This window comes from Xanthobacter sp. DMC47 (assembly GCF_056313845.1).
In genome coordinates this window covers 1,273,729-1,328,775 of sequence record NZ_JBQUZM010000001.1, presented here as the reverse complement: position 1 = coordinate 1,328,775, position 55,047 = coordinate 1,273,729, and the positions used below count along the sequence as shown (strand labels likewise).

56 protein-coding genes (1 of these 56 only partly in view) are annotated in these 55,047 nt (G+C 69.3%); 44 read left to right on the top strand and 12 right to left on the bottom strand.

The window, feature by feature from the left end; genetic code table 11:
- Positions 1-270 precede the first annotated feature (270 nt).
- From ACT54R_RS06150 to ACT54R_RS06080, 15 genes are all read left to right on the top strand, one after another.
- Positions 271-672 carry a MarR family winged helix-turn-helix transcriptional regulator gene (locus tag ACT54R_RS06150; RefSeq protein WP_476324576.1) on the top strand — a complete coding sequence of 134 codons (402 nt, stop codon included), beginning with the start codon at positions 271-273 and terminating at the stop codon, positions 670-672.
- Positions 673-791: 119 nt separating this feature from the next.
- Positions 792-962: a hypothetical protein gene (locus ACT54R_RS06145; RefSeq protein WP_476324574.1), complete on the top strand. Its 171-nt coding sequence runs from the start codon at positions 792-794 to the stop codon at positions 960-962.
- Positions 963-986: 24 nt separating this feature from the next.
- The gene (locus ACT54R_RS06140; protein WP_476324572.1) at positions 987-2,387 is read left to right on the top strand and encodes an MATE family efflux transporter; all 1,401 of its coding nucleotides are present in this window, start codon (positions 987-989) and stop codon (positions 2,385-2,387) included.
- A gap of 260 nt (positions 2,388-2,647) precedes the next feature.
- A complete protein-coding gene (locus ACT54R_RS06135) occupies positions 2,648-3,568 on the top strand; it encodes a hypothetical protein (RefSeq protein WP_476324570.1) in 921 nt (306 codons plus the stop codon).
- Between the two features lie 134 nt (positions 3,569-3,702).
- A complete protein-coding gene (locus tag ACT54R_RS06130; RefSeq protein ID WP_476324568.1) occupies positions 3,703-4,671 on the top strand; it encodes a c-type cytochrome in 969 nt (322 codons plus the stop codon).
- A 22-nt stretch (positions 4,672-4,693) separates the two neighbouring features.
- A complete protein-coding gene (locus ACT54R_RS06125; protein ID WP_476324566.1) occupies positions 4,694-5,188 on the top strand; it encodes a lipocalin-like domain-containing protein in 495 nt (164 codons plus the stop codon).
- Positions 5,189-5,467: 279 nt separating this feature from the next.
- Positions 5,468-6,103: a response regulator gene (locus tag ACT54R_RS06120; RefSeq protein ID WP_476324564.1), complete on the top strand. Its 636-nt coding sequence runs from the start codon at positions 5,468-5,470 to the stop codon at positions 6,101-6,103.
- On the top strand, positions 6,103-7,428 hold the full coding sequence (locus ACT54R_RS06115) for a histidine kinase (protein WP_476324562.1): 1,326 nt from the start codon (positions 6,103-6,105) through the stop codon (positions 7,426-7,428). Before ACT54R_RS06120 ends, ACT54R_RS06115 begins: the two co-directional genes overlap by 1 nt.
- 93 nt (positions 7,429-7,521) lie before the next feature.
- A complete protein-coding gene (locus tag ACT54R_RS06110; protein WP_476324560.1) occupies positions 7,522-8,472 on the top strand; it encodes an AAA family ATPase in 951 nt (316 codons plus the stop codon).
- A complete protein-coding gene (locus tag ACT54R_RS06105; protein WP_476324558.1) occupies positions 8,466-9,314 on the top strand; it encodes a DUF58 domain-containing protein in 849 nt (282 codons plus the stop codon). Before ACT54R_RS06110 ends, ACT54R_RS06105 begins: the two co-directional genes overlap by 7 nt.
- The gene (locus ACT54R_RS06100) at positions 9,301-9,642 is read left to right on the top strand and encodes a hypothetical protein (protein WP_476324556.1); all 342 of its coding nucleotides are present in this window, start codon (positions 9,301-9,303) and stop codon (positions 9,640-9,642) included. The genes ACT54R_RS06105 and ACT54R_RS06100 overlap by 14 nt, the downstream gene beginning before the upstream one ends.
- Entirely contained in the window at positions 9,639-10,592 is a 954-nt protein-coding gene (locus ACT54R_RS06095) for a VWA domain-containing protein (RefSeq protein WP_476324555.1), read from the top strand. The genes ACT54R_RS06100 and ACT54R_RS06095 overlap by 4 nt, the downstream gene beginning before the upstream one ends.
- The gene (locus ACT54R_RS06090) at positions 10,589-11,461 is read left to right on the top strand and encodes a hypothetical protein (RefSeq protein WP_476324553.1); all 873 of its coding nucleotides are present in this window, start codon (positions 10,589-10,591) and stop codon (positions 11,459-11,461) included. Before ACT54R_RS06095 ends, ACT54R_RS06090 begins: the two co-directional genes overlap by 4 nt.
- Complete coding sequence (locus tag ACT54R_RS06085) at positions 11,458-12,081, top strand: hypothetical protein (protein ID WP_476324551.1); 624 nt, start codon at positions 11,458-11,460, stop codon at positions 12,079-12,081. Before ACT54R_RS06090 ends, ACT54R_RS06085 begins: the two co-directional genes overlap by 4 nt.
- Positions 12,078-13,268, top strand: coding sequence for a hypothetical protein (locus ACT54R_RS06080; RefSeq protein WP_476324549.1), 1,191 nt, complete (start codon positions 12,078-12,080; stop codon positions 13,266-13,268). The genes ACT54R_RS06085 and ACT54R_RS06080 overlap by 4 nt, the downstream gene beginning before the upstream one ends.
- A gap of 72 nt (positions 13,269-13,340) precedes the next feature.
- Here ACT54R_RS06080 and ACT54R_RS06075 read toward each other — a convergent pair whose 3' ends face one another.
- From ACT54R_RS06075 to ACT54R_RS06060, 4 genes are all read right to left on the bottom strand, one after another.
- A complete protein-coding gene (locus ACT54R_RS06075) occupies positions 13,341-14,012 on the bottom strand; it encodes a hypothetical protein (protein ID WP_476324547.1) in 672 nt (223 codons plus the stop codon).
- A gap of 25 nt (positions 14,013-14,037) precedes the next feature.
- Positions 14,038-14,448, bottom strand: a complete 411-nt coding sequence (locus ACT54R_RS06070) for a ribosomal maturation YjgA family protein (protein ID WP_476324545.1) — start codon at positions 14,446-14,448, stop codon at positions 14,038-14,040.
- A complete protein-coding gene (locus tag ACT54R_RS06065) occupies positions 14,445-15,356 on the bottom strand; it encodes a DUF817 domain-containing protein (protein ID WP_476324543.1) in 912 nt (303 codons plus the stop codon). Before ACT54R_RS06065 ends, ACT54R_RS06070 begins: the two co-directional genes overlap by 4 nt.
- Before the next feature lie 99 nt (positions 15,357-15,455).
- Positions 15,456-16,505 (bottom strand): LacI family DNA-binding transcriptional regulator, encoded by a 1,050-nt coding sequence (locus ACT54R_RS06060; protein WP_476324541.1) that lies wholly within the window; start codon positions 16,503-16,505, stop codon positions 15,456-15,458.
- A 230-nt stretch (positions 16,506-16,735) separates the two neighbouring features.
- On the opposite strand from ACT54R_RS06060, the gene ACT54R_RS06055 reads away from it, so the two are divergent.
- The 9 genes from ACT54R_RS06055 to ACT54R_RS06015 all read left to right on the top strand — a co-directional run bounded on the left by ACT54R_RS06055 (position 16,736) and on the right by ACT54R_RS06015 (position 25,244).
- The gene (locus ACT54R_RS06055) at positions 16,736-17,521 is read left to right on the top strand and encodes an ABC transporter permease (RefSeq protein WP_168459489.1); all 786 of its coding nucleotides are present in this window, start codon (positions 16,736-16,738) and stop codon (positions 17,519-17,521) included.
- The gene (locus tag ACT54R_RS06050) at positions 17,518-18,300 is read left to right on the top strand and encodes an ABC transporter permease (RefSeq protein WP_476324539.1); all 783 of its coding nucleotides are present in this window, start codon (positions 17,518-17,520) and stop codon (positions 18,298-18,300) included. The genes ACT54R_RS06055 and ACT54R_RS06050 overlap by 4 nt, the downstream gene beginning before the upstream one ends.
- A gap of 9 nt (positions 18,301-18,309) precedes the next feature.
- Complete coding sequence (locus tag ACT54R_RS06045) at positions 18,310-19,101, top strand: ABC transporter ATP-binding protein (RefSeq protein ID WP_029555401.1); 792 nt, start codon at positions 18,310-18,312, stop codon at positions 19,099-19,101.
- An 81-nt stretch (positions 19,102-19,182) separates the two neighbouring features.
- Complete coding sequence (locus ACT54R_RS06040) at positions 19,183-20,286, top strand: ABC transporter substrate-binding protein (protein WP_476324537.1); 1,104 nt, start codon at positions 19,183-19,185, stop codon at positions 20,284-20,286.
- 47 nt (positions 20,287-20,333) lie between these two features.
- The gene (gene hpsN / locus ACT54R_RS06035) at positions 20,334-21,647 is read left to right on the top strand and encodes a sulfopropanediol 3-dehydrogenase (protein ID WP_476324535.1); all 1,314 of its coding nucleotides are present in this window, start codon (positions 20,334-20,336) and stop codon (positions 21,645-21,647) included.
- A gap of 3 nt (positions 21,648-21,650) precedes the next feature.
- Positions 21,651-22,412, top strand: coding sequence for an SDR family NAD(P)-dependent oxidoreductase (locus ACT54R_RS06030; protein ID WP_476324533.1), 762 nt, complete (start codon positions 21,651-21,653; stop codon positions 22,410-22,412).
- A gap of 23 nt (positions 22,413-22,435) precedes the next feature.
- Positions 22,436-23,431: a zinc-dependent alcohol dehydrogenase gene (locus tag ACT54R_RS06025; protein ID WP_476324531.1), complete on the top strand. Its 996-nt coding sequence runs from the start codon at positions 22,436-22,438 to the stop codon at positions 23,429-23,431.
- A gap of 236 nt (positions 23,432-23,667) precedes the next feature.
- Positions 23,668-23,955: a UxaA family hydrolase gene (locus tag ACT54R_RS06020; RefSeq protein ID WP_168459495.1), complete on the top strand. Its 288-nt coding sequence runs from the start codon at positions 23,668-23,670 to the stop codon at positions 23,953-23,955.
- 8 nt (positions 23,956-23,963) lie between these two features.
- Positions 23,964-25,244, top strand: a complete 1,281-nt coding sequence (locus ACT54R_RS06015) for a UxaA family hydrolase (RefSeq protein WP_393974190.1) — start codon at positions 23,964-23,966, stop codon at positions 25,242-25,244.
- Between the two features lie 89 nt (positions 25,245-25,333).
- On the opposite strand, the gene ACT54R_RS06010 is transcribed toward ACT54R_RS06015, so the two are convergent.
- Both ACT54R_RS06010 and ACT54R_RS06005 read right to left on the bottom strand, forming a co-directional pair.
- Entirely contained in the window at positions 25,334-26,338 is a 1,005-nt protein-coding gene (locus tag ACT54R_RS06010; protein WP_476324528.1) for an Ldh family oxidoreductase, read from the bottom strand.
- Complete coding sequence (locus ACT54R_RS06005; protein ID WP_476324526.1) at positions 26,335-27,270, bottom strand: hydroxyacid dehydrogenase; 936 nt, start codon at positions 27,268-27,270, stop codon at positions 26,335-26,337. Before ACT54R_RS06005 ends, ACT54R_RS06010 begins: the two co-directional genes overlap by 4 nt.
- Positions 27,271-27,466: 196 nt before the next feature.
- Here ACT54R_RS06005 and ACT54R_RS06000 point away from each other — a divergent pair, with 196 nt between their 5' ends.
- The 3 genes from ACT54R_RS06000 to ACT54R_RS05990 all read left to right on the top strand — a co-directional run bounded on the left by ACT54R_RS06000 (position 27,467) and on the right by ACT54R_RS05990 (position 30,276).
- On the top strand, positions 27,467-28,264 hold the full coding sequence (locus ACT54R_RS06000) for a GntR family transcriptional regulator (RefSeq protein ID WP_476324524.1): 798 nt from the start codon (positions 27,467-27,469) through the stop codon (positions 28,262-28,264).
- Positions 28,265-28,619: 355 nt separating this feature from the next.
- The gene (locus ACT54R_RS05995; protein WP_237355759.1) at positions 28,620-29,390 is read left to right on the top strand and encodes an ABC transporter ATP-binding protein; all 771 of its coding nucleotides are present in this window, start codon (positions 28,620-28,622) and stop codon (positions 29,388-29,390) included.
- Positions 29,383-30,276 (top strand): ABC transporter permease, encoded by an 894-nt coding sequence (locus tag ACT54R_RS05990; RefSeq protein WP_476324522.1) that lies wholly within the window; start codon positions 29,383-29,385, stop codon positions 30,274-30,276. The genes ACT54R_RS05995 and ACT54R_RS05990 overlap by 8 nt, the downstream gene beginning before the upstream one ends.
- Before the next feature lie 33 nt (positions 30,277-30,309).
- Here ACT54R_RS05990 and ACT54R_RS05985 read toward each other — a convergent pair whose 3' ends face one another.
- Positions 30,310-31,062, bottom strand: a complete 753-nt coding sequence (locus tag ACT54R_RS05985) for a GntR family transcriptional regulator (protein WP_476324520.1) — start codon at positions 31,060-31,062, stop codon at positions 30,310-30,312.
- Positions 31,063-31,285: 223 nt separating this feature from the next.
- On the opposite strand from ACT54R_RS05985, the gene ACT54R_RS05980 reads away from it, so the two are divergent.
- The 10 genes from ACT54R_RS05980 to ACT54R_RS05935 all read left to right on the top strand — a co-directional run bounded on the left by ACT54R_RS05980 (position 31,286) and on the right by ACT54R_RS05935 (position 40,633).
- Complete coding sequence (locus tag ACT54R_RS05980; protein WP_476324518.1) at positions 31,286-32,308, top strand: ABC transporter substrate-binding protein; 1,023 nt, start codon at positions 31,286-31,288, stop codon at positions 32,306-32,308.
- A 90-nt stretch (positions 32,309-32,398) separates the two neighbouring features.
- On the top strand, positions 32,399-33,175 hold the full coding sequence (locus ACT54R_RS05975) for a succinate dehydrogenase/fumarate reductase iron-sulfur subunit (RefSeq protein WP_476324516.1): 777 nt from the start codon (positions 32,399-32,401) through the stop codon (positions 33,173-33,175).
- Positions 33,172-33,516, top strand: a complete 345-nt coding sequence (locus tag ACT54R_RS05970; RefSeq protein ID WP_476324514.1) for a succinate dehydrogenase — start codon at positions 33,172-33,174, stop codon at positions 33,514-33,516. The genes ACT54R_RS05975 and ACT54R_RS05970 overlap by 4 nt, the downstream gene beginning before the upstream one ends.
- Complete coding sequence (locus ACT54R_RS05965) at positions 33,513-33,893, top strand: succinate dehydrogenase, cytochrome b556 subunit (protein ID WP_476324512.1); 381 nt, start codon at positions 33,513-33,515, stop codon at positions 33,891-33,893. Before ACT54R_RS05970 ends, ACT54R_RS05965 begins: the two co-directional genes overlap by 4 nt.
- Positions 33,894-33,895: 2 nt before the next feature.
- Complete coding sequence (locus tag ACT54R_RS05960) at positions 33,896-34,627, top strand: sulfite exporter TauE/SafE family protein (RefSeq protein ID WP_476324510.1); 732 nt, start codon at positions 33,896-33,898, stop codon at positions 34,625-34,627.
- Between the two features lie 9 nt (positions 34,628-34,636).
- Entirely contained in the window at positions 34,637-35,509 is an 873-nt protein-coding gene (locus ACT54R_RS05955; RefSeq protein WP_476324508.1) for a fumarate hydratase, read from the top strand.
- A 14-nt stretch (positions 35,510-35,523) separates the two neighbouring features.
- Positions 35,524-36,135 (top strand): fumarate hydratase C-terminal domain-containing protein, encoded by a 612-nt coding sequence (locus ACT54R_RS05950; RefSeq protein ID WP_476324506.1) that lies wholly within the window; start codon positions 35,524-35,526, stop codon positions 36,133-36,135.
- Positions 36,132-37,862 (top strand): L-aspartate oxidase, encoded by a 1,731-nt coding sequence (locus ACT54R_RS05945; protein WP_476324504.1) that lies wholly within the window; start codon positions 36,132-36,134, stop codon positions 37,860-37,862. The genes ACT54R_RS05950 and ACT54R_RS05945 overlap by 4 nt, the downstream gene beginning before the upstream one ends.
- Positions 37,859-39,538 carry a thiamine pyrophosphate-binding protein gene (locus ACT54R_RS05940; RefSeq protein WP_476324502.1) on the top strand — a complete coding sequence of 560 codons (1,680 nt, stop codon included), beginning with the start codon at positions 37,859-37,861 and terminating at the stop codon, positions 39,536-39,538. Before ACT54R_RS05945 ends, ACT54R_RS05940 begins: the two co-directional genes overlap by 4 nt.
- Before the next feature lie 87 nt (positions 39,539-39,625).
- On the top strand, positions 39,626-40,633 hold the full coding sequence (locus ACT54R_RS05935) for an ABC transporter substrate-binding protein (RefSeq protein ID WP_476324500.1): 1,008 nt from the start codon (positions 39,626-39,628) through the stop codon (positions 40,631-40,633).
- 50 nt (positions 40,634-40,683) lie between these two features.
- Here ACT54R_RS05935 and ACT54R_RS05930 read toward each other — a convergent pair whose 3' ends face one another.
- Positions 40,684-41,658: a LysR substrate-binding domain-containing protein gene (locus tag ACT54R_RS05930; RefSeq protein WP_476324498.1), complete on the bottom strand. Its 975-nt coding sequence runs from the start codon at positions 41,656-41,658 to the stop codon at positions 40,684-40,686.
- Between the two features lie 208 nt (positions 41,659-41,866).
- Here ACT54R_RS05930 and ACT54R_RS05925 point away from each other — a divergent pair, with 208 nt between their 5' ends.
- The 5 genes from ACT54R_RS05925 to ACT54R_RS05905 all read left to right on the top strand — a co-directional run bounded on the left by ACT54R_RS05925 (position 41,867) and on the right by ACT54R_RS05905 (position 49,110).
- The gene (locus ACT54R_RS05925; RefSeq protein WP_168459511.1) at positions 41,867-43,207 is read left to right on the top strand and encodes an MFS transporter; all 1,341 of its coding nucleotides are present in this window, start codon (positions 41,867-41,869) and stop codon (positions 43,205-43,207) included.
- A 66-nt stretch (positions 43,208-43,273) separates the two neighbouring features.
- Positions 43,274-44,104 (top strand): phosphogluconate dehydrogenase C-terminal domain-containing protein, encoded by an 831-nt coding sequence (locus ACT54R_RS05920; RefSeq protein WP_476324496.1) that lies wholly within the window; start codon positions 43,274-43,276, stop codon positions 44,102-44,104.
- A gap of 90 nt (positions 44,105-44,194) precedes the next feature.
- Positions 44,195-45,439 carry a ribulose-bisphosphate carboxylase large subunit family protein gene (locus ACT54R_RS05915; protein ID WP_476324494.1) on the top strand — a complete coding sequence of 415 codons (1,245 nt, stop codon included), beginning with the start codon at positions 44,195-44,197 and terminating at the stop codon, positions 45,437-45,439.
- Positions 45,436-46,812: a 3-oxo-isoapionate kinase OiaK gene (gene oiaK, locus ACT54R_RS05910; RefSeq protein WP_476324492.1), complete on the top strand. Its 1,377-nt coding sequence runs from the start codon at positions 45,436-45,438 to the stop codon at positions 46,810-46,812. Before ACT54R_RS05915 ends, oiaK begins: the two co-directional genes overlap by 4 nt.
- A 207-nt stretch (positions 46,813-47,019) precedes the next feature.
- On the top strand, positions 47,020-49,110 hold the full coding sequence (locus ACT54R_RS05905) for a c-type cytochrome (RefSeq protein WP_476324490.1): 2,091 nt from the start codon (positions 47,020-47,022) through the stop codon (positions 49,108-49,110).
- 143 nt (positions 49,111-49,253) lie between these two features.
- Here the strand turns inward: ACT54R_RS05905 and ACT54R_RS05900 are convergent, their stop codons facing one another.
- The 3 genes from ACT54R_RS05900 to dsbD are packed head-to-tail and all read right to left on the bottom strand — an operon-like array spanning position 49,254 to position 52,417.
- The gene (locus ACT54R_RS05900) at positions 49,254-49,931 is read right to left on the bottom strand and encodes a L,D-transpeptidase (protein WP_476324488.1); all 678 of its coding nucleotides are present in this window, start codon (positions 49,929-49,931) and stop codon (positions 49,254-49,256) included.
- A gap of 7 nt (positions 49,932-49,938) precedes the next feature.
- A complete protein-coding gene (locus tag ACT54R_RS05895) occupies positions 49,939-50,568 on the bottom strand; it encodes a DsbA family protein (RefSeq protein WP_476324486.1) in 630 nt (209 codons plus the stop codon).
- A 22-nt stretch (positions 50,569-50,590) separates the two neighbouring features.
- Positions 50,591-52,417: a protein-disulfide reductase DsbD gene (gene dsbD / locus ACT54R_RS05890; protein WP_476324484.1), complete on the bottom strand. Its 1,827-nt coding sequence runs from the start codon at positions 52,415-52,417 to the stop codon at positions 50,591-50,593.
- 76 nt (positions 52,418-52,493) lie between these two features.
- Here dsbD and ACT54R_RS05885 point away from each other — a divergent pair, with 76 nt between their 5' ends.
- The gene (locus ACT54R_RS05885) at positions 52,494-53,156 is read left to right on the top strand and encodes a response regulator (protein WP_168459517.1); all 663 of its coding nucleotides are present in this window, start codon (positions 52,494-52,496) and stop codon (positions 53,154-53,156) included.
- Positions 53,153-54,493: an ATP-binding protein gene (locus tag ACT54R_RS05880; RefSeq protein WP_476324482.1), complete on the top strand. Its 1,341-nt coding sequence runs from the start codon at positions 53,153-53,155 to the stop codon at positions 54,491-54,493. Before ACT54R_RS05885 ends, ACT54R_RS05880 begins: the two co-directional genes overlap by 4 nt.
- 60 nt (positions 54,494-54,553) lie before the next feature.
- Here the strand turns inward: ACT54R_RS05880 and ACT54R_RS05875 are convergent, their stop codons facing one another.
- On the bottom strand, positions 54,554-55,047 hold the 3' portion of the coding sequence (locus ACT54R_RS05875) for an enoyl-CoA hydratase (protein ID WP_476324480.1). Its footprint extends 310 nt past the window's final position; 494 of the gene's 804 nt are visible here — the last part of the coding sequence; the start codon falls outside the window, past its right edge — the gene reads right to left on this strand; its stop codon occupies positions 54,554-54,556.

The following is a 55,047-nucleotide window of genomic DNA, read 5'->3' as shown; positions in this document are numbered from 1 at the left end:
AGCCGTGCAGATCGTGCTCAAAAGCGTTGCTGATGTGACGGCTAAGTATGAGCGCCCGTTCCACTCGGCCGTCAATGCGCGGCGCAGCGCAAGCCGGCCTCACGACGAGGCGCGCGCACGATGCGACGGTGCGGTGCCGGCCAGCTGGCTCGCCCGACTTGACCATCGGCGCATGCCCTGGGGCCATACCGTCTTCGGCGTGGCGTCCGCGGGTTTCTTCCCCTTCGGGTGGTCTGGACGAGGGCATGGTACGGGTATATACACGTTCGTATGGATACCCCCTGCCACTGTGCCCGGCTGCGGCGTGCGACGCGTCGGGTCAGCGCCATGTACGACGAGGCGCTCGCGCCGCTCGGGATCAACGTTGCGCAGTATTCTCTGCTGCGCTCCGTCCGGGACAAAGGCGAGGTCAGCATGACCGAGCTTGGCCGGCTCCTCGAACTCGACCGTTCCACCGTTGGCCGGAATGTGCGGGTGCTGTCGAAGCATGGACTGATGGAGATGCGGCGGGGCAAGGACGACCAGCGCGAGGCCTGCATCGCCCTCACCCCGCAGGGCGCCGAACTCCTCAAGACCGCCGCCGAGGCCTGGGCGCGGAGCCAGAAGGCGATGGAGGAACGGCTGGGCAAGGAGAGGCTCGAACAACTGCGCGATCTCCTCGCCGCTCTCTGAAGGCGAAGGGGGTGGTGAGGGTTCTGTGACGTTAGTGTGGGTATATACCCGAAATAGATTAGCTGATGGATCACATCGGGCGCAGGGGAAGTGCCGAAGCCCCAGAAGGAGTTAACCCGATGAAGGCTCGACCGTTCGGCGGCACCGGCCTCAGGGTTTCTGAGATGGCTCTCGGCACGGCCACCTTCGTCGGTCGCTGGCGACGCGGCACAGATACGGACGACAGCGCCGCCATCTCCAATGCCCATGCCGAGGCCGGCGCCAATTTCATCGACACCCCCGATATCTAGCCCTCGAAACAATGTGAGGCCGCCATGTACCGCGCCCCGACAGAAACAGCGGTCGCTGCGCCAGGCGCGACGCCCCCGCGTCCGGCCGCCGATGCCCGGACCCGCCGGCTGGTGGAAGCGCCCATCGTGCCGCTTCTGATCAAGCTCGCCTGGCCCAACGTTCTCATCATGCTCGCGCAGGCCTCCGCCGGGCTGATCGAGACCTTCTTCGTGGCGAAGCTCGGCACGGCGGCGCTGGCGGCCATGGCGCTGGTCTTTCCCGCCGTCATGCTGATGACGACGCTCTCGGCCGGCGCGCTGGGCGGCAGCATTTCCTCCGCCGTGGCACGGGCGCTCGGCGGCGGCCGGCAGGCGGCGGCAGATGCGCTGGTGCTGCATGCCATCGCCGTGAGCCTCGCCTTCGGGTTTGCCTTCGCGGCGCTGTTCCTGCTGTTCGGCAGGCAGATCTACGGCGCGATGGGCGGCTCAGGGCCGGAGCTGGAGGCGGCGCTCATCTATTCCAACATTGTCTTCCTCGGTACGCCGCTGACCTGGACCATGAACGGCCTCGCCAGCGTCGTGCGCGGCACCGGCAACATGCTGCTGCCGGCGATTGTCATCTGCGTCGGCGTGGTTCTGCTGATCCCGATCTCGCCGGTGCTGATCTTCGGCTTCGGCCCCATCCCCGGATTCGGCATCGCAGGGGGCGGGCTGGCGCTCATCGCCTATTATCTCGGCGGCACGCTGGTGCTCGGCGTCTACATCCTCTCCGGGCGCAACCCCGCCCGCTTCCGCTGGGTGCGGCTCGACTGGCGGGTGATCGGCTCGGTCATGCGGGTCGGGGCGCTGTCGTCGCTCCAGTCAATCCAGACCAACGTGATCGTCGGCGGCGCGACGGCTCTCGTCGCCATTCAAGGCGGCGTCGATGCGGTCGCCGGCTTCGGGACCGGCGTGCGGCTGGAATATCTGCTCATCCCGCTCATCTTCGGCATCGGCGCGCCCATGGTGGCGATGGTTGGCACCAATCTCGGCGCTGGCCGCGGCGATCGCGCGCTTCATATCGCTCTGGCCGGGGCGGGCCTTGCATTCGTCGTGACGGAAACCGTGGGGCTTGCCGCGGCGGTCTTTCCTGAGGCGTGGCTCTACTTGTTCAGTGCCGAGCCGGCCATGGTCGCAACCGGCAGTGCCTATCTGCGCATCGTCGGGCCGTTCTACGGCTTCTTCGGCATCGGGCTCGCGCTTTACTTCGCGGCGCAAGGCGCCGGGCGACTGTTCTGGCCGGTCGTGGCCGGTTTCCTGCGCGTCGCCATCGCGCTCGGTGGCGGGTTCCTGGCCCTCTGGCTCACCGGCTCCATCGCGGCACTGTTCGCCGCGCTCTCGGTCGCCCTCGTGGCCTATGCCGTAACCACGCTGGTCGCCGTCAAGACGGGGGCATGGCTCCGGTGACGCAGCAGCTCGGGGCGGCCCGTGGCGATCGTTCAAGTCGCAGGGCGCATGCGCGGAGGCGAGCGCAGGGAAGCGCATAAGCACCAACTCGGCGCCGTCGGGCTGCCGTTACGGAATGTAATCGTTGCGTTCTCCGCGCTGCGGGCGATGATTTGGATGGTATAGTTTCCGGTCTTCGCGATGCCGCGTTGCGCCTTTGCGTTTCCGCTTAGTCGAATCCCGGTTGTCGCTGCGTCTGGATGCGTTTGAAGGGGGCGGGCATGGACGTGGGGGCGCGGGTTCCGGTAACGGTAGAGGAGATCGCCGAACATCCCGACTATCTGCGCGCGCGGAAGCTCTATTGCGACAGCTTCCTGGGTCTGTTCGACCGGAACCCCTTCCTCATCCGCCTGCTGACGGATTCCAGCCGCTACCTCCTGTTCACCCTTTCCGTCATCCTCAACGCGAACCACGATGCGGAGCGGCGGGAGACCTGGTTCTCGGTGGGGCGGCTCAAGGAGCAGATGGCGGCCTTCGGCATGACGAGCCCCCGCCATGTGGACCACCTGATCGAGCGGATGCAGGCGGTAGGCTTCGTCGAGATTCACCGTGCTCCGCGCGACCGGCGGGTGAAACTGCTGCGTCTCACGGACAGGATGCTGGCCCACGACCGGGAGTGGATGGCCACGGACTACGTCATCCTCGACACGCTGTGCCCGCAAAACCGCTATGCCGGCGTGCGAAACCGGGATCCGGCGGTCCATGCCGCCATCCGGCGCCAATCCCTCGCCTTGCTGCCCGAGGGCGCGCGTCTGCTCTCGGCGCAGACCGATTTCCTCCTCTTCTTCAGCCGGCCCGGCGGGCTCATGGTTCTGGAAGCTCTGTTCGAGGGCGCCTTGTCGTCGCCCGAGGGGCGGGAATGCCCGTTCGCCTTTGGTGACGTTGCAGAGCGGTTCGGTCTGTCCCGGTCCCACGTGCGCGGGGTGATGCAGGACGCGGAGGCGGCGGGCTTTATTCGCCTGCATGGCCGGGGCGGGCGCGCGGTGGAAATCCTGCCCCGGCTCTGGCGCAGCGACGCCGTCGGCCATGGCGTCGGTGCCCGATTGCGCGACATCGCCTTCCTGCGCGCTTCCGCCGAGCTGGCGGCGCAGCCCCATGCCCCAACGGAGCCGGTCGAAACGGAGTGGGCGCGCCAGGCGTGAAGGGGCACAGGGCGCCGCATCCGCTCGTCAAAAGGCGCAAACTTTGCCGTCCATGACGCCCGCGGCCCCGATAATAATCTGCCCGGCGCCGCATCAGGGGGCGGCTGCCGCTCGCACAATCATCGGGGCTGCAGATGTTTTCTCCGGGCCGGCTGGCGCGGGACGTGATCGTCGCCGCATTCTGCCTCGTCACCTCTGCCGCTGGCGCAGAAGAGCCGCCGCCCGTCTGGGCCTATCCCGTCGCGCCGCCGGACTATGTGCCGCCCAAGGATGACGGCAGCGTCCGGCATGTCCCCGGCAGCAGCCGCGGCTACACGCTGACCGAGATCCGCGACCTCTTCGTTGCCCGGGACTGGTTCCCCGACGCCCATCCGCCCATGCCCGCCGTGGTGGCGCAGGGGCGTCAACCCGACGTGCGGCCCTGTGGCGTCTGCCACCGGCCTGAGGGCGTCGGCGGGCCGGAGAATGCGAGCCTCGCGGGCCTGCCGGCCGACTACATGCTGCGCCAGATCGATGATTTCCGCAGCGGGGCGCGCTCCACCGCGGTGAAGGCACGCGCCCACGTCTTCCGGATGATCTCCGCCCTCAAGGCGCTGAGCGATCAGGAGATCGCCGAGGCCGTCTCCTATTACGCGGCGCTGAAGCTGCCGCCGCGCGTCACGGTGGTGGAGACCGACACGGTTCCCGCGAGCTACGTGCCCTTCTGGTACTACACGAAGAAGGACGGCGCATCCGAGCCCCTCGCCGGACGCATCATCGAGATGCCGGACGACGAGGAAAATTTCGTCAACCGGGATTTCCACGTCACTTTCACCGCTTATGTGCCGCGCGGCAGCGTCGCGCTGGGCAAGAGCATCGCGAACGAGGGGCTGGGCGCGCGCATCCCCGCCTGCGTCGCCTGCCACGGCGAAGGACTGAAAGGCATCGGCGACATCCCGCCGCTCGCTGGCCGCTCGCCGTCCTATCTCGTGCGCCAGCTCTACGAGTTCAAGCACGGGCTCAGGGACGGCCCCATGGCGGCGCCCATGCGCGCGACCACCGAAGAGATGAGCGTGCCGGAGATGGTGGCGCTCGCCGCCTATGCCGCATCCCTGAAGCCCTGATGCCCCGAAGAGGAGAGACCGCATGTCCCTGAGGTCGTTCATCCCCGCTGCCGTCGCCGCGCTTGCCATAAGCGGTGCGGGCGCGGCCTTCGCCGCGGACACGCTCGGCGCCCGCCTGGTGGGCGCGTGGAAGATCGTGAGCGTTTACGACGAATTCGCCGACGGGTCGCGACGCGACACGTGGGGCGCCGGCGCGCAGGGGCTCGCCGTCTTCACGCCCGGCGGTCAGTTCAGCGCCATCATCGTTGGCCGGGACCGGACGGCGCGGGTCGGCGGTGTTCCCTCCGAGCCGGTCGGACCCGCCATGGCCTATGGTGGTGCCTACAGCGTCGACGAAGCGGCGCACACCTTCACCACCTCAGTCTGGCAATCGACTTTTCCCCAGTGGCAGGGCCAGTCCCTGGTGCGCACCATCGAGACGCTCGAGGGCGACCATCTGAAGGTCAAGGCGGCGCCGATCACCGATGCCTCCGGCCGGCAGTTCGTGCCGCATCTGGAGCTCGAACGTGTGAAGTGATGCGGGGCCTCGGCGGCTCCCCGCCGGGCGCCCGCCCGGCTTTCAACGAATCCCACCAGCTAGGCACAGGCGTGACCCTGCCGGGCAATCCTCCGATGGATGGTGGGCAACTGGCGCGGCTCGCCGGCGAACCCCTCCGGGGGTGAAGTCCTCGGCGTAACGACCTCCGCCGTCCGGCGGCCGCGCCTCCTTCTTTCCCGGCTGGAGGCAGACAAGCGGAACCTTGACCCGACGCCAGCGCCCCATTGTGCGGGCGCCGCGGAGGGATATCCTCCCCCCATGGACCTGATCCGCATTTTGCTGGTCGACGATCATCCGATCGTGCGCGAGGGCTACCGCCGGCTGCTCGACCGTCAGCCCGGCTTTTCCGTCGTGGCCGAGGCGGGCGACGGGGCCGCGGCGCTCGCCGCCTTCGCCGCCCATGCACCCGACATCGTGCTGATGGATCTGTCCATGCCCGGCGGCGGCGGCTTCGCAGCGGTGGAGGCGATGGTCGCCCGTGATCCGGGGGCGCGGATCATCGTCGTGTCCATGCACCAGGGCGCCATCTTCGCCCAGAAGGCCATGGCGGCGGGCGCGCGCGGCTTCGTGTCCAAGAGCAGCCCGCCGGAGGAACTGGTCAAGGCCATTACGGCGGTGGCGGCTGGGCGGCGGGCGCTGTCGTCCGACGTGGCGCAGGAACTGGCCCGCACCTCCCTCGGCACCGACGACATCGCCAGCCTGACCCCGCGGGAGCGCGAGATCCTGCTGCTCGTGGCGCGCGGCATGAACGGCCGCTCCATCGCCCGCAGCCTCGGGCTCTCCTCCAAGACCGTCCAGAACAACCTGTCGCTGATCCGGGCCAAGCTCGGAGCCGCCGGTGATGCCGACCTGGTGCTGAAGGCTCAGCGGTCCGGCCTCGTCCCGGCCATCTGATGCGCCGGCTCCTGCCCCAGCTGGTGCTGCGCGTGCTTGCGGCAGGGCTTGCCACGGTGGTGATCGCCGCCGGCTGGGTGCTGTGGGATACGGCGGAGGCGGCGCGGCAGGATGTGGCGACCACCGCCGTCCGCGTCGCCGACGCCATCGCCGCCCGCCCGAGCTTCGAGGGGCTCGCCTTCGGTGGCGTGGCGCCGGTGCCGGTGTTCCGGGACTGGCAGGCCTTTCCCGCCTGGACCCTCATCGCACCAGGCATCTGCGTCGAACTCGGCGCGCGGGAGAATCCGCTGCACCGACGCTGCGGCCCCTATGTCGCCGCCGATGTGGCGCCGCCGGGCTGGTTCGTCTGGCTGGCGGGGCACCTCGGCCTGATGCCTCAGCCCAAGTCCGTGCCGGTGCGCACGCGCTATCTGACCGATGCCTATGTCACCGCTTCGGCCGATACCGGAGTGGTCATGAGCCGGGCCTGGACGCGGACCGGCGACCTGATGCGGGTGGCGGTGGGCATGGCGGTGGGAGGCTCCATTCTCACCGGCCTGCTGATGGTCCGGCTCCTCGCCCCGTTCCGCATCATCCTGAGCGGCATCGAGCGCCTCCAGCGGCGCGACTTCTCGGCCGGGCTGCCACCGCTCCACGTCGCGGAGTTCGATCGCCTGAGCACCGCGCTGAACCATACGGCGGAGACGCTCAAGGAGGCGCAGGCCATGCGCACCGAGCTGACGCGCCGCTTGTTCACCATGCAGGAGAGCGAGCGGCGCGCGCTCGCCCGCGAGTTGCACGACGAGTTCGGCCAGTGCCTTACCGCCACCCGCGCGCTGGCCACGGCCATCGCGCAGTCGAAGGAATCCACCGCCGAGGACGGCGCGCGGATCGCCGAGATCAGCGGCCAGATGATGGACAGCCTGCGCGCCGAGCTGTCCCGCCTGCGCCCGCCCGACCTCGACGACCTGGGCCTGCGCCACGCGCTGGAGCGGCTCGTCGCCGACTGGCGCAGCCGCGTGCCTGCCATCCGCTTCGCGCTGGAGCTGAAGGGCGACATGGAGGCGGTGCCGGACACCCTCGCCCTCAGCCTCTACCGTATCGCCCAGGAATGCCTCACCAATGCCGTCCGCCATGGCGGCCCCGGCAGTGTCATCCTGAGTCTGGAGGTCGCCGGGACCATCACCCTGACCGTCGAGGACGACGGCGCCGCGCGGCCCGACAGCCGGGCGGGCGACGGCTACGGTTTGCTCGGCATCCGCGAGCGGGTCGATGCGCTCGGCGGAAGCTTCGCGCTGCTGCCGTCGGGCGGGGGCATGCGGGCGACGGCACTTCTTCCCCGCTGATCCGGGTGATCTTCCCGAGCCGGCCGGGAAGGCCTCTCTGGCGGCGCTGCGCCGGGCACCGGCATTCTCCCGTACCATCGGGAGACGCCGGGCATGAACGACATGAGCCATCCGATCACCCGCCTCGGCAGCGCGGTCGCCGCGGGGCTGATCGGCTACGAGGCGCTGGTTGAGCGGCTGCTGATCGCCCTGCTGGTCGGCGGGCACGTGCTGATCGAGGGGCCGCCGGGCATCGCCAAGACCCGTGCCGTCAAGCGGCTCGCCGCCAGCCTGCCGGGGAGCCACGCCCGCATCCAATGCACGCCGGACCTGCTGCCCTCGGACCTGACGGGCACCCAGGTGTTCCGGCCGGAGACCGGACGCTTCGATTTCGTCGCCGGTCCGCTGTTCCACGCGCTGGTGTTGGTGGACGAGATCAACCGGGCGCCGCCGAAGGTGCAGTCGGCACTGCTGGAAGCCATGGCCGAGGGGCAGGTGACATCCTCGGGCGTCACCCGCCCGCTGCCGCAGCCCTTCATGGTCGTGGCGACCCAGAACCCCATCGAGCACGAAGGCACGTTCCCCCTTCCCGAAGCGCAGATGGACCGCTTCCTGCTCCACCTGTCCCTCGGACTGCCCCACGCCGAGCAGGAACGCGCGATCCTCGATCTTGTCGCCGCGGAGCGGATCGCAGGTCCGTCGCAGGCGGAGGCCGCGCTGGTCCCGGACACGCTGGCGCAGGCCAAGGCCGAGGTGGCGATCGTCCATCTCGCCCCGGCGCTGAAGGATTTCATCGTCCGGCTGGTGATGGCCTCGCGGCCCGGTGGCGCGGTTGCCGAGTGGGTGGAACACCCGGTCTCGCCGCGCGGCACGCTGGCGCTGGCCGCGGCGGCGCAGGCCCTCGCCTGGCTGAAGGGGCGCGACTACGGCCTGCCCGAGGATGTCATCGCCCTCGCGCCCGACGCGCTGGCCCATCGGCTGGTGCCGACGTGGGCGGCCATCGGCGAGGGGCGCACCGGCCGCAGCCTCGTCGCCGACATCCTCAAGGCCGTGGAGCCATGGTGACGGCGGCGCTCGACGCGCCCGATATCCGGCTCGTCGCGGCGGAACTGCTGGCGCTGCGCGACACGCGCCTGCCGCGCGCCAGTCATCGCCCGGTGACGCGGCGCCCCGGCGCGGTGCAGGCGCGCCCGGCCGGCTCCGGCATGGACCTTCGGGAGATCCGGGCCTTCGCCGAGGGCGACGACCTCCGGCGGATCGATCCCGCCGCCACCGCCCGCACCGGCGCGCCGCATATCCGCAGCTTTCACGAGGAGCGCGATGACACGGTGCTGCTGATCGCCGATTTCCGACCGGCCATGCTCTGGGGCACCGGGGACAGCCTGCGCTCGGTGCGCGCCGCTCGCGTTCTGGCACGGCGTGGCTGGCAGGCGGCGGCGCGCCGCGCCGTCCTCGCCGCCATCAGCCTCGATGCGTCCGGCGTTGCCGCCGCCGCCGCAGGCGCCGGGGTGGCACAGATGGGCCGCATCAGCCGCATGCTGGCGGACAGCCACGACCGCGCGCTCGCGGCGGGCCAGAGGGGGGACGAGGCGGCGTCCCTGTGCGAGGTGCTGGCGCGGGCGGTGGCTATCGTCCCGTCGGGCGCGGAGGTGCTCATCGCCACCGGCCCGGACGGCATCCGCCCGGGCGACGACGCTGCTCTCGCCCGCCTCGCGCGTCGGCGGCGGGTGCGCGTGCTGCTTCCGCTCGATCCGGTCGAAATGGCTCCGCCGGCCGCTCCGCTGCCGATCCATGCCGGCCCGGACCAGCGGCTGGCGCGGCTCCGCCCGTTCGATCCCGCACCGCTGGCCGACCGCATGGCCGGCCTGAATGTCAGCCTCGAGGTGCTCCCGGATGACGCAGGCTGAGCTGATCGCCGCTTTGCCGGAGGGGCGCCTGCCGCCCTCCCTGATGGCGCTCCACGCGATTGACCTTGTCGCATTGTTCGGTCTCGGCCTTCTCCTCGGCGCGCTGTGCTGCGCCCTCGTGTTGCCGCTTCTCGTACGGCGCGTCCCGCTCCGCGCGCGGCTCCGGGCGCTGCGTTCCCTTGAGCCCGAGGCGCGGCTGCTCGCCATCGCTCGCGTCCTCGGCCGCCTGCCCGATGACCTGCGGGCCGCCGCCTACGGCGCCGCCCCGCCGCCTGGAGACGAGGCCATCGAACGGATCGCCCTGAAGGTGAGGCGGGCGCGCCGATGAGCCTCGCTTTTCCCCTCGTCCTGCTGCTCCTGCCCCTGCCGTGGCTGGTCCGGTACGTCCTCGCGGCGCGGGCGCCGGCGATGGCTTCGCTCGCCGTGGATGCCGCCGCCTTCGCAGCCGCCGCCCCGTCCAGCCTGCGCCACGACCCCGTTGCGGCCCTGCTGCGCGCGGGGGCCTGGATCGCGCTGGTCGTGGCGCTGGCCGGGCCGCGCGTCGCCACGCCCGTGAGCCTTGCCACCGCGTCCGGCCGGGAGATCATCCTCGCCCTCGACCTGTCGGGGAGCATGGCGAAGACCGACTTCGTGCTCGACGGCCGGCCGCTGTCGCGGCTCGACGCGGTCAAGGCGGTGGCGACGCGCTTCATCGCGGGCCGGCGGGGCGACAGGATCGGCCTCGTCGTCTTCGGCGACCGGGCCTATGTGGCCCAGCCGCCTACCTTTGACGTGGCCTCCACGGCCCGCGCCGTCGATACGTTGCAGATCGGCATCTCCGGTCTTTCCACGGCAATTTCCGACGGGCTCGGCCTCGCGGTGCGCCGCCTCTCCCACAGCGATACCAAGTCCAAAGCGGTGATCCTCCTCTCGGACGGCATCGACACCTCCGGCAAGGTGCTGGCGAGCGACGCGGCGCAGCTTGCGGCCCGCCACGGCATCCGCGTGCACACCATCGCCCTCGGCCCGGATGATCTGGAGAGCCAGCCGGACGCCAGCGATGCGGTGGATGTCGCCGGCCTCAGGGCTACCGCCGAAGCCGGCGGTGGGGCGAGTTTCCGGGTGCGCACCCTCGACGATCTCGTGGACGTGGCCGCGACCCTGGACCGGTTGGAGCCGAACCCCATGCGCCGCCCCCCGGTCCTGTACTGGCGCTCCCTCTGGATGTGGCCCGCGGCGGCGGCGCTCGTCTTCGCCGCGCTGCTGGCCCTCCTGCCGGCCATGGGGAGGCGTTCATGAGCGGCTTCGTCCTGCTCCGGCCGTGGTGGCTCGCCGCTTTGCCGCTGCTCGCCGCACTGGCCTTCTGGCTGTGGCGACGCGCCCCTGTGGCGGGGGGGTGGGGCCGGGTGATGCCACCGACCATGCTGGCGGCCATGCGCGCCCTCGGCCATCTGCGTCGGGACGATGCCGGTGCCAGCCTGATGCCGGTGGCGGTGGCGGCGCTGGTCGGCCTCGGCCTTGCGGGGCCCGCGATCCCGCGCGGGGACGCCCCGCAATTCGCCGGAGCCGGCGCGGTGCTGGTGGCTGTCGGCCTGTCGCCCGGCGTCGCCGGAGCGACGCTGGCCGACGCGCAGGCCGCCGCCGCCGGTATCATGGCCGCTGTGGCCGGCCGGCCGGTGGGCCTCATCCTCTATTCCGACGAGGCCTATGACGTGGCGGCGCCGACTGCCGATCCCGCTGTCTTGGAGAGCCTGATCGCCGTGCTTGGCCCCGATACCATGCCGAGCAGCGGCGCCCGACCGGCCGCTGCGCTGCGGCTCGCCCGCCGCATGCTGGAGGGGACGCCGGACGCTGATCTCGTGCTGATCTCTGACGGCAGCGGCCTCGATGCGGCCGCGCGCGCCGAAGCGGCGCGGCTCGCCGAGGGCGGCATCCGCCTTTTCACCCTCGCCTTGGGCGCGGGGAGCGACAAAGCCGCGTCGCTGGAGGCGCTGGGCGTCGCATCCGCCCCGGCCCGCGCGCCCCGGCCGGTCATCGACCGCCTGTTCGGTTCGGCGGAGTTGACGCGCGACGGGCGGGCTGCGGGGCTTGCGTTCGAGGATCTCGGCCCGCTGGTCGCGGCGCTCGCGCTCGTCCCATTTCTCGCCCTGTTCCGGAGGCGCGCATGAGCGGCCTCTCCCCGGCACGGCGCATCCTCCTCATGGCGGCGGCGGGCCTCGCCTGCCTCATGCTCGCCGGGCCATCCTCCCTTGCGCGGCTCGCCTTCTGGGCCGGGGCGCCGGGGACGGCGCGTTGGCAGGATGATGCCGCCGCACGGGGCATCGCCTTCTACCGGGCGGGCGATTATTCCGCCGCGGACGCGGCCTTCGCGGAGGCCGGCCGCAGCGAGACCTTCAACCGCGCCCTCACCCTCGCGGCGACCGGCCGCTACGCGCTGTCGGTCGCCTATCTGGACGCCGTGCTGTTCGTGGACCCGGCGGATGCCGAGGCGCACCAGCTGCGTGAATTGATCGACGCGCTGGCGCCCAAGACGGTGGGAACCAGCGTCGTCCGCGGCCATATCCCGGCTGCTGTGGGAACTGCATCCGCGAACAAGGGCGACGGCGTGGTGGCCACCCCCGACCCGGAGTTGAAGAAGCCCATCGAGGCGCGCGGCATCGTCGCCTCCGATGCCTGGCTCGACACCATTGCCGACGATCCCGGCGCATACCTGCGCCTGCGCCTGCGCAAGGAATTCGAGCGGCGGGCGGTGCTCGGCCTGATCGGGCGGGATGGAGACGCGCCATGATCCGTGCGCTTTGCCTTCTCGTCCTCCTGTCTCTGGCCGGCGGCGCCCGCGCCGAGAATTTGCGGCTGATCATCCCCGAGATGCGGCCGGTGGCGGGCGAGATGATCCCCGTCACCGTGCGCGGCGAATATGAGCGGCAGATCACGCTGGAAAAGCTGAGCTTTCCGGATTCTGCCGACTATGACTGGATGCAGCTCGCCCGCGACCAGTGGCGGACGGAGCAGGTGGAAGGGCGGGCCGTCCGCGTGTTCGAGCGCCGCATCGCGGTGTTTCCCCGCCATGCCGGTCCGCTCACCATCGGGCCGGTGACGCACCGGCTGACCGTGGTGGGCACCGATGTGCCGCGGGAGGAACTCCCGGTCACGGCGGAGCCCGTGACTGTGGCAGTGGTACCGTTTCCGGCCGAGGGGTCGATGCTCGCGGCGCGGGGCCTCACCGTCACCGATGCGCTGTCCACCGAGCCCGGTAAGCTGCGCGACGGGGAAACCCTGGTCCGCCGCGTCACGATTGAGGCGGTGGGGGCACCGTCGCATCTGGTGCCGCCGCGCCCCATTGTGCGCGCGCCCTGGCTCATCAGCTTTGCGGCGCCGGAGGCGCGCACGCAGCGCCTGACGCCGGACGGGCCGGTGACGACAGTGACATGGGAATGGCACCTGAGGCCGAGCACCGGCGACCCCGCCGTGCTTCCGGCCATCGCCATCCCCTGGTTCGACACAGGAACACGGCAGATGCGCACGGCGGAGATCCCCGCGATCCCCTTCGGCTATGCCAGCATCTATGCCGGGGTCGGCGGCACCGGGCATTTGCCCGCCGGGCAGATACGCGCCGCGGCGCTGGCCGTCGCCGGCGGGCTGATGGCGGGATGTGTGCTGGTCCTCGCAGGCCTCGGGCCGCGGCGGCGCGACGACATGCTGAGGGCGCTCGGGCGGGTCTCGCCCGTGGACCCGACCCGCATCGCCGTCCGCCGGGCGGCGCGGACCGGCGAGCCGTTCGCGTTCCGCCGCGCGGTGGAGCGCCACCTGCGCCGGTGGCGCTTACTCGGACTGCCGGTGAGCGGGCACGAGACGGCGCGCCTCGACGCGCGCCTCTACGGGCGGGGCGGCGATGCAGCGCCGTTCGACGCCAGGGCCGAGGCGAAGGTGATCTTTCGGGCCGTTGATGCGCTCAGGAGGCAGGGCGGCAGATAGGGCAGTGCATCGCCGACGATGGCGTTGCCCCCATGCCGGCGTCTTCACCGGCAAGGGGGCGCGTGCGGTTTGCTATCGAGCCCCGGCCGGCGGCCTGGAATCAGACGAGGAGGCGAGTTTGCGGCTGCGCCAGACGCAAATCATGCCCATGCCGCCGAGGACCCACGCAAGAAGCGGGTGCCAGAAGGGAAACAGCACCACTGTCAGCAAGTGCGGTGGTGGTCCTGCCACCTGGACGGGTTGGGCGAACACCACGCCTTTCAACGAGAGTGTCCCGGGCCACAGCAGGCCCTGCATTGGCTCTCCACCCCCGGTAAACGGACGCGGCGGCGCTGCGACGGAACCATCCGAGTTGAAGAATTCGACTTCCTTGGTGCGCCTCGATGCGAGGGCGATTGCTCCCTCCCGCGTCAGGCCGAGGGCAAACTGCCCGCCGCCGCTGTTGGCGAACCAGCCGTTCAGGAAGTGGCCGTCACGGTCGTATCTCTGGATGCGCGCCAATGGCATGGACGCCGTGATCGTGGTCGAGTCTGGTCCCGCGATCGCTTTCGTGTCGAAGAAGGCCGGAAGCTCCACATGGTTCAGCAGGTCGCCGGTGGCGGCCAGAAGAAAGGGGCCAAAGAAGCCGAGGCTGCCGAGGGCGAGCAGGATGGCACACCACACGTGACCGTCGCGGCCGATACGCAGTGCGTCTCTCCACCAGACCGCGAGGAAAACCAGCGGGAACACCACCATGAACCACATCTCGGACCCTCCAGCCCTGGGGAAATCACCTCTGCCGCATCCGTCCGATGGCCAGATGAAGCGGCAGGACGAGGGCTATGCCGAGCCAGTAGGCCACGATGTTCCACGGGTTGAAGACGCGGCCCAGCAGCAGTGCGCCGGCCAAAGTGGCGCGGAAGGCGTCGAGGGTGGGCGCGTGGTAGAGGCGGAACAGCTCCGCCGCCATCGCAATGGACGCGGCCGCTACTGGCGCGACCCACCAGCGCGTCTTGTCCGTTGCGGCCCCGACGATCAGCAGCACCATGGCGCCCCACAGCACGCCCCCGCCGTAGTTGAGGAAGAAGCCCGGCAGCCCCAATGGCACGAGGCGCCAGACGAGGCCACCCACCATCACCACCAGCGCTGCGGCGAGATGGAGGCCGGCGCGGCGAAGCCTGTCCTTTCGGACGTGGGTCACGCCGGGCTCCCTTCACGCGCCGGTTGGGCGGCGGTTTCGGTGGTGCGCCACAGGGCGGCGGCGACGAGCGTGTAGGAGATGAGCATCAGGAGGAACCACGAGGTGAGCTTGGCCGGCGACACCATGGCCCAGCCCTTCGTTTGGTGGGGATAGAGCCACGCGCCGGCGCCCGTGCCGATGTTCTCGCCGAACCAGATGAACAGCGCCACGAGGAAGAAGCCGAGCAGCAGCGGCATTCGCCGATGCACCCTCCAGACCTTGAAGTGGATCACCGTCCGGCGGAACAGCATCACCGCCGCCGCCAGCAGCAGCCATCGCCCATCAAGGCCCCAGTGGTCGGTGAAAAAATTGAGATAGATGGCGGCGGAGAGAAGGCCCAGCGTCCAGAGCGGCGGATGACCGGTGAAGCGGAAGTCGAAGAGCCGCCACGCGCGGGCGATATAGCTGCCCACCGCCGCATACATGAAGCCCGTGAACAGCGGCACGCCGGCGAGCCGCAGAAGGCTCGGCTCCGGATAATGCCAGGAGCCCACGGCCGTCTTGAACAGCTCCATCGCCGTGCCGACGATGTGGAAGATGAGGATCACCTTCGCTTCCTCCAGCGTCTCCAGGCGGAATGCGAGGAGGGCGATCTGCACGAGCGCTGCCGCGATCACCAGCGCGTCGTAGCGAGGCAGAGCGGCGTGCTGCGGATACCAGAGCCGCGTCGCGATGATGAGCGCGAGGAGGATGCCGCCGAACAGGCACGCCCAGCCCTGTTTGATGCCGAAGCGCAGGAACTCGTAGAGCCCCGCCATCGCCGGCCCGCGTGCAGAGAACCACGCGCCGAGGCGCGCCTCCCGCATTGCGAATGCTGCAACGATCGGCCAGTCGTCGCCGGCCCGCGGCGCACCGCTCTCAATTTTCATGACGCGGTCCATCCTGTCCCGCCGCCAGATGGCGCCCGCATACCGGCGAATTCAAGCCTGTTCTGTCGTGAGATGAGGCGCGCGGAACACTGCAGGCCTTCAGGACGGTTCCCGGGCCAGAACCGGGCTTGCCGCCGGGGCCGTCGCCGATCGGCGGACCACCAGCTCGATGGGCAGTTCCACGCGCTGCGGCTGCGCTTCGCCGCGGAGGCGGGCGAGCAGATGGCGCGCCACCGTGCGCCCGAGCTCGGTGGTGGGCAGATGCACCGTGGTCAGTGGCGGGGCGAGGTGGGCGGCGATTTCCAGATTGTCGATGCCCACCACCGACAGAGCGCCGGGCACGGCGATGCCGCTCGCCTGGGCCTCGAACAGCGCACCGGCCGCGAGAAGATCGTTGCCACAGACCACGGCCGTCGGCGGCGTCGCCCGCGCCATCAGCTCGGCAAGCCCGGCTCGGCCACCGGCAAGGGTGAAGGGGGCCTCCACCACGCAAGAAGAAGGCAGCTCGATCCCGCGCGCGGCGAGGGCGGCGCGGACTCCGGCGACGCGGGAGCGGGCGCGGTCGTTGGCGTGGGTGAAGCCGGAGATCATTCCGAAGCGACGGTGGCCGAGGTCGAGCAGGTGATCGGCGATGAGCCATCCCGCCTTCTCGTTGTCGAAGCCGATGGCCGGCAGACGCGCATCGAACGACCACGACAGCACGACCGGAACCGACGCGGTGGTGAGCAGCGCCCAGGTCTCCTCCAGATGGTCCGCGCCCACCACCATCAGCGCGTCGACGCCGCGCGCCAGCATCGCCCGCACCGCCGCGGCCTCCTGCGCCGGGGCGTAATCGTGGGCGGCGACCAGGAGCTGATAGCCGTTGCCCGCAAGCTCGGTCTGCATGGCCTGGATGGCGCGGGCGAAGATGGCGTGATCGAGGGTGGGCACCACCGCACCGATGGTCAACGTCTTGCCCGAAGCGAGGGCGCGCGCCGCGCCGCCCGGCACGTAGTTCAGCTGCGCGATGGCGTCGCTCACGCGCGCTAGGGTTTCCTCCTGGACCAGATCGGGATGCGAGAGGGCGCGCGAGACCGTGGCCGTGGAGACCCCGGCCAACTGAGCCACATCCTGAAGCGTCGCCCGCGCCTTGCGATTCATGGTTGTCATCATGCCAGTCCGGGACTGCGATGAACAGGGATGAATGCGCTTGCAGCCTTTTGCGCGCAAGGCATTTACCGCAGCGCAGCAGTGAAAATATGGATCTTCTCCGGATCGCCGCTTGACACTCGGGGGTCCGATGATAGCCTTCATGTAAGCGCTTGCATGAACCGCATAACGGCGGTCCGCAGCGTGCCGATGCTCCCGCAGATGGAGCACGCAATGACGGGAGGAGACGAATGCCGCTCGGGCGCAGGTCCGCCATCGGCGTGACGACGCTCGGCTTGCTGGTGCTCGCGTGGTTCATGGCCACCGGCGCCAACGGGCTGATCTCACCGGGACGTTTCCCGACGCCGGCCGATACCTGGACCGCAGGCCTCCAGGCCATGGTGCGGGGCTACGGCGACGCGACGCTCGTCGTGCATGTGCTGCAATCGCTGAAGCTGGTGGCGCTGGGCTTCGTGGTGTCGGTGGCGGTGGGCGTGCCCCTCGGCCTCCTGATGGGCACCAGCGCGACGGCCGAGGCGGTGCTGAACCCGGTGTTCATGCTGCTACGCCCCATTCCGCCTTTGGCCTGGATCCCGCTCGCCATCCTGTGGTTCGGGCTCGGGGACACGGCCAAGATCATGGTCATCTTCTTCGCGGCTTTCGTGCCTTCGGTCATCAACACCCAGGCCGGCGTGCGCACCATCGAGCGCCCGCTGATCGAAGCCGCGCGGATGCTGGGCACGCCGCACGGCCGCTTTATCCGCGAGGTGGTGGTGCCCGGCGCCGCGCCGATGATCTTCACCGGCCTGCGCCTGTCCCTGCAGGCGAGCTGGACCACGCTGGTGGCGGCTGAACTCGTGGGCGCCCTCGCGGGGCTCGGCCACCTGCTCAACCTTGCCCAGCAGGACCTTTATCCCGGCATGATCCTGGTGGGCATGATCTGCGTCGCCATCTTCGGCGCGCTCACTACCGCTCTCCTGGGCCTTGTCGAGCGCCGCACCCTGACCTGGGTCCGCATCAAGGGAGAGACGGCATGACCGGCGCGCTGGATCCTGCTCGGCGCATGGTGCTGGGCCTCGCCGGTCTCGTCGGCTTCTTCGGCCTTTGGGCTCTGGTCGCGGCCAGCGGGCTTGTGGGCAAGGCCTTCCTTCCCGGACCGATGGAGGTGGCCGAACGGCTCGTCACGTTGCTCCACACCTCGTTCGCGGGGGGCACGCTGCCGCAGCATCTGGCCTCCAGCCTGCAGCGCTTTTCCGCCGGCTACCTGCTGGCGGTGGCGGTGGGCGTGCCGCTGGGCCTGCTCATGGGACGCTTCCGGCTGCTCGACGACATCGTCTCGCCGCTGTTCGACGCCCTGCGCTTCATCGCCCCCATCGCCTGGGTGCCGTTTGCGGCGCTGTGGTTCGGCACTGGCTTCGGTGGCCCCGTCCTCATCATCTTCTCCGGCGCCTTTCCCCCCTGCCTGCTCAACGCCTATCGCGGCGCTCGTCAGGTGGACCCGCGCTACATCGAGGCCGCTGAGATGCTCGGCACGCCGACGCACAGACTGATCCTGGAAGTGCTGCTGCCGGCCGCCACCCCCTCAATCGTGGCCGGCCTCCGGATCGGTGCCGGTCTCGGCTGGCAGTCGTTGGTGGGGGCCGAGCTGATCGTGGCCTCCACCGGCGTCGGCTACATGATGGTGCAGGCCCAGAGCGGCGTCGCCACCGCGACCGTGATGGTCGGCATGGCCGCCATCGGCCTCGTCGGCGTCCTCATCGACATCGCCCTTCGTGCCCTCGAGGCGCGCATCCACAACCGCCTCGCGCGAGCCTGAGAGGACAAGATGAGCTCCATCCGCTTCGATGCCGTGAGCAAGAGTTTCGGCGCCGGCCAGGTGAAGGCGCTGGACGACGTGGACCTTGCCATCGCCGACAAGGAATTCCTTGCCATTGTCGGCCCCTCCGGCTGCGGCAAGACTACCTGCCTGAGGCTCGCCGCGGGCTTCGAGTTTCCCACCTCCGGCCGCGTGCTGGTGGGCAATGCCGAGGTTCGCGAGCCGGGCCCGGACCGGGCGGTGGTGTTCCAGCAGTTCGCCCTGTTCCCGTGGAAGACGGTGGTCGAGAACATCGAGCTGGGCCTGCGCAACCGGAACATGCCGCGCGAGGAGCGGCGCATCCGCGTCATGGAGGCGGTCGAACTGATCGGCCTCAACGGCTACGAGGGCGCCTATCCGCACCAGCTCTCGGGCGGGATGCAGCAGCGCGTGGCCATCGCCCGTGCCTATGTTCTCGATCCCCAGGTGCTGCTGATGGACGAGCCCTTCGGCGCCCTCGACGCGCAGACCCGCGTGGTGATGCAGGAAGAGCTGGTGCGCCTCGCACGGCGCAATCCGCGCACGGTGCTGTTCATCACCCACGGCGTGGAAGAGGCGGTCTATCTCGCCGACCGCGTAGCGATCATGACCCGCCGCCCCGGCCGCCTGAAGGAGATCGTGGACGTGAAGTCGATCCGCGAGGCCGAGGGCTGGGAGCGCTACAGCCGCATCGAGGACGTGATGGACCTCGAATCCTTCGTCCACCTGCGCACCCACATCTGGCGATCGCTCCGCGAGGAAAAGACCGGCGCCGCGCACTGACGGCGTTGAAAAAGGGAGTACGCGCCCCGGCACGCGCTCCAGAACAGGCCGGACCACCGGCAGCACCAGGGAGAGACACGCATGACCAAGGTCAAGGATACGCCGTTCAAACGCCCCGCGCGCAGGCACGCCTTCCTCGCGGCGGCGCTCGCCGCCCTCTCGGCAACCCTGGTCGCGCCGGCCGCACCGGCTCGGGCCGAGGGGCTGACCAAGATCAGCATCTCCTACCAGCCCTCGCTCTACTGGGCTCTGCCGTTCTACATCGCCACCGAGAAGGGATGGTGGAAGGAGGTGGGGCTCGACGCGAGCTTCGTCACCTTCCCGGCGGGCGCGCCGCAGGTGGCGGCGGCGCAGGCGGGATCGTGGGACGTGGGCGGCACGGGCTCGGTCCCGGCGGTGCTGGGCGCCGCGCGCTTCGGGCTGGTCACGGTGGGCATCACCAACGATGAATCCAAGACCAACGCGCTGATGACCCGTGCCGACAAGGTGGCGGCGCTGCAGAAGGACCCATCCGCCCTGAAGGGGCAGAAGCTGCTGCTCACCACCAATTCCACGGCGGACTACGCGGCGCGCAACTGCCTCGCCAAATGGGGGCTGAAGTCCTCGGACATGCAGTTCGTCAATCTGGGCCAGGCGCAGATCATCTCCGCCGCCATGGCCAATAATTCCGAGGTGGTCGGGGTGTGGGCGCCCTACACTTACACGCTGGAAGAAAAGGCCGGCGCCAAGGTGCTGTGCTCCGGCGCGGATGCCGGCGCCATCGTGCCCGGCGCGCTGGTGGTGCGTCCCGCTTTCGCCAAGGAGCACCCGGACCTCGTGGCCAAGGTGGCCGCCGTCTATCTGCGGGCCTGGGGCTGGGCGAAGGCGCACCCGAAGGAGGCGCACGCCATGACCAAGGCCTTCTATGCCATCGGCGGCGTCGAGGCCTCGGATTCGGCCATCGAGCAGGAATTCGCCCTGCGGCCCACCTTCGCGCTCACCGAACAGCTCCGCCTGATGGATCGCGCCAAGGGACCGTCCGCCCTCGACGGCTGGCTCGGCCGGATCGGCGCCTTCATGGCGGAGGTCGGCACCATTCCCACGGCGCCCGAGGCGAAGTCCTACGTGGACGACAGCTTCATGCGGATGGTCGCCGCCGACCCCAAGCTCAAGGCTTTCGCCACCGAATTCGACACGACCAACTGAAGCCCGGACGGCAGGACGTCTCCTCCCCGGCGCCATGGAGCACTGAAATGGCCATCGAATACCTGAAGCGCGCGAGCAAGACCCCCGAGACCGAGACGGGAACGGCCCGCGAGGTCGTCACCGCCATGCTGGGCGAGATCGAGCGCCGGGGCGAGGAGGCGGTCCGCGAGTATGCCCTCAAGCTGGACAAGTGGGACGGCCCCATCCTCGTCACCCGCGAGGAGATGGAGCGCCGCGCCCGCGAGGTGCCCGATCAGGTGCGCCGCGACATCGCCTTCGCCGCCGATCAAGTGCGCCGTTTCGCCGATGCCCAGCGCGAGAGCGTGAAGGACTTCTCCGTGGAGCTTCTGCCCGGCCTCACCGCGGGGCAGAAGCTGGTGCCCTGCAACGTCGCCGGCTGCTACGTGCCCACCGGCCGATACGCGCATATCGCGTCCGCCTACATGTCAGTCGCCACGGCGAAGGCGGCGGGCGTCGGCACCGTGGTCGCCTGCTCCACGCCCTATCGCGGGGGCGGCATTCACCCTTACGTGCTCTATGCCATGATGGTGGCCGGAGCGGATGTGGTGATGACGCTGGGCGGGGTGCAGGCCATCGCGGCCATGGCCTACGGCCTGTTCACCGGCAAGCCGGCGGACATCATTGTCGGCCCCGGCAACAAGTTCGTCGCCGAGGCGAAGCGCATGTTGTTCGGCAAGGTGGGCATTGACGTTTTCGCCGGCCCGTCCGAGGTAGCGGTGATCGCCGACGAGACCGCCGATCCCCTGATGGTGGCGGTGGACCTGGTGGGGCAGGCCGAGCACGGCCACGAGAGCCCCGCATGGCTCTTCACCTCGTCCCGCGCGCTGGCGGAGGAGGTGATGCGTAGCGTCCCCGGCCTCATCGCCGACCTGCCGCCCACCGCCCGCGATGCCGCTGCCGCCGCCTGGCGGGACTATGGCGAGGTGATCGTCTGCGACACCCGCGAGGAATTGGTGGAGGTTTCCGACCGCTACGCTTCCGAGCATCTGGAGGTCCATGCCGCCGACCTCGGCTGGTGGCGCGACGCCCTGACCAATTACGGCTCGCTCTTCCTCGGGGAGGAGACCACGGTGGCGTTCGGCGACAAAACGTCCGGCCCCAACCACATCCTGCCCACCAAGTTCGCGGCCCGTTACTCGGCCGGGCTGTCGGTGCACAAGTTCCTGAAGCCGCTCACCTGGCAGCAGATGAGCCGGGACGCCTGCAAGACCATCGCCCAGGTCACCGCCCGCATTTCGCGGCTGGAGGGCATGGAGGCGCATGCGCGCACCGGGGATTACCGTCTCGCCAAATACTTCCCCGGGCACAATTTCGACATGGGCGTGCCGGTGGACGCCTGAGCCATGTTCAATCTGTCTTCCCTGTTCGATCTGTCCGGCCGTACCGCTTTGGTGACGGGCGGAAGCTCCGGCATCGGCCTCGCCATCGCCGCAGGGCTGGGGCAGGCCGGGGCCGGCGTGGTCCTCGCCGCCCGCCGTGCGGCGGAGCTGGACGCCGCCTGCGCCGACCTCGCCGGCAAGGACATCGCCGCCCGCGCCATCGTCGCCGACCTTGCAGCTGACGACGGGGCCGAGCTTCTCGCCGAAGCGGCCGGCGAAGGCATCGACATCCTCGTCAACGCCGCCGGCATGAACCTGCGCCAGCCGTTCGGCGCGGTGACGCGAGAGGCCTTCGACCTGCACATGGCCGTGCACGTGCGCGCGCCGTTCATGCTGGTGCAGAAGCTCGCGCCGGCCATGGCGGGGCGGGGGTGGGGGCGCGTTCTCAACATTGCGTCGCTGCAATCCTTCCGGGCCTTTCCTAATTCCGCGCCCTATGGCGCGGCGAAGGGCGCCGTCGCCCAGCTCACACGAGCCATGGCGGAGGAATGGTCCCGGCATGGCATCACCGCCAATGCCATCGCCCCGGGCTTCTTCCCCACCGCGCTCACCCAGGCGGTGTTCGAGGACGAAGCCCGCGCCGCCCACAATGCGGCCCAGACCGCCATCGGCCGCAATGGGCGGCTGGAGGATCTGGTGGGTCCTTCCGTGTTCCTCGCCTCCGATGCCGGGGCTTACGTCACCGGTCAGGTGCTGGCGGTGGACGGCGGCTTCACCGCCAAATAGCGCCCCGAGATGAAAGCCCGATCATGAAAGCCCTGGTCTATACCGGACCCCACCGGCTGGAGTTCCGCAGCGAGCCCGAGCCTCTGCCCGCCAACGACGAGGTGCTGGTGCGTGTGGAGGCGGTCGGTATCTGCGGCTCGGATATGCACGCCTATCACGGTCATGACGCGCGGCGTCCGGCACCGCTGGTGCTGGGCCACGAGGCGGCGGGGCGCATCGCCTCCGGGCCACGGGCGGGACAGCGCGTCACCGTCAATCCGCTGGTCACCTGCGGCACCTGCCCGGCCTGCGAGGCGGGGCGCGCGCATTTGTGTCCCGGCCGGCAGATCCTCTCCATGCCGCCGCGCCCCGGTGCGTTCGCCGAGCTGGTGCGGGTGCCGGAGCGCAATCTGGTGCCCATCCCCGACAATTTCCCCGTCGCCCATGCCGCGCTCGCCGAGCCCGTGGCGGTGAGCTACCACGCGGTGAACCAGGGGGCACGGCTTCTGGGCCTGCCCCTTCCTGCTGCCCGCTGCCTCGTGCTCGGGGGCGGGGCCATCGGGCTTGCGGCGGCTTTGGTGCTGGCCATGCAGGGCGCGGCGGAGATATTCGTCGCCGAGCCCAATGCGGCCCGGCGCGACACGGTGGAGCGCGCCGGCCCGTTCCGCTGCTACGCGCCGGGGGAGGGGGGTGAACCCCAGGACGGCAGCATCGATCTCGTCATCGACGCGGTGGGTGCCATCGCGACCCGCGCCGCGGCATGCCGGCTCGTGCGGCCGGGGGGCGTCATCGTCCATGCCGGACTCTTGCCCGGCACGGAGGGGCTGGATATCCGCCGCATCACGCTGCAGGAAATCATCGTCTCCGGCACCTATTGCTATACGCCCGCCGACTTCCGGGCGACGGTGGAGGCGCTCGCCTCTGGCCGCCTCGGCGCCCTCGGCTGGATCGAGGAGCGCGGATTTTCGGAGGCCATCTCTGCCTTCGCCGACATCGACGCCGGCCGGACCGGCGCGGCGAAGATCGTTCTGCGGCTCTGACCGCAGCGCCCCGGACTGGTCCGGGGCGCTTTCCTCATCCCTCGATCCTGCCCCGCCGGCGGCTTGGCGCAGGCGTCGGCTCCGCGCGGCCAGACGCGCCTTTCATTCGAAAAACCAGAAAGAACGCCGTCGCCCGACAGGCCGCTTGACAGGGTTTTGTTCGCAGTTTTATGTACTATATCTTATATAAGACTTGGCCGACACGAGCCGGCCAAGACGGCAACGAGGAGGCAAGCGTGAGTGCGCCGCAACTGCTGGTTCACGAGAAGAAGGACACCGTCGGTGTCGTGGTGGTGGAGGGCCTGAAGGCCGGCACCGACATGCTGTGCGTGGTGACGCACGACAATTCGGCGTTCCACCTCACCTCCAAGATGGACGTGCCCATCGGCCACAAGGTCGCCCTCACGGACATCAAGGCCGGCGACACCATCTGGAAGTACGGCCAGGACATCGGCATCGCCAAGGCCGACATCGCCAAGGGCGAGCACGTCCACGTCCACAATGCCAAGACCAAGCGCTGGTGAGGGAAGAAATGTCCAACATCGCCATGTTCCACGCCCAGACCGCGCCCAACCCCTTCCGCGGCGGCGCGCCCGACCAGCTCATCACCAAGGCGACCCCCACGGCGCTCGCCTCGGCCGATTATGCCAACGCCACCGTCCGCGGCTGGCGCCGCGAGAACGGCCGGGTGGGCGTGCGCAACCACGTCGTCATCCTGCCCCTCGACGATCTCTCCAACGCCGCCTGCGAGGCGGTCGCCGCCCATGTGAAGGGCACCATGGCGCTGCCCCACGCGTACGGCCGCCTGCAGTTCGGCGAGGATCTGGAAATCCATTTCCGCACCCTCATCGGCATCGGCTCCAACCCGAACGTTGCCGCGGTGGTGGTGATCGGCATCGAGGACCAGTGGACCAACCGCGTGGTCGAGGGCATCGCCAAGACCGGCAAGCCGGTGGTGGGCTTCGGCATCGAGCTGAACGGCGACATCGCCACCGTGGCCAAGGCCTCCTACGAGGCGAAGCGCTTCGTGCAGTGGGCCAACGAGCTGCCGCAGGAGGATTGCCCGATCTCCGACCTGTGGATCTCCACCAAGTGCGGCGAGAGCGACACCACCACCGGCCTGTCCTCCTGCCCCACGGTGGGCAACATGTATGACAAGCTGATCCCGCACGGCATCTACGGCGTGTTCGGCGAGACCTCGGAAATCACCGGCGCCGAGCACCTGTGCAAGGAGCGCGCGGCCACCCCGGAAGTGGCCGAGAAGTGGTTCAAGATGTGGAAGTCCTACCAGGACGACGTGATCGAGGCCCACAAGACCGACGATCTCTCCGACAGCCAGCCCACCAAGGGCAACATCGCCGGCGGCCTCACCACCATCGAGGAGAAGGCGCTGGGCAATCTCGAGAAGATCGGCCGTGAGTGCCGATACATCGACGCCCTCGAGCCCGCCGAGGCTCCGGCCAAGGGCCCCGGCCTCTATTACATGGACACGTCCTCCGCAGCGGCCGAATGCGTGACGCTGATGGCGGCGGCCGGCTATGTGATCCACACCTTCCCGACCGGACAGGGCAATGTGATCGGCAACCCCATCGTCCCGGTCATCAAGATCTCGGGCAACCCGCGCACCATCCGCACCATGGGCGAGCATATCGACGTGGACGTCTCGGGCGTGCTGCGTCGGGAGATGACCATTCCGGAGGCGGGCGACGCGCTCATCGACATGATCGTGCGCACCGCCAACGGGCGTCTCACGGCGGCCGAATCCCTCGGCCACCGCGAGTTCGTGATGACCAAGCTCTACCGCAGCGCGTGAGGGCAGGGCGGCCGGCAGCGGCCGCCTTCTCCCCGAACGAAAAAGGGCCGCCGGCAGGATATGCCGGCGGCCCTTTTCTATTTCCCGTCTCAGGCGGCGGAGCGGCGCTGTAGGTCTTCCAGCAGGTCGGCAGGAATGGTGATGCCCTCGGCCTCACTCACAGCCCGCGCTTTCAGGCGCCGCTCGCCCGGCAGGCGCGTGCCGTCCTGCCCAAGAATGGCGCCGAGGAGCCGTTCCAGCCGGACCAGATAGTCCGCCCCGCCCAGCCGCACCGGGTCCATCACCAGGAACAGGTGGCCGATGGCGGGGGAGGGACCCTCGGCGGTGAAGAAGGAGGCTGCCTCGAAGCCGAACTGGCCGCCGGTGAGGGCGGCGGCGAGGATTTCCACCATCAGCACCAGCGCCGCCCCCTTGGCATCGCCGATGGGCAGCATGGTGCCGGCCAGCGCGGCCTTGGGATCGGTGGTGGGGTTGCCCTGCGCGTCCAGCGCCCAGTCATCCGGGATGGGATTGCCGCGCTGGGCGGCGACCATAATCTTGCCGCGGGCCACCTTGCTCAGGGAGGCGTCGATGACGAGCGGGGCTGCATCCTTGCGCGGGGTAGCAAAGGCGATGGGATTGGTGCCGAACACGCCCGCCTGCCCGCCCCACGGCGCGATGGCCTGCGGCGAGTTCGAGAAGGCGAGGGCGGCCAGCCCCCGCTCCGCCATCTGCTCCACATGATGACCCATGACGCCCGCATGGTGCGAGGCGAAGACCGAGACCGCGACGATGCCGCTCTCGGCGATGCGGCCTGCGGCGGCATCGAGCCCGGCGGCGATGGCGGGAAAGGCGAGGCCCTCGCGCGCATCCACCCGCAGGGTCGAGACGGAGGTCCATTCGAGGGCCGGTTCCGCCTGTCCCTTCACCTTGCCGGAGCGGATCTGGTCCGCATAGGCCGGCAGGCGGGAGAGGCCGTGGCTGGCGATGCCGTCCGCGTCCGCCGCGACCAGGGCCTCGGCGGTGGCCTCGGCTGCCGCCCGGCTGGCGCCGGCCGCGATGAGCACCGAGCGGGCGAGGGCGCGGGCCGCGTGGAGGGAGAGTTGCTCGCTCATGCCGCCTTCTCCTGAAGCACCTGCGCCACCGCGATGGCGACCGCCTCGCTGACACGTACGTTGGATTCCACGGTGACGCCCGCAATGTGCGGGGTCAGGATGAGGTTCGGCACGCCCTCAAGCGGGCCGCCGCCGGGCAGGGGCTCCGTCTCGAACACGTCCAGCATGGCGCCTGCGAGGCGCCCCGCCTTCAGCGCCTCGGCCAAAGCCGCCTCGTCCACCACGCCGCCCCGCGCGGCATTGATGAGCACCGCATCCGGCCGCATGCGGGCGAGGGCGTCGGCGCCGATGAGGCCGCGGGTCTCTGCGGTCAGCGGCACATGGAGGCTCACCGCGTCGGCCCGTGCCAGAAGGTCGTCCAGGGCCACCGGGCGGACGCCATGGGTGGAGAAAGCGGGATTGGCGGCATCGAGGAAGGGATCGTGGGCGATTACGTCCATGCCGAGCGCCACGCCGCGCCGTGCCGTCTGCCGGGCGATGGCGCCGAAGCCGACGAGGCCGAGGATGCGGCCGGAGGTTTCCCGCCCCATGAGGCGGGTGCGCGGCCATGCGCCACCCGCCACCTCGGCGGAGGCGTGGTAGGCGCCGCGCAGCAGCATCATCACGCCGCAGATGACATATTCGGCCACCGCCAGGTCGTTGGCGCCGGTGGCCGGGCGCACCGCGATGCCGCGGGCGCGGCAGGCCTCCACGTCGATATTGTCGAGGCCGACCCCGAGCCGCCCCACCACTTCCAGCCGGGGCGCCGCCGCGAGCAGCGCTCCGCGAACCTGCGTGCGGTTGCGGACGATCAGGGCGCGGGCTTCCTTGAGGAGGCCGTGGAGGGCGTCGGGCTGGTCCACCAGCGCCGGATCGTAATGGACCTCGTGACGGCCGCGCAGCGTGGCGAGCGCCGCCTCGTCCATGAACTCGGTGACGACGATGTCGGGCATGGGCGTTTCCGGTTGTCGTTTTCGGATATTGTCGTTCTGGGTGCGGAACGAGGGCATTGCGTGCGCTTCTATTCCGTTATCATATATAAGATATGAGACTGACGGGTGTTGCAAGCTCTGCGGGGGAGATGCAAGCCGGGCCAGCCGCACCTATAAGCGTCCGAGAAGGACGCGCGGACCAGGGGGCGAGACCATCGTGAGCAAGCCAAGCATTGCCGCCGGGGCCGAGCCCCGCAGGGCGCAGGAGAGAAGCCCGGCCGGCGCGGCCCATCGCGGCGAGGGAGAAGGGCTCGAATCCAAGCCGCTCTACCGGCAGGTCCGCGAGACCCTGATCCGCCGCATGGTGGACGGCGTTTGGGCGCCCGGAGAGCCCCTGCCCAGCGAGATCCAGCTCGCTGCCGAACTGGGTGTCAGCCAGGGCACGGTGCGCAAGGCGCTGGACGAGATGGCGGCGGAGAACATCGTGGTGCGCCGGCAGGGCCGGGGCACCTTCGTCGCCCGCCACGACGAGGAGCGCATCCTGTTCCAGTTCTTCAAGCTGGTCGGGGATGACGGGGAGCGCCACTTCCCCGAAAGCCGCGTGCTCGGCATCGAGCGGGCCAAGGGCACCACCGCCGAATGCGCCGCCCTCGCCTTGCCGCGCAACGGGCGGGTCCTGCGCATCCGCCGCCTGCGCACGTTCGACGGCGCACCGCTCATCATCGAGAGCCTGATCCTGCCCGACCAGATGTTTCCGGGCCTCGCCGACGCGCCGGTTCCGAACAATCTCTACGGCCTCTACGCGCAGCGCTACGGTATCACCGTGGCGCGGGCGCGGGAGCAATTGAAAGCCGTGGGTGCGGATGCCGACACCGCGGCCATGCTGCATGTGGAGCCGGCCACGCCGGTGCTGCTCATCGACCGTCTCGCCTATTCGCTCGACGGGACGCCGGTGGAATGGCGCGTCAGCTTCTGCCTCACGGCCGGTTTCCATTATCTCTCCGACCTGACCTGATTTTTTCTAAGCGGTTGAGCAAAGACCATCTTTCGGCACGGGGCAGTCGCCGGGGTGGTGCAATAAAACTTATGTCTTATATATGATAGTAGATGACCTTTACAGGCCTACCGGCCTTGTCTATCGTCATCACACCTGGGGCGGCGTGACAGGAGTCCGCAGCCAGCAGGCAAAGCCGAAGAACGGCGGGGCGGATGCGCCATTTCGCGCGCCTCGACCGCGGGATCCCACCAGACACAAAAAGCCCTGCCGCCCCGCCAAGGGTGGTCAGGCACCATGAAGACCGGGAGCAGAAACGACGCCTCGCCAGAACGGCCAATAAAGGCCGCGGCGACAGGTCCCAAGGGAGGGATGCATGGGTTCGCAGAAACCTCTTCTGGAGGTGAGTGGCGTAACGCTGCAGTACAAGACGCCGAATCTACTTGTCACCGCCACCTACAGGGTGGATTTCAACGTTCTCGAAGGTGACCGCTTCATTCTGCTGGGCCCGTCCGGGTGCGGAAAGTCCACCCTGCAGAAGGCCGTCGGCGGCTACATCACCCCCACGGAGGGTGAGATGCGCCTCAAGGGGCAGGTGATCCGCGCCCCCGGGCCGGACCGCATGATGGTGTTCCAGGAATTCGACCAGCTCCTGCCCTGGAAGACCGTGCGCCAGAACGTGGCCTTCGCCCTCACCGCCGCCCGCAAGCTGAAGGGCCGGGAGGCGGACGAGCGGGCCATGCATTACATCGAGAAGGTGAACCTCACCAAGTTCGCGGACACTTATCCGCACATGCTTTCCGGCGGCATGAAGCAGCGCGTGGCCATTGCCCGCGGCATGGCCATGGAGCCGGACATCCTTCTGATGGATGAGCCGTTCGCCGCGCTCGACGCGCTGACGCGTCGGAAGATGCAGGACGAACTCCTGCAATTGTGGGCGGACACGCGCTTCACCGTGCTCTTCGTCACCCACTCCATTGCCGAGGCCATCAAGATCGGCAACCGCATCCTCCTGCTCTCGCCCCATCCAGGCCGGGTGAAGGCCGAGCTCAACAGCACCACCGATCCCAAGGACGCCGCGCTCCTCGAGCAGCGCATCCAGCACATGCTGTTCGCCGACGAGGCGAAGGAGATCATCGATGCCTGAGATCGCCACGCTGAAGGTCATTCCCCTCACCGAGCCGCGTCCGGAAATCTATCGCGAGGACACGCCGGCCGACGCCATGACGGTGGTGGAAAAGCCGCTGTCCACCTGGGAACTGCTCTACAACTGGAGCTTCTTCCGCAAGCTCATCATTCTCGCCGCGCTGGCATTGGCGTGGGAAATCTACGGGCGCGTTCTCAACAACGACCTGCTCTTTCCCACCTTCAGCGCCACCGTCTCCGCCTTCTTTGCCAACGTGATGAACGGCGTGCTGCCCGAGCGGGCGTGGGGGTCGCTCCGGGTGCTGCTGATGGGATATGCCATCGGCATCACGCTCGCGGCGGTGCTGACGGCGCTTGCCATCGCCTCGCGCATCGGCACGGATTTTCTGGAGACCATGACCTCCATGTTCAATCCGCTGCCGGCCATCGCGCTTCTGCCGCTGGCGCTGATCTGGTTCGGGCTCGGCACCGCCAGCCTCGTCTTCGTGCTGGTGCACTCGGTCACATGGGCCATCGCGCTCAACACCCACTCGGGCTTTCTCTCGGTGAGCCGCACGCTGAAGATGGTGGGTCGCAACTACGGGCTGAGGGGGCCGCGCTTCATCGCCACCATTCTCATCCCGGCGGCGTTTCCGTCCATCCTCACCGGGTTGAAGATCGGCTGGGCATTCGCGTGGCGCACGTTGATCGCGGCGGAATTGGTCTTCGGGGTGTCGTCCGGCTCCGGCGGTCTCGGCTGGTTCATCTTCGAGAACAAGAACATGCTGGACATCGCCAACGTGTTCGCCGGCCTTTTGACCGTGATCCTCATCGGCCTCGTGGTGGAAAATCTGATCTTCCAGACCATCGAGCGCCACACCGTCCAGCGCTGGGGCATGCAGGCCTGACCGGCACCGGGAGGCGTGAAGCGCGGGCCGCCCTTACTCGAGGGCGGTCCTGTACTTGAGATGGGCGGTGAAGCTCTCTCGATATTCCACGCGCCGTCCATCGAGGGCGTGGGCGACGCGTCGCACCTCCAGAACCGGGGCGCCCGTCGCGATCCCGAGGTGCTGCGCCATGGTGCCGTCCGCCATCGCCACGCCAACCTCGTCCACGGTGCGCATGATGGTGACGCCGCAGCGCTCCTGGTAGAAGACGTACACCTCTTCCACGATATCCTCTCCGGTCTTCAGCCCCAGCGCGCCAAAGGTCTGCGCCGGCAGCGCCAGGCGCTCGTAGACCAGCGGCTGGTCCTTCTCGCTGCGGATGCGCGTGAGGGCGAGCACCTTGCCATTGGGATCAAGGTCGAGCTGACGGCGCTCCTCGGCGCTCGCCGCGCGAACGGTCTGGGTGAGGAGATGCGCCACCGGATCGAGCGGGCGTCCATCTTCATGCACGAAGCGCAGGAAGCGGAAGCGCGACTTGGCGCTGGAGTGGGGCACCACCTGCGTGCCCCGTCCGTGCTGGCGCTCCAGAAGCCCATGAATCACCAGTTCCTCGGTGGCCTTGCGGATGGTGCCGATGGACACACCGAGTTCGCCACAGAGCTGCTGCTCGCTCGGCAGGTAGCTGCCGGGCTTCCAGACACCGTCGATGATGCGCTTCAGCAGCAGGTCGCGCGTCTGCTGGTAGAGCGGCCGCGCCTCGATGGCCGCGGCCCGGGCGTTCGCGGAGGGTGTAGATTCAAATGTCATATATATGACCTAAGACTATTGACACCTGTTGCCCCGAGGGTACTCTGCCCCTGCCGACACTCAATCGGAAAATGGTCGCGCGCCGGATCGAAACCGAGCGGACACGTCATCGGCCTTCGACCCCGGAAACGAAAACAAGACCGCACGCCTTGAGCGCGCGGCCCAGGCAGCCTTGGCGTGCCGACTGCGAGGCGCCAGGGGAAATGCCACCAGGGAGAACGCAATGGGTCTCTTCTTCAAACGCGCGGCTGTGTTCGCCGCCGCAGCGCTTGCCCTCGTTCCGTTGTCGCTCGCCACAGGGGCGGCGCGTGCGGAAACCGGGACGGTCCGCCTCGCCAAGCAGTTCGGGATCTCCTATCTGCCGATGACGGTGATGGAAGAGCTGAACCTCATCGAGAAGCAGGCGAGCGCCAAGGGCCTCGCGCTCAAGACCGAATGGCTGCGCTTCACCGGCGGCTCGGGCATGAACGAGGCCCTTATCTCGGGCAATCTGGATATCGCCGCCGGCGGCGTCGGGCCGATGCTCACCATCTGGGCCCGCACCCGCGGCAACCTGAAGGTGAAAGGCATCGCGGCGCTGAACGCCATGCCGCTCTACCTCGTTTCGGTGAACCCGAACGTGAAGACCATCAAGGACTTCACCTCCACCGACAAGATCGCCCTGCCGGCGGTGAAGACCTCCATCCAGGCGGTGACGCTGCAGATGGCCGCCGAGCAGGCGTTCGGCGCGGGCCAGCAGAACAAGCTGGATTCCCTCACCGTTTCCATGGGCCACCCGGACGCCCAGCTCACCATGATGGGCGGCAAGTCCGAGGTCACCGCGCATTTCGGCTCCTCTCCCTTTCAGGAGCTGGAACTGAAGGACCCGCGCGCCCACAAGGTGCTGGACAGCTATCAGGTGCTCGGCGGGCCGCACACCTTCAACGTCATCTGGACCACCGAGAAGTTCGCCTCCGAGAACCCCAAGGCCCTCGCCGCCGTCCTCGCCGCGCTGGAAGAGGCCAATGCCCTGATCCGCAAGGATCCCGCCGCCATGGCTGCGCTGTGGATCAAGGCCGAGGGCTCCAAGATGAGCGTGGACGAGGCGGTGGCCATCATCAAGGCGCCGGAAAACGAGTGGACCACCACCCCAAAGAAGGTGCTGTCCTATCTCGATTACATGCACCGGGCCGGCCTCGTCGGTGCCACCACAAAGGACTGGAAGGACATCTTCTTCCCCGCCATCCACGGTGCGCCGGGCGGCTGAGCATCGCCTCGGCCGGCGCGCGGTCATCGCGCGCCTTCCCGTCGCGGGCGGCAGCCTGCGGCGTCTCAAGAAGCCTTCAGGACGAACGACATGACGAGCACGAGCCAGAACGGGCGGACGGCGGAAGCGCCGGCCGAGGAGACCCTGCGCGTCCGCGTGTGGCGCGGCCAGGCGGATGGAGCCTTCGAGGACTTCGAGGTGCCGCGCCGCGCCAGCCAGACCGTTCTCGACGTGGTGACCGAGATCCAGCGGGCGCAGGACCCGACGCTCTCCTACCGCTTCGCCTGCCGGGTCGGAATGTGCGGCTCCTGCGCGATGGTGGTGAACGGCCGGCCGCGCTGGACCTGCCGCACCCGCGTTTCCGAGGCCCTGGACGGTGACGTCCTCGTGCTGGAACCCCTGCGCAACCTGCCGATCGTCAAGGACCTGACGGTCGACATGGTCCCCTTCTTCGAGAAATGGCGCGACGCCCAAGGAGCCTTCGAGCCGGGCGAGGCGCCCCCTGCCGATTTCGCCCAGGTGCGGCCCGACAGTCCGAAGCGGAGGGCCGCCGACGCTGGCGTCGAGTGCATCAATTGCGGCGTGTGCTACTCCGCCTGCGATGTCGTGGCCTGGAACAAGGATTATCTCGGCCCGGCCGCCCTCAATCGCGCCTGGACGCTGGTGAATGACGAACGCGACCGGGGCAACCCGGCGCGGCTCGCCGCGGTGTCCGGGGACGTGGGCTGCCACTCCTGCCACAGCCACATGAGCTGCACCGAGTTCTGTCCCAAGGATCTGGCGCCCACCTACGCCATCGCCGGCCTCAAGCGCGCCACCGCGCCCTCGCCGATCGGCCGCCTCCTCGCGCTGCTGGGGAAGTCATGAATCCTCTTCTCTACATGGCCCAACGCGGCACGGCCGCGGTGCTGGCGGTCGCGGTGGCGGTGCATCTCGCCACCATGGTGCACGCGGTGCGCGGAGGGCTCAGCGCGGCGGAGATCCTGTCGCGCACGGCGGGCAACGGCTGGTTCCTCGCCTTCTATTGTGCCTTCGTTTGCGCCGCTGCCATTCACGCCCCCATCGGCCTGCGCAGCGTGATCCGCGAATGGACCGGCTGGCGCTCGCGCTCCCTCGATATCGTCATGCTGGCCTTCGCGGCCGCCATCGTCGTGCTCGGCCTGCGCGCGGCGCTGGCGGTCTATCACCCCGGAGGGATGCTGCCGTGAAGCCGTCCGCCTTCTCCGCCGCGACCCGTCCGGGGCTGCGCGAGGCCTCCCACCTGAAGCCGGGCTTCATCGCGGCGCTGCTCCATCGCCTGTCGGGCGTGGCGCTGGCGGTGTTTCTGCCCATGCATTTCATCGCGCTCGGAACCGCGCTCTCGGGCGCCAACGCGCTCGACAGCTTCCTGGCTGTCACCCACAGCCCGCTCGTAAAGATCGCCGAATGGGGCCTCGTCAGCGCCCTTGCGGTGCATATGGCCCTTGGCCTCCGGGTGCTCGCCATCGAGTGGTTCTCGTTCCGCGGCCATACCGCCGGCGTGGTGGCGGGCGCCATCGCGGCCGGGCTCGCCGTGGGCCTCCTCTTCCTGCTGAGCGGGTGGTGAGCATGCTCGGCATTCCGCTCGCCACCCTGTCCGTGCTCTGGGCCGGCGCTTTTCTCGGCGCGCTGGCCGCGGGCGGGGCAGGCTTTGCCTTCGCTCTCGCCGCCTCCGCCATCTGGCTGCACGCGCTCGACCCGATCCAGACGACCGCGCTCATCGTCGCCTGCGGCAGCATCCTGCATCTCACGCTGGTCTGGCCGATCCGCCGGTCTATCGACGGCGTGCGCCTCGCCCCCTTCCTCGTGGGCGCGCTGGTGGGGGTGCCGCTCGGGGTGCTGGTGCTCACGGCGGTGAACCCCGCCCCGCTGAAGCTCGCTCTGGGCCTCGGCATGGCGGCCTATGCCCTCTACGCCCTCCTTGCTCCACGCCTTCCGGTGATCGTCGCCGGTGGCCGGTGGGCCAATGCGGGCATCGGCTTCGTGGGCGGCATCCTTGGTGGGCTCGGGGGGTATTCGGGGGTCGTTCCCACCATCTGGACCCAGCTGCGCGGCTGGCCGAAGGAGGTGGCGCGCGGGGTGTACCAGCCCTTCATCCTGTTCGCGCATGTGGTGACGCTGGCTGCTGTCGGGGTGGTGGGCATCGACGGGCGCTCCTGGCTGCTCATCGTCCTGGCCCTGCCGCCGCTCGCCGTCGGCGCCGTGCTCGGCCTCCAGATCTACGGCCGCCTGAACGAGAAGGCATTCAAGCAGATGCTGTCGCTGATGATCCTGCTCTCGGGTCTGGCGCTGGTCTTCTAGGAGCATCCCATGGACCTCAACCTCGACGAAGTCGAAAAGATCTGCGCCGACCTCTATCTGCGCGCGCTCCAGTTGCTGCCGCCGGACATCAAGGCCGGCTTCTCGGAGCTGCAGCGCACGGAAACGGATGCGACCGGCCAAGCCATCCTCGGCACCATGGTGGAGAACATCAAGGTCGCCGAGCGCACCCGCAACATCCTGTGCCAGGACACCGGCATCCCCATCTACAACATCACCATCGGCCGCAACGTGACCTTCGACGGGGCAGGGCTGAAGGAGGCGGTGCGCCGCGGCGCGGCGCGCTCGACCAAGGAAAACTCCCTGCGCTCGTCGGTGGTGCATCCCATCACCCGCAAGAATGACCAGAATTCCTGCGGCATCCGCGTGCCGGTGATCCACATCGACTTCGACAACCGGGAGGAGACCGTCTCTATCGAGATGATCCCCAAGGGTTCGGGCTCGGAAAACGGTTCGTTCCTCAAGATGCTGCTGCCCTCGGACGGCATCACCGCCGTGAAGCGCTTCGTCGTCGACCGGGTGATCGAGCTGGGCGGCCGGGTGTGCCCGCCCACCATCGTGGGCGTCGGCATCGGCGGCACCTCGGACCTGTGCATGCACCTCGCCAAGATCGCCGCGACCCGTCCCCTGCGCACGGTGTGCGAGGATGCCGAAGGCGCGAAGATCGAGGCCGAGCTGTCCCGCGCGGTGAACGAATTGGGCATTGGGCCGCAGGGCCTCGGCGGACGATCCACGTCCTTCGCCGTCCATGTGGAGGTCGCCGCGACCCACATCACCCAGAACCCGGTGGCAGTGAACATCCAGTGCCATTCCGCCCGCCGCGCGCGGGCCACCTTCACCCCCGGCGGCATCGCCTTCAGCTGATCCGGAGCGCTACGATGGCCCACCATGTCCTTGAAATGCCGGTTGATGCCGATCAGGTCCGCGCCCTGAAGGTCGGCGATACGGTGACGCTCCAGCGCACCCTGTTCGGCATCCGCGACGCGACGCAGATCCACATGTTCGACCGGGGCCGCACCACATGCCTCGATCTCAAGGGACACGCGGTGATCCACACCGCGCCCAACGTGCACCGGGTGGAGAAATCCCCCGCCGCACCCGCCGGCTACACGCCCTTCTGCATCGGCACCACCACCTCCATGCGCATGGAGCGCTTCACCCGCCCGCTCATGGAGCGGGAAGGGGTGCGCCTCATCGTCGGAAAGGGCGGCATGGGTCCGGCGACGCTGGAGGCCTTCCGCGAGCTGGGCGGCGCCTATCTCGCCATCGTCGGCGGGGCGGCGGCGCTGGAGACCACGTGGATCGAGGAGATCGAGGACGTGGACATGGACGACCTCCACCCCGAGAGCCTCTGGAAATTCCGCATCCGCGATTTCGGGCCGCTGCTGGTGGGCATGGACGCCCATGGCGGCTCGCTTTTCGCCCAGGTACAGGCTGATGTCGCCGCCCGCAGGGACGCGGTGCTGGCCGGCATCGGAGCCTCCGAATGACGCCCGCCGTCGCGGTCCGCGAGACGGACGTCCTCATCCTCGGCTCGGGCGGGGCCGGCCTGTTCGCCGCGCTTCACACCAAGAAGTCCGCGCCCGATCTGGACGTGACGGTGGCGGTGAAGGGCCTCATCGGCAAATGCGGCTGCACCCGCATGGTCCAGGGCGGCTACAACGTGGCGCTCGCCCCCGGCGACAGTGTCGAGCGCCATTTCATGGACACGGTGGAAGGCGGCAAGTGGCTCAACGACCAGGATCTCGCCTGGACGCTGGTGACGCAGGCGCAGGTGCGCATCCGCGAGCTGGAGACCGAGCTCGGCTGCTTCTTCGACCGCAATCCGGATGGGACCGTCCACCAGAAGGCCTTCGCCGGCCAGACCTTCGACCGCACGGTGCACAAGGGCGACCTCACCGGCATCGAGATCATCAATCGCCTCATGGAGCAGGTGTGGCGGCGCGATGTGAACCGCATGGAGGACCACCGCGCCCTCGACCTCATCCCCGCAGCCGATGGCTCGGGCCTCGCCGGGGTGCTCATGCTGGACATGCGCACGGGCGTTCCGGTGCTGGTGAAGGCGCGCGCGGTGCTGCTCGCCACCGGCGGCGGGCCGACCATGTACAAGTATCACACCCCCTCCGGCGACAAGTCCTGCGACGGGCTCGCCATGGCCCTGCGGGCCGGCCTTGCGCTGCGCGACATGGAGATGGTGCAGTTCCACCCCACCGGCCTCCTCGCCGGCCCCGGCACGCGCATGACGGGCACCGTGCTGGAGGAGGGGCTGCGCGGCGCCGGTGGCTGGCTCACGGACCGCACCGGTGCGCGTTTCATGCATCTCTATGACCCGCGTGGCGAGCGGGCCACCCGCGACATCGTCAGCCGCTCCATCATGCGCCGGATCCGCGACGGCTACGCCACGGCCCATGGCGGCGTGAATATCGAGATGGCGCACCTCGGCCCCGACCATGTGCGCAAGACCTTCAAGGGCATGGTGGAGCGCTGCGCCGATTGCGGCTTCGACCTCGCCGGAGGGCGGGTGGAGGTGATCCCCACCGCTCATTACATGATGGGCGGCGTTGTGTTCGGCGGAAATTGCGGCACCGCGATGCCTCGTCTCTACGCGGCCGGTGAGGATACGGGCGGCGTGCACGGCGCCAACCGCCTCGGCGGCAACGGGGTGGCCAACTCCACCGTATTTGGCGGCATCGCCGGCGATGCCATGGCGCGAGAGGTGGAGCGCGGGCGCGCCCTCGCCGATCCCGATCCGGCGGCCCTGGAACACGCGCTGGAGCGCGCCTTCTCGCCGCTGGGCCGCGACGCGCGCGAACTGCCCGCCATTCGCGAGGCACTCTACGAAGCCATGTGGGATGACGTGGGCATTTTGCGCACCGCGCAGGGGCTGAAGCGTGCGCAGGCGACGCTGGGCAGCCTCGCCGATGCCGTCTCCCGCGCCGGCGCGCCTGATGGGGATCGCCGCTACAACCTCACCTGGATGGACCGCCTGAACCTCGAGAATCTGGTGCTCGTCAGTCAGGTCATCACCGCCGCGGCGCTCGCCCGCGAGGATAGCCGAGGCGCCCATTTCCGCGAGGACTTTCCCGAGACCTCGGACCTTGATACCTCGCGCTACACGCTGGTGCGGCAGGAGGCGGGCCGCCTCGACATTTCCACGGCCGCGGTGGCCTTCACCCGCGTCGCGCCCGGCCAGAGCCTGCTGAAAGACGTCGCATGAGCCCCGCACCCGCCCACCCTGCCGCCGCCCCTCTCCCCGCCGCGGCGCAAGATCTCGCCCCGCGCGGCGCGGACCTCGTTGTCCGCGCGCTTGAGGCGCATGGGGTGACGCGCATCTTTTCCCTGTCCGGCAACCACATCATGCCGGTCTATGATGCGCTGCTGGAGACGGATATCGCCCTTGTCCACGTGCGTCAGGAAGCGGCGGCGGTGCATATGGCGGATGCCCATGCGCGCTTGACCGGTGAGGTCGGGGTGGCGCTCGTCACCGGCGGGCAGGGCCTGTCCAACGGCGCGGCCGCTTTGTTCACGGCGCTCGGGGCGGAATCCCCGGTGCTTCTGCTGTCCGGCCAGGCCGGCATCGGCGAATTGGGACGCGGCGCCTTTCAGGAGATGGATCAGGCGGCGGTCGCACGGCCCATGGCCAAGGCCTCGTGGATGGTGGAGAGCGCCGAAGCGCTCGGCGCCGACATCGCACGGGCCATCCGCATCGCGCGAGAGGGGCGGCCCGGCCCCGTTCATCTCGCGCTGCCGGTGGATCTTCTGGAGCAGCGGCTGGCTGCATCGCAGCCGACCGTGACGATCAAGGAGGCACGCACCTCGACGGATGCCGAAGCCATCGCAGCACGTCTCGCGGCGCTGCTTGAGACTGCGGACCGCCCCCTCATCCTGTGCGGCCCCGCGCTCTGCACGCCGTCAGGACGACAAGCCATGGCGCGGCTCGAAGCCGCCACGGGCGTGCCGGTGATCGGCATGGAGAGCCCGCGCGGGGTGAACGATCCCGGCCTTGGCGCCTTTGCCGAACTTCTGGCCGAGGCAGACCTCGTGCTGCTGCTCGGCAAGGCGCTGGATTTCACGCTGAAGTTCTGCGCGCCACCTACGGTGGCGGCGTCCTGCCGCTTCGCGGTGGTGGATGCGGACCCGGACCTTCTGGCGCGTGCGGCGAAGGCGAAAGGTGCGCTCCTTGTGGAGCGCGTGGAAGCGGAGGTCGGCCGCGTGCTCGCCGCCATCGCCGCATCCCCGCCGGCCGCGGCTGCGGTCCGTGGATCCTGGCTGGCGCAGGTGAAAGAGGCGCTGGCCTTCGTGCCGGCGGCCTGGGCGAGCGCGCGGGCGGCCTCGGGCCGTATCCACCCGGTAGAGCTATGCGCCGCGGTGCGCGACTTCCTCGCCCGCCATCCCGATGGGACGCTCGTCTGCGATGGCGGCGAGATCGGCCAGTGGCCGCAAGCCATCGTCAAGACGCAGAACCGCATCATCAACGGCGTTTCCGGCACGATCGGCGCCTCCATTCCCTTCGCCATCGCCGCCCGGCTCGCACGGCCGGAGGCGCCGGTCGTGGCGGTGATGGGCGACGGCACCTTCGGCTTTCACATGGCGGAATTCGACACGGCGGTGCGCGTCGGCGCGCCCTTCATCGCGGTCATCGGCAACGACGCCCGCTGGAACGCCGAGCACCAGATTCAGCTGCGCACCTATGGCGCCGAGCGCACCCGCTACTGCGATCTGCTGCCCACCCGCTACGACGAGGTGGTGCGGGCGCTGGGTGGATATGGCGCCCTCGTCACCGATGCTGCCGACCTGCCGGACGCTCTCGCCGAGGCCCACGCGAGCGGGCTTGCCGCAGCGATCAACGTGATGATCGAGGGCGTTCCCGCTCCGGTCATCCGGCGCGGCTGAGCCTCAGGCCGACCAAAACCCGATCCGGGCATCAGACCCGGCGACGCTCGGACGACGGGCGAGGAAACGCAGACGGAGGGCTCAAGGATGATGGCACTGAAATGGAAAACGGCTGCCGCGCTCGTGCTGCTCGCCGCAATGACGTCGGTCGCGGCGGCCGAGGTGGACAACGTGACCATCGCCCGACAGCCGAGCCTCGGCCATCTGCCGCTGATGATCATGGAAGACCGAGGCCTGCTGGAAAAGGAGGCGGCGGCGCGCGGCGTGGCGAACCTGAAGACCCGCTACATCAAGCTCGCCGGTGGCGCGGCGATGAATGATGCCCTGCTGTCCGGCGCCATCCAGTTCGCCGCCGGGGGCGTCCCGCCCCTGGTGCTGTTGTGGGCCAAGACCAAGGACGGCTCCAATCCCGTCAAGGCGGCGGCGGCCATGAACTCCATGCCGCTCCTGCTCAATACGTCCAATCCCAATGTGCGTTCGCTGAAGGACTTCACGGCGAAGGACAAGATTGCCCTGCCGGCCGTGAAGGTTTCGGTGCAGGCCATGTTCCTGCAGATGGCCGCAGAGAAGGAGCTGGGCCCGGATCGCCGCAACGACCTCGACAAACTGACCGTGACGCTCTCCCATCCGGACGGCATGGCGGCGCTGCTAGCCGGCAACGAGGTGACCGCCCATTTCACTGCCGCGCCCATCCAGGAGCTGGAACTCAGGAAACCTGGCGTGCACACGGTGCTCAACACTTTCGACGTGCTGGGCCAGCCGTCCACCTTCAACGTGGTTTGGACGACGACGCGTTTCGCCAACGACAATCCGAAAATCTATGCCGCCTTCTTCGCGGCGCTCGAAGAGGCCATTGCCATCATCAACCGCGACAAGTCAGCCGCGGCCCGGGACTATGTCCGCCTTGCCGGCGACGGCAGCGAAGTGGCGCTCATCGAGGGCATCCTGAACGATCCCCAGGTGACCTTCACCACCACCCCGCAGGCCATCCAGAAATATGCGGACTTCATGACCCGCACCGGCATGATCACCGCCACGGCGCAGAGCTGGAAGGACCTCTTCCTGCCGAACGTGCATGGCAAACCGGGAAGCTGACGCTGGCATCACGGGCTGCGGCACCTCCGTGTCGATTACCTGGGCCGTAGTCACGTGACGGTTCGATCCACCTCGGGCTGAAGCGCGAGCCGGCCGGTCGATGCGTCGGCGCCGTTAGCGCCCGGTTGCGGCGGCGCGCCGAAGGTGGCCATCTCGCCCACCAGCCAGGCTTCCAATGCTCTCAGCTCCGCGCGGATGGCGGCCTGCGGCGAAATCCACAGCCGGAGGTGGCGGGCGCCGGGCGTGAAGCCGAACGGCGCCACCAGCCGGCCCGACTGGAGTTCGCTCAACGCCAGCATGTGCGGCACCACCGCCACGCCAAGGCCGCAGGCGGCCGCCTGTATCAGCAGATAGAAATGATCGAAGCTGCGCGACGCCTTGAGCGCGAGACCGCCGTGGCCGGTCGCCTGCGCCCAGTCCCGCCACGCCTCCGGCCGGGTGTTCGTGGCCAGCAGGTGCGCCTGCGCCAGGTGGTCCGGCGTCGCCAGCGGCATGGCGGCAAGATAATCCGGCGCGCAGACCGGGCCGATCCACTCTGCCCCCAGTTCACGGATGATGGCGTCGCGCGGCGGCGGGATGGTGGAGGAGCGGATCGCCAGCGAGATGTTGTCGCGGCTGAAATCCACCTTGTCATAATTCATGTTCAGCTCCACCTGCACGTCCGGATTGCGGCGGTGGAAGCTGGCCATGCGCGGGATGAGCCAGCACAGCATGATTGAGGCCGAGCAGGACAGGGTCAGCGGCCCCGGCCGCACCCGCTCCAGCGTGGAATGGATCACCCCGAACGCGGTCGTCAGCCCCTCCGCGAGCCGCTGGCCCTCGGGCGTCGGATCGGTGGCGCTGCCCCGCCGCGCCAGTAATTGCACGCCGAGGGTCGCCTCAAGGGCCTTCACGTGCCGGCTCACCGCGCCGTGCGTTACGCACAATTCCTCCGCCGCTCGGCTCATGCTCCGGTGCCTGGCCGTGGCCTCGAATGCGCGCAGCGCTACCAGTGATGGCAACGGGTGGCTCGGCTGCTGGGACATCGGCGGATTGCTCCGGGTTCGCTGCGATGCAGCATCGGGAATGTGAGTTTAACTCACAGCGGTCAGACAACAAATCGATTGTTTCCCGGGCCTCGCGGCGCGTAATGGCTATCGTCCAGCTCCCATCGCCCGCACCACGGGCGAGGCCGGGAGCCCAAGATCAAGAATGCGCAGACGCCAATCCATCTGCCTTATCTGGGAGAAAACCATGCCTGAGCCCGAGGTGTCGGCCGTCGAGCGGTCGGCGATCAGCAAGGTCTGCTGGCGGCTGGCGCCGTTCATCGGCCTGATGTTCTTCATCAACTTCCTCGACCGGACCGCCGTGTCGTTCGCCGGACCCAACGGCATGACGAAGGACCTCGGCCTGAACGCAGCGCAGTTCGGCTTCGCCGCGGGCATCTTCTTCCTCGGCTACATCCTCCTCGAAGTGCCGAGCAACCTTGCGCTCCACAAGTTCGGCGCGCGGCGCTGGCTTGCCCGCATCATGGTCACCTGGGGCATCGTCGCCCTGCTGTTCACCTGGGTGAGCAGCGTGGAAGGGCTCTATTTCCTGCGCTTCCTGCTGGGCGTGGCGGAGGCCGGCTTCTTCCCCGGCGCAATCCTCTATCTCAGCATGTGGGTGCCGGCGCGCCACCGCAACAAGGTGCTGGCGCTGTTCTATGTGGCGCAGCCGCTCACCATCGTCATCGGCGCCCCCTTCGCCTCGGCGCTCATCGGCGCCGACGGGCTCATGGGCCTCGCGGGCTGGCGCATCATGTTCTTCGGCGTCGCCGTGCCGGCCATCGTGGTGGGCGTGATCGCGTGGTTCTACCTCGTGGACAAGCCGGCCGACGCCAAGTGGCTCACGGCCGCCGAGCGCACCTGGCTGACCACTGAACTCGCCAAGGAAGACAAGGCCAAGTCCGGCGCCCACAACATCCTCGCCTCCGGTGCGCTGCTGAACGGGCGCGTTTGGATTCTGTCCCTCGTCTACTTCGGCCTCATCTATGGCCTGTATGCGCTGGCCTTCTTCCTGCCCACCATCATCTCCGGCTTCGAGGCCCAGTTCGGCTCTAAGTTCAGCGTGATGCAGAAGGGCTACATCACCGCCATTCCCTATCTGCCGGCGGCGTTCGCCCTGGTGCTGTGGAGCCGGCAGGCGGCGAAGACCGGCGTGAAGCCGTGGCATGTGGGCCTGCCTGCCCTGGTCGGCGCCCTCTCCATCCCGGTGGCGCTCTACATGAGTTCGCCGGCGACGACGGTGGCGGTCATCACGGTCACGGCCTGCGCCATCTTCTCGGCGCTGCCCAACTTCTGGGCCATCCCCGCCCGCTTCCTGTCCGGCGCGGGCGCTGCGGCGGGCATCGCCCTCATCAACACGGTCGGCAACGCGGCGGGCTTTGCGGCACCTTTCATCACCGGCTGGGTGAAGGACGCCACCGGCTCGTTCCAGGCGGCGATGCTGCTGGTCGGCGGCTTCATGCTTCTCTCGGCCGTGCTCACGCTGGTGGTGGCACGGCAGGGTGATAGCGTCGCCGACGGCAGCGCGGCTCCGGCGCGCTCGGCCTGACGGCGCCACAGGACAAACGCAGGGGCCGGCCCCGCCGGCCCCGATGAAGACGACGGGAGAAACATGATGGATGCGAAGATCGCGCTGTTCGGCGCCGGCGGAAAGATGGGCGTGCGCCTGTCCAAGAACCTCGCCAAGACGGACTTCCGCGTGGCCCATGTGGAGGTCAGCGAGGTCGGCCACAAGCGGCTCAAGGACGAGGTGGGCGTGGACTGCACCGAGGTGGACGCCGCCCTCGACGGTGCCGACGTGGTGATCCTCGCCGTGCCGGACACGCTCATCGGCAAGGTCTCCCACGCCATCTCGCCCAAGCTGAAGGCGGGCACCATGGTGATGCTGCTGGACGCCGCGGCGCCCTTCGCGGGTCATCTGCCGGAGCGGGCGGACCTCGTCTACTTCGTCTCGCACCCTTGCCATCCCTTGATTTTCAACGATGAGACCACCGAGGAAGGCCGGCGCGACTATTTCGGAGGCGTGGCGGCGAAGCAGTCCATCACCTCCGCGCTGATGCAGGGGCCGGACGAAGCCTTTGCCTTGGGCGAGGCGGTGGCGAAGGCCATCTACGCCCCCATCCTGCGCTCCTATCGCCTGACCGTCGAACAGATGGCGATCCTGGAGCCGGGCCTGTCCGAGACCATCTGCGCCACCCTGCTCGATGTCATGCGCGAAGCCATGGACGAGACGGTGCGGCGGGGGGTGCCGGCGGAGTGCGCGCGGGACTTCCTTCTCGGCCACATGAACATCCTTGCGGCGGTGACGTTCAAGGAAATTCCGGGCATGTTCTCAGATGCTTGCAACAAGGCCATCCAGTTCGGCAAGCCGCGGCTGATGCGGGACGACTGGCTCAAGTGCCTGGACAATGACGAGATCGCCGAGAGCATCCGCCGCATCACCTGAGCGGCGCCGGCTGCCCCGAGAGCCCGACCGATTCCTCAACGAAGGCAATGGGTTGGGCTCACCCGAAAGACGACCTTGGGAACCCGTGTGATGAGCGATCGTGTCCATGCCACCTACTGGATGGAGACCGGGGGCGACCCGGCCCGGACGGCGGAGGTCATCGCCGGGGAGCAGTCGAGCGGCACCTTCGTGGCGCTCGCCACCGAGACGGCCGAGCTGAAGCAGCGCTCGGGCGCAAAAGTCGAGCGTCTTGAGATACTTGACGTGGTGGACCGGCCCAGCCTGCCGGGCGCCATGGCGTCCGATCGCTACACGAGGGCGACGCTCGAACTGTCCTGGCCGGTGGAGAATTTCGGCCCCTCCCTGCCGAACCTGATGTCCACCATCGCCGGCAATCTGTTCGAGTTACACCAGGTTTCCGGTCTGCGTATCACCGGCCTTCAGCTGCCATTCGGGTTCACGTCAGCTTTCAAGGGTCCGGCCTTCGGCATTTCCGGCACCCGGCGCCTCGCCGGTGTCTCGGAAGGACCCATCATCGGAACCATCATCAAGCCCTCCATCGGCCTCACGGCGGAGGAGACGGCGCAGCAGGTGCGCGAGCTGATCGCCGGCGACATCGACTTCATCAAGGACGACGAACTGCAGGCCGATGGCGGCCGTTGCCCGTTCGAGGAGCGGGCGCGGGCGGTGATGCGGGTGGTGAACGATGCGGCCGACCGGCGCGGCCGCAAGGTGATGGTGGCCTTCAACATCACCGGCGACCTGGACGAGATGCGCCGCCGCCATGACCTGGTGCTGGAGCTGGGGGGCACCTGCGTGATGGTGTGCCTCAATTCCATCGGCCTCGTGGGGGTGCGGGAGATCGCCCGCCATGCCCAGCTGCCCCTTCACGGCCACCGCGCCGGCTGGGGCACACTCTACCGCGCCCCGGCGCTGGGGTGGGACTATGCCCCCTGGCAGCAGCTCTGGCGCCTCGCCGGGGTGGACCACCTGCATGTGAACGGGCTCTACAACAAGTTCTCCGAGAGCAACGAGAGCGTCATCGCCGCCGCCCGTGCGGTGCTGTCGCCCCTCAACGACACGGCCCCCATGGAGGCCATGCCGGTCTTCTCCTCCGGCCAGACGGGGCGGCAGGCGGCCGAGACCTATGCCGCCATCGGCTGCGCCGACCTCATCCACACGGCAGGCGGGGGCATCTTCGGCCATCCCGCCGGCGTGCCGGCCGGCGTCGAGGCGCTTCGGGCGGCGTGGCGGGCGGCCATGGCGGGCGCGAGCCTCGAGGACGAGGCGAGCCGCAACACCGCGCTGAAGACCGCGCTCGGCTTCTGGCGATGACTTCGGGGACCAAGACCGGGGCGGCGCTGCCGGAGGGGCTGCTCCTCGCCTATTACGGCGACGACTTCACCGGCTCCACCGATGCGCTGGAGGCGATCACGGCGGCCGGCGTGCCCGCGGTGCTGTTCCTGCGCCCGCCCACGGACGACATGCGCGCCCGCTTTCCGCAGGCGCGGGCCATCGGCCTTGCCGGCTCCTCGCGTGGGCGCTCGCCGGAGTGGATGGACAAGGAGCTGCCGCCGCTCTTCGCCCGCCTCGCGGGGCTGGGCGCGCCGGTGCTGCACTACAAGGTGTGCTCCACCTTCGATTCCGCGCCCCATGTGGGCTCCATCGGCCGCGCCATCGATCTCGGGGTGAAGCAGATGGGCGGCGGTTGGTCGCCCATGGTGGTGGGCGTGCCGCGCCTCGGCCGCTACCAGATGTTCGGCAATCTGTTCGTGACCTGGAACGGCACCACCTACCGGCTCGACCGCCACCCCACCATGTCGCGCCATCCGGTGACGCCCATGGACGAGGCCGACCTCGCCCGTCACCTGTCGCGCCAGACCGACCGGCGCATGGCGCTCATCGATCTCGCCGAAATCCGCGCCGGCAAGGCGCAGGTGCGCTGCGCGGCGGTGCAGGGCGATGACACGCCCGTGGTGCTCATCGACGTGATGGATGAGGACACGCTGGTGGAGGCGGGGCGGCTCATCTGGGAGAACCGCGGCGACGGCCTGTTCTCCGCCTCCTCCTCCGGCCTGCAATATGCCCTTGCCGCCTATTGGCGCAGCCTCGGCCTGCTGCCGCAGACCCCCGGCCTGCCCAAGGCGGTGTCTGTGGAGACCATCGCCGTGGTCTCGGGAAGCTGCTCGCCGGTGACGGCGGCCCAGCTCGCTCACGCCCGGGCCGCCGGCTTCCACACGGAGCGGCTGGACCTCTCCCGCGCGCTCTCCGACGCCCATCCGGAGGCGGAAATCGCCCGTGCCGTCGCAACGGCCATGGATGCGCTGTCGCGCGGCCAGAGCCCCGTCGTCTACAGCGCCGAGGGGCCGGACGATCCGGCCGTCGCCGGCTTTGACGCCACCGCCGCCGTGGCCAGCCTTTCCCGTGCCGATGCGGCGCGGCGGGTGGGCACCGTGCTGGCGGAGATCATGCGCCGCATCGTGGAGAGCGGAGCGGTGCGGCGGGTGATGGTGGCGGGCGGCGATAGTTCCGGCGAGGTGATGGAGGCGCTCAACATCTTCGCCCTCGACATCGTCGCCGGCCTCGCTCCCGGCGCGCCCCTCTGCCGGGCCTGGTCGGACGACCCGCTCTACGACGGGCTGGAACTGGTGCTGAAGGGCGGCCAGATGGGTCCCACCGACTTCTTCCCCATGGTGCGCGACGGCTGAAGCAGCGTTGCGCCTGAGGATAACCTCAAGACCGGAATTCCACAGTTGCGGTGCGTCAATGCTGCGTCGCACCCTCCGTCTAGGGTCTTCTTGCGGGACTTGAAAAGCAGAGCAAAGAGCGGCTGCGCAGGGCCGGGGAGCGCCGAGGGCGCTTCTCCGGGCGAGCGCGTTTGCCCTTCGCGTTCTGCGACGTGAGGAGGTCGTTCCATGAACGACGCGAGTACGATCCGGCGCGCGCCGCGATTGAAGAAACTTGCCGCCGCCGCAGCCGGCGTCGTCGTGGTCGGGGCAGCCGTGTTCTGGTGGGTCGTGACCCCGCCGCGCATCGATGAAGGTGGCCGCACCCGGCCGCAGGCGGCGGCCCCGGAGCTGGTGGCCCGGGGCAAGTACATCGCCGAACTGGGCGACTGCGTCGCCTGCCACACCAAGGCGGACGGACAGCCCATGGCCGGCGGGCGCGGGCTGGAGACGCCGTTCGGCATGCTCTATTCCACCAACATCACGCCCGATCCGAAGACCGGTATCGGCCGCTATAGTTTCGGTGCCTTCGATCGGGCCATGCGCAAGGGCGTGACCGCCGACGGCACCCACATGTACCCGGCCATGCCGTACCCGTCCTATGCGAAGATGTCGCCGGACGACATGTATGCGCTCTACGTCTACCTCATGAAGGGCGTGGCGCCGGTGGACAGCCCCAACCGGCCGTCCGGCATCGGCTTCCCCTTCAACCAGCGCTGGACGCTCGCCTTCTGGAACCAGATGTTCCTCGAAAGCCACCCCTTCGTCGCGGACGCGAACAAGGGTGACGTGTGGAACCGCGGCGCCTATCTGGTGCAAGGCCTCGGCCATTGCGGCGCCTGCCACACGCCGCGCGGCATCGGCTTCCAGGAACTCGCCATGGGCGATGCGGGTGGCAGCGGCGACAAGTTCCTCTCGGGCTCGAAGGTCGAGGAATGGAACGCGGTCAACCTGCGCGGCCTTGGCGATGTGGATGACACGGTGGAGCTGCTGAAGACCGGCCAGAACCGCTTCGGCACCGTTTCCGGCTCCATGACGGAGGTGATCCACAACTCCACCCAGAACTTCACCGACGCCGACCTCGTGGCCATTGCCACCTATCTCGGCGGTCTGCCCACCGACCAGCCCCGGGCGCACCGCCCGGCGACGCCGGACACGGGCGTGCCTGCGGCCATGTTCACCACCCGGGGCGGGCTCGCCTACGCCCAGTTCTGCGCCGATTGCCATCGCCTCAACGGCGCCGGCGTCGCCAAGGTGTTTCCGCCGCTCGCCGGCAATCCCACCGTGACGGCGAAAGACCCCTCGACGCTCGTTCACATCACCCTCACCGGCTGGGCAACGGCGCAGACGCAGGCGCATGCCCGTGTCTTCACCATGCCCGGCTTCGCCCGGCTGGGCGACGAGGAGATCGCCGACATCCTCACCTTCGTCCGCGCCAGCTGGGGCGAGAATGCCGCGCCGGTCAAGGCCGCGCAGGTGAAGGGGGCGCGGGCCACGCTCGATCCGAAGGTGGACACCCGGCCGTTCGACACGCCGCGCATCGCGGACGTGCTCAATGAGTCGAATGCGGCTCAATTGGTGCGCGGCATGCGCCTCAACACCGAGACGCACACCCTGCTGCCGAAGAATGTGGGCAACGTGCTGAACTGCTCCAGCTGCCACCTCAATGCCGGCACGGTGGCCGACGGTTCGCCCTATGTGGGCGTCTCCGCCTTCTTCCCGAGCTACGCGCCCCGGGCCGGGCGGGAGATCACGCTGGAAGACCGCATCAACGGCTGCTTCCTGCGCTCCATGAACGGCAAGCCGCTGGCCAAGGACGGCGACGACATGAAGGCCATGGTCGCCTATTTCGACTGGATGAAGCGGGAGACCAAGCCCGAGGACAAGGTGGAGGGCCGCGGCGTCGGCAAGATCAGCCCGCAGATCAAGCCGGATACGGAGAACGGCGCCAAGGTCTACGCCGCCCAGTGCGCCGTCTGCCACGGGTCGAACGGGGAGGGCATCAAGGACGCCGCCGGCGCCTTCGTCTATCCCCCGCTCTGGGGCGACCAATCCTTCAACATCGGCGCAGGCATGGCGCGCACCTACACAGCGGCGGCGTTCGTGAAGCGCAATATGCCCATCGGCTTCCACGGCGGCTTCCCGCTGGGCCAGGGCGGCCTCACCGACCAGGAGGCGGTGGACGTGGCCGAATACTTCAGTCACATGCCGCGGCCGGACTTCGCCCCCAAGGTGAACGACTGGCCGAAGGACAAGAAGCCGGCGGACGCCCGCTACTGACCCCCTGAAACAACGAGCGCCCGGACCGTGCAGGGTCCGGGCGCTCGCGCATCCCCCCGTCGCGGGACAATGGACGGGGTGGAAAGGGGATGGGTTGGTGCGTTGCGTTGCCTTCGCTCAAGCGCCGCGCAGGCTTCGAGACCTCAGACGGGAAGCACCACCACCTTCGTGCCGTTGGGCACGCGGCGGTACAGGTCGATCACGTCCTGGTTCATCATGCGGATGCAGCCAGAGGAGACCGCCTCGCCGATGGTCCAGGGCTCGTTGGTGCCGTGGATGCGGTAGAGCGTGTCCTTGCCGTCCTTGAACAGATAGAGCGCGCGGGCGCCCAGCGGATTGGTCTCGCCGCCGGCCATGCCGCCGGTCCAGGGGCGATACTTGGCGGGCTCGCGCGCGATCATCGCGTCGGTGGGTCGCCAGCTCGGCCATTCGCGCTTGTTGCCCACATTCGCCGTGCCGGAGAATTCCAGCCCTTCGCGGCCGACACCCACACCGTAGCGCAGCGCCTTGCCGTTCTCCTGCACGAGGTAGAGGAAGCGGTTCTTCGGATCGACCACCAGCGTGCCCGGCTCCTGTCCGGCGGGGGCCGCCACCAGTTGGCGAACGTTGCGCGGCTTGATGTCGTCCGGGTCGGCGGCGGGAATGCGGAAGCCGCCGTCCTCCAGCGCGCCATAGCGCGCGGCATCGGCCGGGGCAACGCGTGGCGCCTTCACCGGCATCTCCTCCTGTGTGGTCACGCAGGCGCCAAGGGCCAGCGGCAGGACGAGGGTGGTGAAGAGACCGCGGCGGGACAGCAGGGGGGATGCGGGAAGGGAATCCAAGGCCAGCTCACTCCCCTGCGGTCTGGCGGCGGCGGGCTTCGGCCACCGCGCGCTTGAAGCTGGCATAGTCGAGGGTGGAGGCGAGCAGGGGGCCGACCAGATAGGTGGGCGTGCCGCTGAGGCCGAGGGAATCCGCCTGCGCGGCGTTGCGCTTCAGGAGCGCGCCGATGTCCGCAATGTGCGCCTTCAGATCCGCCATCAGCCGGTCGAGATCGACGCCCGAGCCGGCCACCGCCTTCAGCATGGTCGGCTCGTCGATGCGGCGGCCGGGGATCGACATCAGCGCGTTGTGGACGATTTCGTAGCGGCCCTGATAGGTCGCCGTGAGGGCCAGCTGCGCGCCGTAGACCGAAGCCTCGGTGAGCACCGGCCAGTCCTTGTAGACGAGGCGGATGTGCCCGTCCTCCTTCACCACGCGGGCGAGGTCGGGCGCCGATTTCTTGCAGAAGGGGCAGTTGTAGTCGAGGAAGGCGACGATGGTGACGTCGCCCTCCGCATTGCCGAACGTAGGCGCGGCCGGGTCGCGGAGGATGGCGTTGACATCTACGCCTTCCGCCCGTGCCCCGCCTGCGTCCGCCAACGCGGCCGGCACGAGCGCCGTGAGCGCGGCGATGCGGATGAAGTCCCGGCGTCGCATGGATCGTCCTTCGGTCATGGGGTCAGAGGCCCGCTTCAGTGGCGAGGTGGTCGATGTCGGCGCGGGTCAGCGCGCCCACGCGGCGCGATCCCGGCACCTCGCGGCCGGTGGGATCGAGGAGGAACAGGGTCGGCGGGCCGATCACCTGGTAGCGGCCCATGAGGGCCTGCGCGCCGTCGCCATACCGGGTCACGTCCACGGCGATGCGGTCCAGCCCGGACAGGCGCGCGGCTGCGGCCAGCTCGGCCATCGTCGCCTCGTTGGACTTGCAGACCGTGCACCAGTCGGCGGTGAAGGAGACAAGGGTGGGGCGGCCGTCCTGACCGGCGGCGGCGAGCGCCTGCGTCAACGCCGCGGGAGACGACACCCGCACCTCCCGTGCCTCCGCAGTGGCCGGGCGAACCGGCGCGGCGAGGAAGGCGAGGGGCTGCAGGGGATCGCGCGCACCACCGGCCGCGCCGACCAGCAGCAGGAGGCCACCCGCCACGGCGGCGATGCCCGCCGTCTTGCCGATCCGGCGCCCGGCACTGGCGTCGGCGGTGAGCGCATCGAAGCCGCCGGCGAACACGCCGAGGCCGATGGCGAGAAGGCCGTAGAGGGCGAGGCCGGCGGCGTCGGGCAGCACGCGCGCCGCAAGCCACGCTGCGATGGCGAGGAAGAGCACGCCGCAGCCCTGCTTGATGGCGAGAAGCCAGCGTCCCGAGCGGGGCAGGATCTGCGCGCCGAACGCGCCCACCGCCACCAGAGGCGCCGCCATGCCGAGGCCCAGCATGAACAAGGCGGAGCCGCCGCGCGCGGCATCCCCCGTCTGAGCCGCATAGAGCATGGCGGCGGCGAGCGGCGGCGTCACGCACGGCCCCACCACCAGCGCCGAGGCGAAGCCGAGCCCCGCCGCGCCCGCGATGGAGCCCCTTCCGCCCGTCGGCAGCCGCGCGGCCAGCGCGGAGGGGACAGCGAGATCGGCGAGGCCGAACATGGCGCCGGCCAGCCCGGCGAACACGGCGGCCATCAGCCCGATGGCCCATGGCGTCTGCAGCGCCGCCTGGAGGTTGGCCCCGGTCCAGGCGGCCGCCATGCCGAGCACGCCATAGGCGGCCGCCATGGCCACACCATAGGCTCCGGACAAGGCGAGGCCACGGGCCGGTGTCGGCTTCGCTCCGCCGCCCGCGAGGATGCCGGAGAGGATCGGCAGCATGGGGAAGACGCAGGGCGTGAAGGCGAGCAGCAGGCCGAGGCCGAAGAAGGCTCCAAGCAGGGGCAGCAGTCCCCGCTGGAACAGCGCATCCATGGCGGCTGGCTGGGCGGCAGGCTGCGCTGGGACCTCAGACGCTGCGGCCGGGGAGACGGCGGTCGCCGGTTGCTCAACGGGCGCGGCTTCGACGCGCGGCGGAGCGGCGGTGATGGCGAGTGTCGCGAGATCCACCCGCCGTGTCACGGCGGGGTAGCAGATGCCCCGCTCGGCGCAGCCCTGGAAGGAGATGTCCAGCGCCCCCGTCGCCGGCAGGCCGGTGGCCTCGGCCGTCACCGAGCGGTGATAGACGTCCACCGGCCCGAAGTTGGGATCGTCCTTCTCCTCGCCCGGCGGCAAGGCGAGGGGCACGGATGCACCCCCCATCCCGGCCTTCAGGCTTTCGCGATAGAGATAGGTGCCCGGCGCGATACGCCAGCTCAGGGACAGCCCGCCGTCCGTCCCTCGTGTCGCCGAGACGGTGAAGGCCTCGTCCCCCTTGAGGATGCGGCCCTGAGCCAGAGCGGGGGCGGAGCTGATGGCCGACAGCACGGCCAGCGCCAGCACGGCGCGCGGACGGCGGAGGTACGACAGGGGAGGGCGGAGCGTGTTCGCGACCATGACCGCTCCCTCGGATGCCTACCTTAAGCGGGCCTTAAGGTCGCGGTAGAAGGGAAGGGGGAAGGAGAAGGGCCTGATGCGCATACTGGTCGTCGAGGACGATCCGGTCCTGATGGACGGGCTCAAGGTGGGGCTCGGCCTCGCCGGGGCGACGGTGGACGATGCGACGACCTGCGCCGATGCGCGGGCGGCGCTCGCGGCCGCACGCTTCGACGCGGTGGTGCTCGACGTGATGCTCCCCGACGGCTCCGGCCTCGATGTGCTCGCCGGCCTGCGCGCGCAAGGCGATGCGACGCCCGTCCTGCTGCTCACCGCCCTCGACGAGGCGCCGGACCGGGTCCGCGGCCTCGATGGCGGCGCCGACGACTATCTCGGCAAGCCCTTCGACCTCGATGAACTTAACGCCCGCGTACGCGCCATCGCCCGCCGCGGCCACGGCCGGGCCGGTCCGCTGCTCAAGGTGGGGGCGCTGGTGCTCGATCCGGCCACCCTTGCGGCGACGTTGGACGGGCAGCCCATCACCCTGTCCCGGCGGGAGTTCGCCGTGCTCTCCACGCTGATGGAGCGGCCGGGCGTGATCCGCTCCCGCATGGAGATCGAGGAGCGGCTCTACGGCTGGCAGGAAGAGGTGGAGAGCAACGCCGTGGAGGTCCACATCCACAATCTTCGGGCCAAGGTGGGCCGCGAGACCATCGAGACCGTACGCGGCCTCGGCTATCGCGTCAGGGGGGCGGCGTGACCTCGCTCAAGCGCAGGCTGGTCCTGATCCTTCTGGTCGCGACCGGCGTCATCTGGCTGTGCGCCACCGGATGGATCTACGCCTCCAGCCGCAGCGAGCTAGAGCATGTGCTGGACACCCGCCTGCAGGAGGCGGCGCGCATGGTTCATTCGCTGGTGGCAGGGGGCAACATCGCCGCCGCCGAGGCGGTGGCGCAGGCGACCAGCCCGCCGGAGGCCGGCTATGAGCGCCAGCTCTCGTGCCAGATCTGGTCGCTGGACGGGCGCCTCGTCGCGAAATCCGGCGGCGCACCCGAGGAGGCGCTGGCCGAGCCGGCGGAAGGCTTCTCCGAACGCACGGTGAATGGCGAGCCGTGGCGGGTCTACACCATCGTCGATCCCGACAAGGGCGTGCGGGTCATGGTGGGCGACCGCATCGGCCTGCGCGACCGGCTGGTGCGCGATCTGGTGGCGGGGCTGCTGGCGCCGGTGATCCTCATCGTGCCGCTGCTCGGGCTGCTCATCTGGATCAGCGTCGGCCGCGGGCTCGCGCCGCTCCATGCGGTGGCCGGCGACATCGCCGCCCGCGACGGCGAGGACATGCGCCCCGTGGCGCCTGCCGCGGCGCCGGCCGAGATCCGCCCGCTGCTGGAGGCCATCAACGGCCTGTTCGCCAAGGTGGAGGCCGCACGGCGGCAGGAGCGCGACGTGACGGCCTTCGCCGCGCACGAATTGCGCACGCCCCTCGCCGGCCTGAAGACGCAGGCCCAGATCGCGCTGGCGGCGCATGACGCGCCGACGCGCGAGGGCGCGCTGCGGCAGATCCTCGTGTCGGTGGACCGCACCACCCGCCTCGTGCGGCAATTGCTGGCGCTCGCCAAGCTCGAAGGCACTCCGTCCCCGCCGCCCGAAGCTGCCGGCGAGACGGACGCCGGGGCGCTGCTGCGCGACATCGTGCGCCAGACGGCGAAGCCCGGGGCGGCTGAGGTGGTGGTGGACGACGCCCTCGACGCGGTGAAGCTGAAGGGCGACCACGAGGCATTGCACCTGATGCTGCGGAACCTGCATGAGAACGCGGTGGAGCACACCGCCGAGCATGCCGCCGGCGGCGGCACCATCGCCTGGCGTCCCTGCGCGGGCGGGCTGTGCGTGGAGGACGAGGGGCCGGGCATCCCCGAGGACGAACTGCCTCTGGTGACGCGCCGCTTCTACCGGGGCCGCAGCCGGAGCGGCGCGGGGAGCGGCCTCGGCCTCACCATCGTCAGCATCGCGGCCGCCCGTGCCGGAGCACGGTTCACCCTTGAGAACCGCACGGACCGCACCGGCCTGCGCGCGACAATCGCCTGGCCGCAAAGGTAGCCAGCGCCCGTCCTCATCCCGCCGGCGGGGATCGGGGGCAACGCGAGGGGCGAGGGCGCATCATCTGTCGCGAAACTGCGGCGCGCGCTTTTCCGCGAAGGCGGCCATTCCCTCCTTCTGGTCCAGGGTTGCGAAAAGGGACTGGAACATCCGCCGCTCGAACAGAAGCCCCTCCGAAAGCGAGGTCTCGAACGCGCGGTTGATGGTTTCCTTGATTGCCAACGTATTGACGCGGGATTTCGCGGCGATCTCCTCGGCGATGCGCTGCGCCTCCGCCAGCAGGTCCGCGGCGGGCACGATCCGCGACACGAGGCCCGAGCGCTCCGCCTCCACCGCGTCCATCATCCGGCCCGTCAGGCACAGGTCCATCGCCTTTGCCTTGCCGACGGCGCGGGCGAGGCGCTGGGTTCCGCCCGCCCCCGGCATGACGCCGATCTTCACTTCCGGAAGGCCGAAGCGGGCGGTGTCGGCGGCGATCACCACATCGCACATCAGCACGACCTCGCAACCGCCCCCCAGCGCATAGCCGGCCACCGCGGCCACGAGGGGCTTGC

Bases quoted from the DNA above. Each gene is read 5' to 3' on its own strand.
- ACT54R_RS05920 (WP_476324496.1), top strand. From the start codon at position 43,274: ATGGATGCGAAGATCGCGCTGTTCGGCGCCGGCGGAAAGATGGGCGTG.
- ACT54R_RS06140 (WP_476324572.1), top strand. From the start codon at position 987: ATGTACCGCGCCCCGACAGAAACAGCGGTCGCTGCGCCAGGCGCGACG.
- ACT54R_RS05895 (WP_476324486.1), bottom strand. From the start codon at position 50,568: ATGCGACGCCGGGACTTCATCCGCATCGCCGCGCTCACGGCGCTCGTG.
- ACT54R_RS06030 (WP_476324533.1), top strand. From the start codon at position 21,651: ATGTTCAATCTGTCTTCCCTGTTCGATCTGTCCGGCCGTACCGCTTTG.
- ACT54R_RS06045 (WP_029555401.1), top strand. From the start codon at position 18,310: ATGAGCTCCATCCGCTTCGATGCCGTGAGCAAGAGTTTCGGCGCCGGC.
- ACT54R_RS05950 (WP_476324506.1), top strand. From the start codon at position 35,524: ATGGCCCACCATGTCCTTGAAATGCCGGTTGATGCCGATCAGGTCCGC.
- ACT54R_RS06125 (WP_476324566.1), top strand. From the start codon at position 4,694: ATGTCCCTGAGGTCGTTCATCCCCGCTGCCGTCGCCGCGCTTGCCATA.
- ACT54R_RS05960 (WP_476324510.1), top strand. From the start codon at position 33,896: ATGCTCGGCATTCCGCTCGCCACCCTGTCCGTGCTCTGGGCCGGCGCT.
- oiaK (WP_476324492.1), top strand. From the start codon at position 45,436: ATGACTTCGGGGACCAAGACCGGGGCGGCGCTGCCGGAGGGGCTGCTC.
- ACT54R_RS05975 (WP_476324516.1), top strand. From the start codon at position 32,399: ATGACGAGCACGAGCCAGAACGGGCGGACGGCGGAAGCGCCGGCCGAG.
- ACT54R_RS06120 (WP_476324564.1), top strand. From the start codon at position 5,468: ATGGACCTGATCCGCATTTTGCTGGTCGACGATCATCCGATCGTGCGC.
- ACT54R_RS06005 (WP_476324526.1), bottom strand. From the start codon at position 27,270: ATGCCCGACATCGTCGTCACCGAGTTCATGGACGAGGCGGCGCTCGCC.
- ACT54R_RS06110 (WP_476324560.1), top strand. From the start codon at position 7,522: ATGAACGACATGAGCCATCCGATCACCCGCCTCGGCAGCGCGGTCGCC.
- ACT54R_RS05925 (WP_168459511.1), top strand. From the start codon at position 41,867: ATGCCTGAGCCCGAGGTGTCGGCCGTCGAGCGGTCGGCGATCAGCAAG.
- ACT54R_RS06150 (WP_476324576.1), top strand. From the start codon at position 271: ATGGATACCCCCTGCCACTGTGCCCGGCTGCGGCGTGCGACGCGTCGG.
- ACT54R_RS05990 (WP_476324522.1), top strand. From the start codon at position 29,383: ATGCCTGAGATCGCCACGCTGAAGGTCATTCCCCTCACCGAGCCGCGT.
- ACT54R_RS05985 (WP_476324520.1), bottom strand. From the start codon at position 31,062: ATGACATTTGAATCTACACCCTCCGCGAACGCCCGGGCCGCGGCCATC.
- ACT54R_RS06050 (WP_476324539.1), top strand. From the start codon at position 17,518: ATGACCGGCGCGCTGGATCCTGCTCGGCGCATGGTGCTGGGCCTCGCC.
- hpsN (WP_476324535.1), top strand. From the start codon at position 20,334: ATGGCCATCGAATACCTGAAGCGCGCGAGCAAGACCCCCGAGACCGAG.
- ACT54R_RS06060 (WP_476324541.1), bottom strand. From the start codon at position 16,505: ATGACAACCATGAATCGCAAGGCGCGGGCGACGCTTCAGGATGTGGCT.
- ACT54R_RS06080 (WP_476324549.1), top strand. From the start codon at position 12,078: ATGATCCGTGCGCTTTGCCTTCTCGTCCTCCTGTCTCTGGCCGGCGGC.
- ACT54R_RS05935 (WP_476324500.1), top strand. From the start codon at position 39,626: ATGATGGCACTGAAATGGAAAACGGCTGCCGCGCTCGTGCTGCTCGCC.
- ACT54R_RS05970 (WP_476324514.1), top strand. From the start codon at position 33,172: ATGAATCCTCTTCTCTACATGGCCCAACGCGGCACGGCCGCGGTGCTG.
- ACT54R_RS05885 (WP_168459517.1), top strand. From the start codon at position 52,494: ATGCGCATACTGGTCGTCGAGGACGATCCGGTCCTGATGGACGGGCTC.
- ACT54R_RS05930 (WP_476324498.1), bottom strand. From the start codon at position 41,658: ATGTCCCAGCAGCCGAGCCACCCGTTGCCATCACTGGTAGCGCTGCGC.
- ACT54R_RS06105 (WP_476324558.1), top strand. From the start codon at position 8,466: ATGGTGACGGCGGCGCTCGACGCGCCCGATATCCGGCTCGTCGCGGCG.
- ACT54R_RS06100 (WP_476324556.1), top strand. From the start codon at position 9,301: ATGACGCAGGCTGAGCTGATCGCCGCTTTGCCGGAGGGGCGCCTGCCG.
- ACT54R_RS06015 (WP_393974190.1), top strand. From the start codon at position 23,964: ATGTCCAACATCGCCATGTTCCACGCCCAGACCGCGCCCAACCCCTTC.
- ACT54R_RS05915 (WP_476324494.1), top strand. From the start codon at position 44,195: ATGAGCGATCGTGTCCATGCCACCTACTGGATGGAGACCGGGGGCGAC.
- ACT54R_RS06135 (WP_476324570.1), top strand. From the start codon at position 2,648: ATGGACGTGGGGGCGCGGGTTCCGGTAACGGTAGAGGAGATCGCCGAA.
- ACT54R_RS05980 (WP_476324518.1), top strand. From the start codon at position 31,286: ATGGGTCTCTTCTTCAAACGCGCGGCTGTGTTCGCCGCCGCAGCGCTT.
- ACT54R_RS06055 (WP_168459489.1), top strand. From the start codon at position 16,736: ATGCCGCTCGGGCGCAGGTCCGCCATCGGCGTGACGACGCTCGGCTTG.
- ACT54R_RS06130 (WP_476324568.1), top strand. From the start codon at position 3,703: ATGTTTTCTCCGGGCCGGCTGGCGCGGGACGTGATCGTCGCCGCATTC.
- dsbD (WP_476324484.1), bottom strand. From the start codon at position 52,417: ATGGTCGCGAACACGCTCCGCCCTCCCCTGTCGTACCTCCGCCGTCCG.
- ACT54R_RS06065 (WP_476324543.1), bottom strand. From the start codon at position 15,356: ATGAAAATTGAGAGCGGTGCGCCGCGGGCCGGCGACGACTGGCCGATC.
- ACT54R_RS06010 (WP_476324528.1), bottom strand. From the start codon at position 26,338: ATGAGCGAGCAACTCTCCCTCCACGCGGCCCGCGCCCTCGCCCGCTCG.
- ACT54R_RS06040 (WP_476324537.1), top strand. From the start codon at position 19,183: ATGACCAAGGTCAAGGATACGCCGTTCAAACGCCCCGCGCGCAGGCAC.
- ACT54R_RS06075 (WP_476324547.1), bottom strand. From the start codon at position 14,012: ATGTGGTTCATGGTGGTGTTCCCGCTGGTTTTCCTCGCGGTCTGGTGG.
- ACT54R_RS05955 (WP_476324508.1), top strand. From the start codon at position 34,637: ATGGACCTCAACCTCGACGAAGTCGAAAAGATCTGCGCCGACCTCTAT.
- ACT54R_RS06090 (WP_476324553.1), top strand. From the start codon at position 10,589: ATGAGCGGCTTCGTCCTGCTCCGGCCGTGGTGGCTCGCCGCTTTGCCG.
- ACT54R_RS05945 (WP_476324504.1), top strand. From the start codon at position 36,132: ATGACGCCCGCCGTCGCGGTCCGCGAGACGGACGTCCTCATCCTCGGC.
- ACT54R_RS06085 (WP_476324551.1), top strand. From the start codon at position 11,458: ATGAGCGGCCTCTCCCCGGCACGGCGCATCCTCCTCATGGCGGCGGCG.
- ACT54R_RS06115 (WP_476324562.1), top strand. From the start codon at position 6,103: ATGCGCCGGCTCCTGCCCCAGCTGGTGCTGCGCGTGCTTGCGGCAGGG.
- ACT54R_RS05995 (WP_237355759.1), top strand. From the start codon at position 28,620: ATGGGTTCGCAGAAACCTCTTCTGGAGGTGAGTGGCGTAACGCTGCAG.
- ACT54R_RS05905 (WP_476324490.1), top strand. From the start codon at position 47,020: ATGAACGACGCGAGTACGATCCGGCGCGCGCCGCGATTGAAGAAACTT.
- ACT54R_RS06025 (WP_476324531.1), top strand. From the start codon at position 22,436: ATGAAAGCCCTGGTCTATACCGGACCCCACCGGCTGGAGTTCCGCAGC.
- ACT54R_RS05940 (WP_476324502.1), top strand. From the start codon at position 37,859: ATGAGCCCCGCACCCGCCCACCCTGCCGCCGCCCCTCTCCCCGCCGCG.
- ACT54R_RS06095 (WP_476324555.1), top strand. From the start codon at position 9,639: ATGAGCCTCGCTTTTCCCCTCGTCCTGCTGCTCCTGCCCCTGCCGTGG.
- ACT54R_RS06145 (WP_476324574.1), top strand. From the start codon at position 792: ATGAAGGCTCGACCGTTCGGCGGCACCGGCCTCAGGGTTTCTGAGATG.